The organism is Streptomyces anthophorae (assembly GCF_049310305.1).
GTDB lineage: Bacteria > Actinomycetota > Actinomycetes > Streptomycetales > Streptomycetaceae > Streptomyces.
This window is the reverse complement of sequence record NZ_JBLWQQ010000001.1, coordinates 3,753,459-3,809,577: the sequence shown is the minus strand read 5'-3', so window position 1 is coordinate 3,809,577 and position 56,119 is coordinate 3,753,459. Positions and strand designations below refer to the sequence as shown.

The following is a 56,119-nucleotide window of genomic DNA, read 5'->3' as shown; positions in this document are numbered from 1 at the left end:
CCTCCGAGGACGCCATGACGGCGGACTGGACGCGGATGCCGTACGACGTGCTCTCGAAGATCTCGACGCGGATCACGAACGAGGTCAAGGACGTCAACCGGGTCGTGCTCGACGTGACGTCGAAGCCGCCGGGCACCATCGAGTGGGAGTAGTCCCCACGCCGTGACCCTGTGAGAGTGCCGTCCGCCTTCGGGTGGGCGGCACTTTCGCTTACGTGCGCCTCATGACCCGGATCCCCTCGCCCGGCGTCCAGACCCGCACCACCAGATAGGTGTCGTCCTCCACGGACGTCCTGGTGACCTCGGTCAGCTCGGTGCGGAACAGGTGGAAGTCGTCCGGGTCGGGGACGGGGACCCGGTCGGTGTAGCGGGCGACGGTCGCGGCGTCCTCGACCAGGCGCGCCCGGCCGCTGATCCGGACGTCACCGCCGCCCATCGTCTGCCCCTCGCCCGGGTTCGCCTGGATCGCGAACCGCGGGTCGCGCAGCAGGTCGCGGGCCTTGAGCGAGCCGGGCATCATGCCGAGCCAGAACTCCCCGTCCAGGAACCGGACCTCGAGGCCGCTGGTGCGCGGCGAGCCGTCCTTGCGCAGGGTGGCCAGGACGTGATGGGTGTGCTGCCCGAAGCGGTCCTCGACGTTCTTGGCGAGGTCCGGTTCGGCTTCGGTGAAGGCGGCCCAGGTGGCCGCGGTCGACGTCATGAGGCGAGTCTCGCGCGCAATCCCGACGTCCCCTGTCCGGTATCCCCGCGCGTTTCGCCGCATTCTTTTCACACATCGGCCCTGTCGCCTTGCGGGTCACGGAGGTACCTTCCGCACCATGTCGACGCAGAACCCCGCCCCGATACCCCACGACCAGCTCCAGTTCGCGATGCCGCCGCAGCACGAGAACCACGCCGACGAGCGCAGGTACCGCAAGGAGCGGCTGGCGGGCGCCCTGCGTGTCTTCGGGCGGTTCGGCTACGAGGAAGGGGTCTCCGGGCACATCACCGCCCGCGACCCGGAGTACGACGACTGCTACTGGGTCAACCCGTTCGGCGTGCCCTTCAAGCACGTCACGGTGAGCGACCTCGTCCTCGCCAACGGGAACGGCCAGGTCGTCGAGGGCCGCTTCCACGTCAACCAGGCCGCCTTCACCACGCACGTCGCGGTGCACCGGGCCCGCCCCGAGGTGGTCGCGGTCGCGCACTGCCACTCCACGTACGGCCGCGCCGTGGCCGCGCTCGGCGAGCTGGTCGAGCCGATCACGCAGGAGGCCTGTGCGTTCTACGAGGACCACGCGCTGCTCGACGAGTACACGGGCGTCGGCGTGGACCCGGAGGAGGGCAAGCGGATCGCCGTCGCCCTCGGCTCGAACAAGGCGCTCGTGCTGCGCAACCACGGTCTGCTCACGGTGGGCGACTCGGTGGACGCGGCGGCCTGGTGGTTCATCGCGCTTGAACGGGCCTGCCAGGTGCAGCTCGCGGCGCGCTCGGCGGGGCGTCCGGTGCTGCTCGACCGGCGGCAGGCGCTGGCGACCCGCGAGCAGACGGGTGCCGACCTGGTGGCCTGGATCAACTACCAGAGCCTGTGGCAGGACATCACGCGCAGCGAGCCCGAGCTGCTGTCCTGATCCCCCCTGGGCGGCCGGTGATCAGCGGAAGTCGCGCAGCACCACCCGTTTCGTCATCGCGAACTCCTCGTCCGTGAGCACCTTCTCGCGGTGCAGCTCGCCCAGTTCCCGCAGGCGGCGCAGCAGGACGTCGTGGTCGGCCTGCCGGGGCAGCAGCGCCGGGGTGCCGCGGGGCGCCGAAGGGTGCGGGAGCCGGGCCGTGACCGCCGCCGCGACGAGGGCGGTCAGCAGGTCCTTGCGGGAGTTGCCCCACAGGTCGAGGGCGTACGGGTCCTTCTCCGGCGGCAGCTTGGAGTACGGGGATCCCTTGGGGACGAAGCGCAGCACCCCGTCCTCGTAGCCGGAGTTGGGGACCCACTCGACCTCGTCGAGGTCGTCGAGCGCGATGACGCGCGGGCCGGTGGCGCGCTTCACCCGGTCCGAGGTCTCGCTCCAGTCGATGCGGATCCGGCTGCCGTCGAAGGAGACGAGGCCGTCGCTGGAGCGCACCGAGACCGGCACGGCGGGGCCCGGGACGAGGTACGAATCGGCGGGCCCCGGCGGGAGTTGTTCGAGCAGCAGGGCCTGCCGGATCTCCTCGGCGACGTACTCGGCGACCCCGGAGCGGTCCGCGTCGACCGTGAGCCGGTACGGGTCGGCGGTGTCCGGGAGGCGGCCGCCGGTGGCCTGGAGCAGCGGGTCCGCGGCGTCGCGCAGGGTCAGACGGAGGCGGCCGCGTCTGCGTTCGGGTTCGTAGGCGACGCCGGAGACGGCGGTGAGCGGCACGTCGATCTCGCCGTACGTCTGCCGCAGCAGGGCGACCGACCGGTGCAGACCTGGGGTGATGCGGACCATGGTCCCGTCGAAGGCCCAGGTTCCGTCACGCTGGATGATCTCGGCCATACGGAAATTCTCGCAGCGACGTCAACACTCCGGTCAATGCAGGTCAAAGCCATTCACCCGGGAGGGGTGAGCCCGTGCGGCCGCACGCCCCCGGCGTACGGCACAATTCGCCTTCAAGGCACGGAAGTTGACGAGGGTGGGGCGGCTGCGGTGGCGGTGCAGGAAGCGCGGAACGACCGGACGGCGCACGAGGGCGGGTGCACCTGCGGCGACTGTCCGCGGGGCGCGCGCGAGGGGCATCGCAGGGCTGTCGCCCGATTCGCCGCGAAGCGCGACGAGTTGGCGGCGGGCCAGGGGCTGCCCGCGGCCGTCGCGCACTCGGCCGGGGCGTCGCGGCAGTGGATCTCCGACGAACTCACCCAGTCCGCGCGGGCGATGGCCGACCGCGGCCGCGAGGAGGGCGTGGCCTGGTTCAGCGGGCTGTGGCCGCGCACGCTGTACGTGGTGTGGGGCGGCGTGGGTGCGCTGCTGATCGGCCAGTCGCTCACCGCGATCGGCGCCGGCTGGACCGCCGCCCGCACGGCGGGGCTCGTGGCCGCGCTGGTGGTGGCGGGACTGCTCACCGTCGCCGGGTATCTGCACCGCGCGCGTGGTGGCCTGCTCGCGCCGCTGATCGGCGAGGACAACCGCCTGTCCACCTCGCGCGCGGTGGCGTGCGGCGTGCTCCTGCCGACCCTGTACGCGGTCCTCGTCCTCGCCGGTCAACTGGCACTCGCCTCGGGGCCCGCGCGGCGCGACGCGCTCATCGACGGCCTCGAACTCGCCCGGGGAGCGGGCCTGTTGACCGTGCTCGCGGTGGTGTGCGCGGTGGCCGTGCTCGTCCGCCGGGTGGTCGGGGTCCGCGTCGGCGGGCAGCGGCTCCAGAAGCTGCGGGCGCCCCGGCCGCGCGCCGCCGACCTGCTCACCGACGACTCGGGGCGCGGCAGCTTCACCGACATCCAGTACGTCGCCGTGGGCGCGGCCGTCGTCGGCTGGGCGGTCGTCCGCCTCGCCCGCCGCCCCGAGCAGCTGCCGGACCTGCCGTGGTCGCTCGCCGTCCTGGTGGCCGTCTCCGCCGCGACGTACCTCGCGGGCAAGTACACGGAGGGCGGCCGGCCGACGATCCTCTCGGTGGTGCGGGCGCGGGAGGCCGGCGACCTGGACGCGCCGATCCGCACCGGCGACGACATCGAGATCCGCGGCTCCGGGTTCGTGCCGCCCGGCGCGGGCACCGTGGATCAGCTCGCGCGGGTCGCCGTGCGGATCGGCCCGGTCCACGTCCATGTGCCGCTCGTCCCGGTCCCCGGCGGCTTCACCAACCCGACCGACGCGCTGCTCACCGTGCCGGTCCCGGTCGACGTGGAGCCGGGGCGGGTCGAGGTGCAGGTGATCACCGCGGCGGGCGTCGAGACGAACCGGTGCGGCATCGACGTGGTCGACTGAGGCGGCCGATCGGCCTCGGCACTGAGCCGGGGCGTGCTCTCGTACGTATGGTCAGGTAAAGACACCAGGCGCGAGAGGCGGCGGAGCGGCTATGGCGCACAGCATGCGATCCGACCTGACCACGAACTACGGGCCCCCGACCGGAGGCTGGCGCGAGACCGCCCAGCGGTACGCGCTCGTGCCGCTGCGCGTCTTCCTCGGCGTCACGTTCATCTACGCCGCCCTCGACAAGCTCACCGACAGCGCGTTCTTCAAGGCCGGCGGGGGCGGCTCGATCGGCGACCAGATGCGGGGCGTGCGGGACACGTCCGCGTTCCCGGAACTCGTCGACCTCGCCCTGAAGTCGCCTGCCGGGTTCGGCTACGCGATTGCGTTCGGCGAGCTGGCGGTCGGGATCGGCACGCTGCTCGGTGTCCTCGCGCGGCTCGCGGCGGTCGGCGGGGCGCTGATCTCGCTGAGCCTGTGGCTGACGGTGAGCTGGGCGACGGAGCCGTACTACCTCGGGAACGATCTGGCGTATCTGATGGCGTGGCTGCCCCTGGTGCTGGCGGGGGCGGCGGTGTGGTCGGTCGATGCGTGGTGGCGGGGCCGACGGCTCAGGTCGTCCGAGTATTGAGACGGACTACCCATTGAGCCCCGCCTTCGGACGAGAGCCAGCGGGGTCCGGGGCGGAGCCCCGGGAGCGCAACCCCGTCATGCGCCGAACCATCCCGACGACGGCCGCAAGGCACAGCCCTCCGCACACCAACGGAACCCCGACGAACCACGGCACCCGCCACTCGCCCACCGCGTCGCCGAAATAGACGACCGCCGTCGTCATCAGCACCAGGCCCGCGACCAGCCGCCCCGGGTGGAATTCACGCCGCACGGTCCACCTCCACCTGTCCGAGTCCGACCTCCACGTGCACCTCGACGGTGCCGCCCTTCGCGTCCCCGGCCGGCGCCGGGATCGTGTATCGCCGGTCGAGCCCCGGCCGGACGTCCACGTCGCGCGATACGTCCCCGGGCAGCCGGATGGCGCCGACCCCGACCTCCACGTGCAGCTCGGCGTCGGCGTCCGGGGGAAGGACGATCTTCGCCTGGCCGGCGCCGACCTCGACGTGCGTGGTCGTGGTGGCGTCCTTGGCGATGTCCACGCCGGACAGGTCGAGCGTGCCGACGCCCGAGCCCACCTCGTAGCTCGGCCGCACGTCCGCGGCGCGCGTCGGCGTCCAGTCGGTGCGGACCCACTGCGTGCTGATGTTCGCGGGCAGCGCGGCGGACGCCGTGAGCAGGCCCGCCGTGATCAGCGCGAGGAGGATCGAGCCGACTCCGGTGCGGCCGCGGAAGGCGCTCACCGCGATGCCCAGGCCGAACACGGCGAGCGCGCAGGCGAGTCCGGTCTGAAGGCTCTCGGCGAGGGTGTGCCCGTCCCACGTCACAGCGGTGCCGATGCCGCCCGCGATCAGCGCGCCGAGGAACGTCAGCGCGCCGATGCCGCGCGGTCCTGTCGGCTGCGGTGGCGCGGCCGGACGGTCGGCGACGGGCCCGCGCCAGGAGCCGTGCCGGGCTGCCGCCGGGCGTTCCTGGGCGCCCGGCGGGCCCCAGAGGTAGCCGGTGCCGCCCTCGTGCGTGCCGTCCTTCACGATCGGGTCGCGCCACCAGGAAGGCGCGCGCGCGACCGGCGGCGCCTGCGCCTCCGGCGGCGCGTCCGCGACGGCCTGGGCCGCCACCGGGTCCGGGTCGGCGGTGCGCCGCGCCTGCGACCAGTAACCGGCACCCGCGAGGAGCAGGGCGAGCACGACGGCGAAGGTCAGCGCGCCGCCGTTGTTGAGCATGGAGAGGAACACCCCGCAGCCGACGAGCGCGGTGACGATCGCGGCAAGGCCCGGACCGTCCACCCGGCCCGTGAGGAGCTTGCGGAACTCGTTCTCCTCCTCGTCCTCGTACGGCGCGAACAGCCACGCGAAGCCGTAGAAGATCAGCCCGACGCCGCCGGTCACCGAGAGCACCGACAGGCCGATGCGGAAGATCACCGGGTCCATGTCGCAGTGCCGGCCGAGCCCCGCGCACACGCCGCCCAGCGTCTTGTACCGCCGGTCCCTGCGGAAGCCGCGCAGCGGCCGTGGAGACCGGGCGTCTTCAGGGGGTGCGTCGAGAGGCTGCTCCGTCATACGTACATCGTGACGGCCGGGGCCCGCCGACGGCAGCCGGGACAACCCTGGCCGAACCCTGAGATCGTCCCTGAGGCGCCCGGTCCGGCCGTGGCCGCGGGCCCCGGCCCGAAGATCAGGGAAGTATCCGGGGCCGACCCTGATGCCCGGCCCCCTACCGCATGTGACGATCGGTGGCATGCCGGAAGCAGCGCCCGCCCCTCTCGCCGAGGACCGAGACGACCCGCGGCCGCCGCGCAAGCTCTACCGCAGCAGTGACGGACGCTGGCTGGGCGGAGTGGCGCGGGGCCTCGCGGGGCATCTCGGGCTGCCCGTGATCTGGGTGCGCCTGGTCTTCGTGGGCCTGTTCATGGCGGACGGGCTCGGGGCGCTGCTGTACGCGGCGTTCTGGTTCTTCGTGCCGCTGGGCGTGGGCGGCGTCGGCGCGGACCGGCCTCCCGTCCTCAGCACGGAGACGTCGCCCGACGGCCGCCGCAGGCTGGTGACGCGCAGGCCGGACAAGGGCCAGATCCTCGCCCTGCTCCTGATGGTCGTCGTAGCGATGATCTTCGTGGAGAACGTGAACCTGACGGGCAACACCAAGGCGTACCTGATCCCCACCGTGCTCGTCGCGGCGGGCGTCGCCCTCGTCTGGCGGCAGGCGGACAACGCGCGCAGGGCCCGCTGGATGGAGGTCGGCCGCCGTCGGCGCACGCTCAGCCTGGCCCGCGCGGCCTCCGGGGTGCTGCTCGTCGGCGTGGGCGTCACCGGCATATTCGTCACGCAGGGCGCCACCGAGCACATCGGCCCGATCCTCCAGGCGGCGCTCGCCGTCCTCGTGGGCATCGCGCTCCTCGCCGGCCCCTACCTGATCCGGATGACACAGGACCTCTCCGAGGAGCGCCTGATGCGCATCCGCGCCCAGGAGCGGGCGGAGGTCGCGGCCCATGTGCACGACTCGGTGCTGCACACCCTCACCCTGATCCAGCGCAACGCGGACAGCCCCGCCGAGGTGCGCCGCCTCGCCCGCGCCCAGGAGCGCGACCTGCGCGCGTGGCTCTACAAACCGGCCGCCGCGGAGAACCCGCAGGAGCCGGAGACGGTGGCGGAGGCGGTGAAGCGCAACGCGGCGGAGGTCGAGGACAAGCACGGGGTCCCGCTCGAAGTCGTCGTGGTGGGCGACACCCCGCTCGACGAGCAGTTGTCGGCGCAGATGCAGGCCGCGAGGGAAGCGATGGTGAACGCCGCCAAGTACGGTGGCGTGGGCGGCGCCGTCCAGGTGTACGCGGAGGTCGAGGGCGACGTCGACGGGGACATGGTCTTCGTCTCCGTACGCGACCGGGGGCCCGGCTTCGACCTCGATTCCATCCCGCCCGACCGCATGGGCGTAAGAGAATCGATCATCGGCCGGATGGAACGCAACGGCGGGACGGCCCGGCTGCGGGCGGTGCCGGACGGCGGCACCGAGGTCGAACTGACCATGAAGAGGGCGGAAGGGACGTCATGACCGACGAGGCAGCTCAGACGCGACGGGTACGAGTGGTCCTGGTCGACGACCACCGGATGTTCCGCACCGGCGTCCAGGCGGAGATCGGCCGCACCGAGGAGACGGGCGTCGAGGTGGTCGGCGAGGCCGCCGACGTCGACCAGGCGATCACGGTGATCACGGCGACGCGGCCCGAGGTCGTCCTCCTCGACGTGCACCTCCCCGGTGGCGGAGGCGTCGAAGTGCTGCGCCGCAGCGCCCAGATGATGGCGGACGCGGAGAACCCGGTGCGCTTCCTGGCGCTGTCGGTCTCGGACGCGGCGGAGGACGTGATCGGCGTGATCCGTGGCGGCGCCCGCGGCTACGTCACCAAGACGATCACCGGCACGGACCTCGTGAACTCCATCTTCCGCGTCCAGGAGGGCGACGCGGTGTTCTCGCCGCGCCTCGCCGGTTTCGTCCTCGACGCCTTCGCCTCGACGGACGCGCCGCCGGTGGACGAGGACCTGGACCGCCTCACCCAGCGCGAGCGGGAGGTGCTGCGCCTCATCGCGCGCGGGTACGCGTACAAGGAGATCGCGAAGCAGCTCTTCATCTCCGTCAAGACGGTCGAGTCGCACGTCTCGGCGGTGCTGCGCAAGCTCCAGCTCTCCAACCGGCACGAGCTGACGCGGTGGGCGACCGCGCGCCGGCTGGTGTGAGCCACGCCCTGCCGCTGCTGCGGCGAAATCCGCTTGGGCGGGAGGCGTCCGCCGTGCCTCAATGGACCCCATGATGTCCGCCGACCGCCTCCTCGCCTTCGCGGCGATGTCCTTGCTGCTGATCGTCATCCCGGGCCCGAGCGTGATCTTCGTCGTCGGCCGCGCCCTCGCCCAGGGCCGCCGCGCCGCGCTGACGACGGTCGCGGGCAACACGCTCGGGGCGTACGTCCTCGTGATCGCCGTCGCCCTCGGTATCGGCTCGCTCGTCGAGCGCTCGGTGGCGATCTTCATGACGCTGAAGCTGGTCGGCGCCGCGTATCTGATCTACCTGGGCGTCAAGGCGATCAGACAACGGCGCTCGCTGCGCGCGGTGTTCGAGGAGGAGCGGAGCGAGGCGGGCCGCGGCAGCACGTTGCGCACCCTCTGGGAGGGCTTCGCGGTGGGCGTGGCCAACCCCAAGACGATCGTCTTCTTCGCGGCCGTGCTGCCCCAGTTCGTCGACCGGGAGGCGGGGCACACCGTGCTCCAAATGCTGCTCCTGGGCCTGGTGTTCAACATCATCGCGATCGCCTCCGACAGCCTCTGGGGCCTCGCCGCGTCCACGGCCCGCACCTGGTTCGCCCGCTCCCCGCGCCGCCTCGCGGCGGTCGGCGGCACGGGCGGCCTCGCGATGGTGGGTCTCGGTGTGACGGTGGCGCTCACGGGGAGGGCGGAGTGATGCCGACCGTCGACGTATCGCCCGGGATCTCGCTCGCCTACGACACCTTCGGCGACCCCGCCGACCCGGCGGTGCTGCTCGTGATGGGCTTCGGCGCGCAGCTGATCGCCTGGGACGAGGACTTCTGCGCGGAGCTCGCGGGCCGCGGCCGGTACGTGATCCGCTTCGACAACCGGGACAGCGGCCTGTCGACGAAGTTCGACGCACACCCTGTGGACATGGGCGAGTTCATCGCCGCGGTGAGCGGGGGCGACCTTCCCGCGGCCCTGGCGATGATCCCGTACCGCCTCCAGGACATGGCGGACGACGCCTTCGGCCTGCTCACGACGCTCGGCATCGAGCGGGCGCACGTGGTCGGCGCGTCCATGGGCGGCATGATCGCCCAGACGATGGCGATCTCCCGGCCGGAGCGCGTCCTGACACTGACCTCGATGATGTCGACAACGGGGGAGCCCGAGTACGGGCAGTCGTCGCCGGAGGCGCAGGCGGCGCTGTTCGCCCCGAAGCCGTCCGACCGGGAGGGCTACGTCGCGGCGGCGGACCGCTCCCTGCTCTGGGCGTCGAAGCGCTACGGCGACGCGGCGTACCTCCGCGACCTCGCGGCGCGCGGCTACGACCGCGCCTACTACCCGGCGGGCGTCGGGAGGCAGCTCGGCGCGATGGTCCTCAGCGGCTCGCGCGCGGACGCCCTGCGGGGGCTCGACGTGCCGACGCTCGTGATCCACGGCCTGGACGACACACTGATCGACCCGAGCGGCGGCCGCCGCACCGCGGAGCTGATTCCCGGAGCCGAGCTCCTGCTCCTCCCCGACATGGGCCACGACCGACCGCGCGAACTGTGGCCGCGGCTGATCGACGCCCTCGCCGCGCACACCGGCCGAGGTGACGGATCGGCGTGACCTCAAGGGCGGCTCACGCCACCCGCGTCGCCCCCGCGAACGGCATTTCGTCGATCGGGGCCACCCGGACCGGGGCGCTCGGGTTCGGGGCGTGGATCATTTTGCCGCCGCCGATGTAGAGGCCCACGTGGCTGATCGAGGAGTAGAAGAAGACCAGGTCGCCCGGCTGGAGTTGGGACTTCGGGATGCGCCGGCCCGCGTCGATCTGGGAGTACGTCGTGCGGGGGATCGAGACTCCGGCCGCCTTGTACGCGGCCTGCGTCAGGCCCGAGCAGTCGAAGGCGGAGGGCCCTGTGGCGCCCCATACGTAGGGGCTGCCGAGCGCGCCGTACGCGAAGGAGATCGCGGCCTTGGCGCGGGAGTTGGGGGCCTGGGAGAGGTCGGCGCGTTCCGTCGAGCGTGAGGCGTGGCCGCTCTGGGCGGCGGCGGGGGTGCGCTCTTCGGGGGTGAGGCGGTCGAGGAGGCGGCGGGCCTCCGAGAGTTTTCGCTTCACCTTCTTCTTGTTGTCCGCCAGCTCGGCCTTCTTGGCGCGCAGTTCGGAGAGCGTGCCGTCCGCGTCGCCGCGCAGCTGGTCGATCTCGCGGAGTTCGCCCCGTACCCGGGTGACGGCGGCGGCCTGCCGCGCGCCGACGCGCTCCGTGAGGGAGGCCTTGTCGAGGTAGGCGTCGGGGGAGGAGGAGAGGAGCAGCTGGACCGAGGGGTCCACGCCGCCCGTGCGGTACTGGGAGGCCGCGACCGAACCCAGCTTCTCGCGCTCGGAGTTGAGGGACTCGGTGCGCCGGGACGCCTCGTCCTGGAGGGCGTCCACCTTCTTCCGCGCGCCGTCCGCCTCCTCCTTCGCGCCGTTGTACTTCTGGGTGGCGACCTCCGCCTCCTGGTACAGCCTGTCCACCTTGGCCTTCACCTGGGCGGGGCTGAGCTCGGGCTCCGCGTGCGCCGCCCCGCCGTCGAGGGCGGTGATGCCGGCCGCGGAGGCGAGGGCGAGGGTGGCCGCGGTGCGGGCCCTGCCGCCGCTGAGCGGACGCGGTCGGGGCTTGCGGTGGGCTGCCGGCACAAGGTCCTCCTCTGGGGTCCTTCCGAAACGCACGGACCCCGGTCGCGCGTCCGGCGGCGGCCCGCACAGGGGGAGCGGGCCGCCGCCGGACCTTTCTCGGCGGTGGTGTCCGACTGCCGCCCCTGGCCCGGGCGGCGGTGGGGAGCCGGTCACCTGAGGAAGGACGCTAAACCTCTGCGTAACGGGTTGGTGCCGGATTGTTCGCAACTGGTCTGTTTGTTACGGATGGTGTCGGAGAGTGATAACGGAGTGGCAAAGGGGCGCCCGTAGTGGCCCATGGGCGTCCGGTTAGGCTCCGAACCATGGACGTACTCATCCACCTCTTCGTCGGCCTGCACATCATCGGCATCGCCTCGCTGCTCGGCGGCTTCCTCACGCAGATGTCGGCGATGAAGGAGGGCGCGGCCCGCTTCAACAAGGCGATGCTGCACGGCGCCCTGACCATGCTGGTGACCGGCGTCGCCCTGGTCGGCCTCAACCAGGCCGACGGCAGCGCCGTGAACAACATCAAGATCGGTGTGAAGCTCGCGCTCCTGATCGTGATCCTCGGCATCGTCTACGTGAAGCGGGACGACGAGGAGGGGGCGAAGGCGGAGAAGGGCCTGTTCATCGCCGTCGGCGCGCTCACCGTCGCCAACATCTTCATCGCGGTGCTCTGGACCTGAGCGACCGCGCAGGCCGCACACGTGGAAGGGCCCGGCAGGGGACGTACCTGCCGGGCCCTTCCGCGTACGTACGTCAGGCCGGCCGCACCACGCTGTGGATCGAGGACGTGCCGTCGTAGTAGATCGACTCCTCGCGCACGACCGCGCCCGGCTTCGGCGCGTGCACCATCATGCCGCCGCCCATGTACATGCCCACGTGGCTGATGTCGTCATAGAAGAACACCAGGTCACCGGGTTGGATGTCGGAGAGCGGCACCGTCTTGCCGATCTCGACCTGGTCCCAGGTCGTCCGCGGCAGCGAGATCCCGGCGGACTTCCACGCCGCCTGCGTCAGGCCCGAGCAGTCGTACGAGTCCGGCCCCGTGGCGCCCCACACGTACGGCTTGCCCTCCTGCGCCTTGGCGAACGCGAGCGCCTGCGCGGCCTTCGTGGCGTACGAGGCGTCCGACGAGCCGGAGGAGGACCCCGAGGAGCCGGAAGAGGAACCGGAGGACGAGCCGGACGACTGCTCCCGCTCCTTCGCCGCCTCGGCCGCCTTCCGCTTCGCCGCCTCCGCGGCCCTCTGCTTCTCGGCCAGCTCCGCCGCCTTCTTGCGGGCGGCCTCCTCCTTGGCCTTCTCGATCGCCGCGAGCCGCGCCTTCTCCTCGGCGGTCAGCTTGGACAGCAGCTCCCGCGCGTCGGAGAGCTTCGTCTGCACGGTCTCCTTCGTCGACCTCAGCTCGGTCTGCGACTCGGTGAGGTCCTGGAGGCTCGACTGCGCCTCGGTGCGCTTCTTCGCGGTCTCGCGCGTCTGCTTCTGATAGTCGTCGATCGACTTCTTCTGCTCGTCGGTCAGCCGGCTCATCAGCTGGCGCTGCGAGAAGTAGTCCTCCGGGTCGTCCGCGAGGAACATGGTCGCGGTGTCGCTCACGCTGCCCGAGCGGTACTGCTCGGCGGCGTATCTGCCGAGCTTCTGGCGGGCCGTGTTCATCTCCTCGGTGCGCTGCGCGACATCGTCGAGGAGCTTGTCCACCTGCTGCTTCTTGGCGTCGGTCCGTTCCTTCGCCCCGTTGTACTTCTGGGTGGCGACCTCGGCCTGCCGGTAGAGGGTGTCGACCTTCTTCTGCACCTCTTCGAGGCGCGGCTTGGACGACGGCTGCGTCGGCGCGGCCTGCGCCGTCTGGGAGAGCAGTGCCACGGAGGTGAGGGCGGCGGTGGTGATACCGATCGCGGGGGTCGTGCGAAGGCCGCCGGTCATCCGGGAACGGCTGCGGGGCTTGCGGTGCGACGCCAAGGCAGGCGACTCCTTCCGTCGTCCGCCTACCGGGTTAGCTGTCGGGTTCGGGCGTGGAAGGCTGCCCTACGGTCGGCTGACCGATTCACCCCAAGGTCGGTTGGGTCCCCGGTTCCCTGCCTTACGGCGTACGGGACTCGGCGGGGGCTGCCCGCTCGCCGCGACATTCGCGGACGGGGGGACGGACTGCCCGGCTGCACCGTAGCCAACTCGTGTGGCTGCTGTGAAGGTTGATGTTCGATATGCCCGATACATTTTCGTGATCTGCCCTCTGGCGGGGCCTCGGGGTTCCGGGCGGGGCCTTGGAGTTCCGAAGGCAGCCACGGGTTGTCAGTGGGGCGGCCTAGACTCGTAGAGCGATGAGCAGCCTCTTTGACGACAGCTTCCTGACCGGCCTCCAGAAGGGTGCGGAGGAACCCCCGCCGCCGCCCCCGGACCCCGAGTACGACGACGGGGCCCCGGAGCCGATGCCGGACGACCTGTTCGGCGGGAACCCCGGCATGCCCGTGGACAGGGACACGCACTACCGGGACGGCGCCCCGCGCCCGGTCCTCGACCCGGCCTCCCTCCTGGAGGGGTTGAACGAGAACCAGCGCGCGGCCGTGGTGCACGGCGGCTCCCCCCTGCTCATCGTCGCCGGCGCCGGATCCGGCAAGACCCGCGTCCTCACGCACCGCATCGCCTACCTGCTCGCCCAGCGCGGCGTGCACCCCGGCCAGATCCTCGCGATCACGTTCACGAACAAGGCCGCGGGCGAGATGAAGGAGCGCGTCGAGGATCTGGTGGGCCCGCGCGCCAACGCGATGTGGGTCTCCACGTTCCACAGCGCCTGCGTCCGCATCCTGCGCCGGGAGAGCAAGAAGCTGGGCTTCACGTCCTCCTTCTCGATCTACGACGCCGCCGACAGCAAGCGGCTCATGGCGCTCGTCTGCCGCGACCTGGACCTCGACCCGAAGAAGTTCCCGCCGAAGTCCTTCAGCGCCAAGATCAGCAACCTCAAGAACGAGCTGATCGACGAGGAGGACTTCGCGGCGACCGCGGCCGACGGCTTCGAGAAGACCCTCGCCCAGGCCTACGCGATGTACCAGGCCCGCCTCCGCGAGGCGAACGCGCTGGACTTCGACGACCTGATCATGACGACGGTGAACCTGCTGCGCGCGTTCCCTGACGTCGCCGAGCACTACCGCCGCCGCTTCCGCCATGTCCTCGTCGACGAGTACCAGGACACGAACCACGCGCAGTACGCGCTGGTCAGGGAACTGGTCGGCCCCACCGATGGCGAGGGCGCCGACCCGGCCGAGCTGTGCGTCGTGGGTGACGCGGACCAGTCGATCTACGCGTTCCGCGGCGCCACGATCCGCAACATCCTTCAGTTCGAAGAGGACTACACGAACGCGACGACGATCATGCTGGAGCAGAACTACCGCTCCACGCAGACGATCCTCAGCGCGGCGAACGCGGTGATCGAGCGCAACGAGTCGCGCCGCCCCAAGAACCTGTGGACGAACGAGGGCCCCGGCGCCCAGATCACGGGCTATGTCGCGGACACCGAGCACGACGAGGCGCAGTTCATCGCCGACGAGATCGACCGGCTCACGGACGCGGGCGACGCGCTCGCGGGTGACGTCGCGGTCTTCTACCGGACGAACGCGCAGTCCCGTGTCTTCGAAGAGATCTTCATCAGGACCGGCCTGCCCTACAAGGTCGTCGGCGGCGTCCGCTTCTACGAGCGCAAGGAGGTCAGGGACGTCCTGGCCTACCTGCGGGTGCTCTCCAACCCCGAGGACTCGGTGCCGCTGCGCCGCATCCTCAACGTCCCCAAGCGCGGCATCGGCGACCGCGCCGAAGCGATGATCGACGCGCTCTCCCAGCGCGAGAAGATCTCCTTCCCGCAGGCGCTGCGCCGCGTCGACGAGGCGTACGGGATGGCGGCCCGCTCGGCGAACGCCGTGAAGCGGTTCAACACGCTGATGGAGGACCTCCGCACGGTCGTGGAGTCGGGCGCGGGCCCGGCCACGGTCCTCGAGGCGATCCTGGAGCGCACCGGATACCTCGCCGAGCTCCAGGCCTCCACCGATCCGCAGGACGAGACCCGGATCGAGAACCTTCAGGAACTCGCCGCCGTGGCCCTGGAATTCGAGCAGGAGGCGGGAGAGGAGGGCGAGTCCGAGACGGGCGGCGGAGGGCTCTCCGACTTCCTGGAGCGCGTCGCCCTCGTCGCCGACTCGGACCAGATCCCGGACGACGAGGAGAACAGCGACGGCGTCATCACGCTGATGACGCTGCACACCGCCAAGGGCCTGGAGTTCCCGGTCGTCTTCCTGACCGGCCTGGAGGACGGCGTCTTCCCGCACATGCGCTCCCTCGGCCAGGCCAAGGAGCTGGAGGAGGAGCGCCGCCTCGCGTACGTGGGCATCACGCGCGCGCGCCAGCGCCTCTATCTGACGCGCGCTTCCATGCGCAGCGCCTGGGGCCAGCCCTCGTACAACCCGCCCTCCCGGTTCCTGGAGGAGATCCCGGCCGGGCACCTGGACTGGAAGCGCACAGGCCCGTCCACACCGGCGGCCTCGACGAAGAGCATCGGTGGCGGCATCGCGGCCTCCCTGTCGTCCTCGCGCTCCCGCACGGGCTCGACACCGGCCTTCGCCACGAGCCGGGCGAACTCCAAGCCGGTGGTGGCCCTCGCCGTCGGCGACCGCGTCACGCACGACCAGTTCGGGCTCGGCACGGTGGTGGGCGTGTCGGGCACGGGCGACAAGTCGGAGGCGTCCATCGACTTCGGCGACCCGAAGCCGAAGCGCCTGCTGCTGCGGTACGCGCCGGTCGAGAAGCTGTAGCCGCGGCCGAGCCGCTCACCCCGGGGCGGGCGGCTCGGTCCGGGACGAGCTGTCCCGAGAGGGGCGGCTCAGTTCGGGTTGAGGCCGTGGCTGCGCAGCCAGGGCAGCGGGTCGATCGCCGCGTTGCCGCCGGGATGCACCTCGAAGTGCAGGTGCGGGCCCGTCGAGTTGCCGGAGTTCCCGGACCGCGCGATCACGTCACCGGCCTTCACCGGACCGTTCATCACGGTGTGCGAGGACAGGTGGCAGTACCAGGTCTCCGTGCCGTCCTTGGCGGTGACTATGGCCATGTTCCCGTACGCGCTGTTCCACTGCGTCTTCACGGTGCCGTCCGTCGCGGCCATCACCGGAGTCCCGTACGAGACGGGGAAGTCGATGCCGGAGTGCTGGGACATCCAGTTGACGCCGGCCTGCCCGAAGAAGGCGCTCAGCCCGTGCTGCTTCACCGGCAGCACGAACTTGGGCCGCGCCGCCTCCTTGCGCGCGGCCTCCTCGGCGGCCTGCTTCCGGGCCGCCTCCTGCTTGGCCTTCAGGTCGATCCGCTCCTGCGTACGGCTCGCCCGGTCGGCGAAGTCGCCCGCGTCGGCGGACAGGTCCTTCAGCTGGGAGTCCAGCTTGTTGTTGGCGACGGCCGGCTTCACGGCCTGCGCCTCCGAAGCGGCCGCGGCCTGCGTCTCCTTGCCGTCGTCCTCGCCGCCGCCACCGACGCTCGCCGCGGCGATCCCGGCGACTCCGACCACACAGACGGACGGCACGACGACCGTGACGAGCGCCGACCGCTTGGCGGGACGGCGGCGGCCGGCGCGGCCACGGGAGACGTTCTTCCCAGCGCGGCGCGTCGTGGGCTTCGGGGCCGCGGGGGCGGACTCGGGCTCGGGGGAGGAGTCGAGGTCGAGGACGGGGCCGTGCGCGTGGTCCGCCTCGGTGGCCTTCTCGGGGTCCGGTCCCGCGATCGGCTCCGCGACCGGCTCGGGCTCGGTCTCCGCGGTGCCGACGGCTTCGGTGGCGTTCCACTGCGTGGCGTCGTACGCGCCGGTGTCGTACGGGGTCGCGCCGAAGACCGGGGCCTGGAAGGTGTGGGTGAAGCCCTGGGTGTCGTGCGCATCGTGCGCGCCGAGAGTGTCGTGCGCGCCGGGCATGTCGTGCGCGTCGAAGGTCTGGGTTTCAAAGCCCTGCGCTTCGAAGTGCTGCGCCTCGAACCCCTGGAACTCAAGGCTCTGGGTCTCGAAGGACTGGGCCTCGAAGCTCTGCGTCTCGAACGACTGCGTATGCGGCTGCGCGTCGAAGGTCTGGGTCTCGAAGGCCTGCGTCCCGTAGGACTGGGCCTCGAAGGTCTGCGTGTCGGGGTGTTGAGCCGCGTACATCTGCGTCTCGTACGCCGAGGTGTCCCACTGACCCGTGGTGTGCTGCTCGGCCATCGTCCGGGGCTGCTGCGCCGGGATGTCGGCGGACTGCCCGTACGCGCCGGTCGCCCAGGCGCCGGTCGTGTCGTAGGACCCGGTGTCGTAGGAACCGGCGCCGAACGCGCCGACGTCGTACGTGCCGGTGTCGTAGTACGAGGAGGCGTAGGGGTCGGCGTACTGCTGCTGGGGGGCCGTGTGCCACTGGCCGGTCGCGTGGGAACCCGGTTCGTAGGGGTCCTCTGCCATGTCACCGAAGAGCGGGTCGCTTGCGAAGCTGGTCGCGGAGTGACCGTCGTACGCCGCGTAAGGCGCGGTCCCCGACGGATTGCGGTCGTTCACCAACTTCTCTTTCGCCTCGACAACAGGGCTGCCAGAGCAGTGCGGTGACTGTACCCGTCGGTACGAGGGCACGACAATCTTCGTCGGGTTTCCGGGCCCGGGGAAACGGGCAATCAGCCGCCTTTGGGTGGACTGTGGACAGTTCCTTGGCCCTGAGTTCGAGACCCGTTCGACGAGCTGGCCGCGAAGGGCCGGTTCCGGGCGGGTGCGGGCGTCGATCCGGTGGTCAGGCGACCGTCAGTCCGCCGCCGGTCTTGTCGGCGGCGCGGGCTCCTTCCGTCGGCTCGGCGTCGAGGGCCTGGCGGATACCGGTCGCGACGGCGGGGTGCACCGGCAGCGCGAGGTGGCCGATGCCCGTGACCCGCACGTTCTGCGCGAGCAGGTCCGCGTGGTCCACGCACGCCGTCTCGAGCGGCAGCATCAGTTGGTCGAGGTCGCTCCAGAAGCTCACGAAGCGCGTACGACAACCCGGCGCCGGCCGCTTCAGCTCCTCGACGACCGAGGAGCCGGGCCGCATCTGCCGGACGATCGGGTGCGCGTCCGCGAGCGGCGCCACCCGCGTGCCACCGTGCGGGGTCCCGAGCGTCACGAGCGTGCGCACCCGCGTGTCGCCGCCGAGACGCTGCACGTAATAACGGGCTATGAGGCCGCCCAGGCTGTGCCCCACGATGTCGACCCGGTCCCGGCCCGACCGCTCGCATATCTCCTCCACGTGCCGCGCGAGCAGCGCGGCCGCGGCACGGATGTCGCAGGTGAGAGGGGAGTAGTTGAGCGATTCGACATGCTGCCTGCCGTGCTGCGCGAGGGAGCGGCGCAGCAGGACGAAGACCGAGCGGTTGTCGATGAAACCGTGCAGGAGGAGGACCGGGGGCTTGGCGGGGGTGGGCAGGCGCGACGCGTCCGCCGTGCGGGATTCCGCGTCGTCCGCGTCGTCCGCGTCGTCCGCGGCTTCTGTGTCTTCCATGTCCGCGACCTCCGCCGCTACGTCCTCCACGGTCACCGGGACGCAGGTCGAGGGATGGCGGGGCAGCGCGAGGGGCTGCCTTCGTTCAGGGAGGATGCCCGAGGGATAGAGGAGCAGATGGCCCGCGAGGATCGCCAGCTCAAGGGCGGTCGCCTTCAGGAGCGCGATCGAGAGACCGGCCAGTCTCGTGGGCAGCAGGTGGCAGAGGGGGCGAAAGGGCAAGGTCCTCGTGACCTTCATCGGTCAACCTCCCGTCGGCACACGGGAGGACGCCTCTGTCCCCCGTGTGCGCTCATGAGAGCCGGCCGAAGCGGCCTGGCGGCGCCGGCCGTGCCCGATGCGCCGACTCATCGGGCCGAACGGCAGCCAGAAGTACCGTGCCACCGTGCCGTGCGGCTGTCGGCGCGGTGGCGCGGCGACCTCGAAGCGGCTCCCTCGCGCCTGTCCCGGATGTGGCGGTGAGACCCGCCTGTGGCAGTCGCGGCGCGCAGCGAATGTGTCCCACCGTGTGATTTCCCCCTCGGTCCGCACCGTGAAACGGCGGCTTGCGGGATGCTGTCGATAACGTTCGTTCACTTCGGGCATCAGTCTTTTGAACAATCGCTTCAACTTTTGCTTGAGCAGTCGTTTCAGGGAGGCAGTGATGGGTGTGGCAGCCGGGCCGATCCGCGTGGTCGTCGCGAAGCCGGGACTCGACGGCCACGATCGCGGGGCCAAAGTGATCGCGCGGGCGCTGCGCGACGCCGGGATGGAGGTCATCTACACGGGCCTGCACCAGACGCCCGAGCAGGTCGTGGACACCGCCATCCAGGAGGACGCCGACGCGATCGGTCTGTCCATCCTCTCCGGCGCGCACAACACGCTCTTCGCCCGCGTCATCGAGCTCCTCGCCGAGCGCGACGCCGCGGACATCAAGGTCTTCGGCGGCGGCATCATCCCCGAGGGGGACATCGCGCCGCTGAAGGAGAAGGGCGTCGCGGAGATCTTCACCCCGGGCGCCACGACGGCCTCCATCGTCGACTGGGTCCGCGCCAACGTCCGCGAACCGGCGGCGTCCGGCGGCTGACCGGGTCGCTTCCTGCAAACCAAGCCCCGCCGGCGATTGAGGCGCGGGGTCCGGGGCGGAGCCCCGCGACCTCGCCCACGGTGCGGCGCAACGCAGGCAACGGGGATGCGGGGCGAGGCCACGGGGCCGGGTCACGGCGGAGCCAGTTCGTCGCGCATGGCCCGGCGCAGCCGCAACGTGCCGGCGAGGCGTTGGAACGCTTCCGTCCAGTACCCCCCGGCCCCGGGCGCCGAGCCCTCCGGTTCCTCCACGGCCGCCGTGAGCCCGTCCAGCCGCACCACTTCCTCGGGGTCAAGGCAGCGCTCCGCGAGCCCCATCACGCCGCTGAAGCTCCACGGGTAACTCCCCGCGTCCCGCGCGATGTTCAGCGCGTCGACCACGGACCGGCCCAGTGGCCGCGCCCACGGCGTGCCGCACACTCCCAGCAGCTGGAACGCCTCGGACAGCCCGTGCGCCGCGATGAACTGCGCCACCCACTCCGCCCGTTCCGCCCCCGGCAGTGCCGCGAGCAGCTTCGCCCGCTCGGCGAGCGACACCGCCCCGGGCCCGGCCGCGTCCGACGCCGTCGGCGCCCCGAGCAGCGCCCGGGACCAGGCGATGTCCCGCTGCCGGACCGCCGCCCGGCACCACGCCGCGTGCAGTTCCCCGCGCCAGTCGTCGGCGACCGGCAGCGCCACGATCTCCTCGGGGCCCCGGCCGCCGAACCGGTCCGGCCACCGGCCGAGCGGCGCCGCCTCCACCAACTGGCCGAACCACCACGCCCGTTCACCACGCCCCGCGGGTGGCTTCGCCACGACACCGTCCCGCTCCATCCCCGGGTCGCACTCGTGCGGCGCCTCCACGACGATCACGCCCTCCGCACGGTCGAGCGCCACACAGGTCAGCGCCCGGTCCGCCATCCGCGCGGCGAGCGCCGAACGGGGGAGCGCGGAGAGCAGCTCGGCCGCCGTCGCCCGCACGTTCTTGCTGCGGTCGGTCAGCGCCTGCTCCAGGAACGGCTCGTCCGCGTCGGCGAGCCCCGTGCGCAGCGAGTCGAGGAACATCAGGCGGTCCTCGGCGCGCTCCGTGCCCCAGGTCCCGGCCAGGAGCGCCCGGGCCGCGTCCGGGTCGTGCGCCCGTACGGCGGCGAGCAGCGCCACCCGCTCCGCGAACAGGCCCTCCTCCCACCGCAGCCGAACCTGCTCGTCGTCCTCCGGCGCCGGAAGTACGGTGCCGACGCCCGGCGCCGCACGCAGCGCGAACTTCCAGTCCGGGTTGAGCCGGGCCAGCCAGCGGGCGCGCGGACCCGCGAACGCGAGGGCCGACGGGCGCAGATCGGTGCGGCCGCGTGCCGCGTCGAGCAGTGCGGGCAGCAGCTCCGGCGGGGGCGCGTACCCGTGCGCGTTGGCCGTGGCAAGCCACTGCGGGAGCAGTTCGAGGAGGTCGGGGGCGGTGCCGCGGCGCGACCCCGTGCCGACGGAGCGGTCGGTGAGCAGCAGCGTGAGGCGCCGGCGCGCGGCGGCCGGCAGTGGTGGGCGCGGGTCGTCCTCTGCGCGGTCCGGCGGGGCGGTCGCCGCGGCGGGACGGAGGCCGGCCCGGCGGCGCACGGTGTGCACGGCGGCCTCGTCGAGGAGGGCGAGCGGTGGACGGTCCGAGCGGCGTTCGGTTCCGAGCAGGGCGGCGCTGACCAGGTCGTCCCAGGTGGTGGTCGTTGTCATGGTCCTCTCCGTGGTGCGCGCGGTGTCTGTTGGTCGGGGGTTGTGCGCCGGTACCGGCGTTGCGGCCGCGGGGCTCTGCCCCGGACCCCGCGCCTCAATCGCCGGCGGGGCTTGATCTGGGCCTCCGTGCCTCGGTCGTCGGTGGGGCTTGATTTGGGCCTCCGTGCCTCGGTCGTCGGTGGGGCTGGGTTTGGGACGTCGTGTCTCGGTCGTCGGTGGGGATTCGGTCGTCGGCGGGGTTTGGTTTGGGGCTGTGTCTCGGTCGTAGGTGGGGCTTGAGTTGTTCGCTGGGCCTGGTGTCAGTGGAGGGGGACGGGATCGGTTCGTTCTGTCGGCCAAGTGGCCAGAGGGCGGAAGCCCGTTGGGCCGCACTCCCCGAACACCGTCACCGGGGCGCCCCCGGAGACGGCGACCAGGCGCCACAGGCCGGGGGACGCCGCCGCGTGGGCGGTGAGGGGGAGCGCCGACTTGCCTTCGGCGTCCGCCAGTTGCCAGTGGCCGTCCGGGTCCCGGGTCGGTATGACCTCCGCGAGCGTCACCGGCCAGGACTCCAGCCAGGGGTCGGCCGTGAGCGCCGCTCCGTAGGCGGCGAGAGCGGCCGTGACGTCGACTCCCTTGGGGCGTATGCCGTCCGGCTCCGCCGAACCGAACTGCTCGCCCAGCTCCGCCCGGAGCGTCCCCGCGCCCGGATACGCCAAGACCTCGGCGTCGAGCAGCCGCCCGGTCGGCAGGGCGAGCGCCGGGGCGCGGCCGGCCGCCCCGTACGACAGGAGCAGGACGGAGCGCTCGCTCCGCGTGCCGTGCAGCCAGATCCGGCGTGTGGTGAGGTGGCCGTCCGCCGTGTCGTACTGGGAGAGGACCAGCCAGCGGTCGCGCAGCGGTGGCTCCCTGTCCGGTGAGGGGAGGCCCACACGCGAGCGGACCGTCGCCGCCAGGTCATCGGGCAGGGCGTCGCGGCGCAGCCAGCCCTGGTCGAGGAGGTGGAGCAGCGCGCACGCCTCGAGCAGCCGCACCGGCCAGCCGGGCCCGGACGCCGGGATCGCCCCCAACTCCCGCACGCGCGCGGCGAGTCCGGGTGCCTGGGCGTCGACCATCCGCGCCGCCGTCTCCTCCCACAGCCCGTAGCCCGACTGCTCCGCCTGCGCGAGGCCGCCCCGCAGCAGATCGGTGAGGCGCTGCTCCAGCTCTGTCGCGCCCGCCGTGATCCGCTGGGCGCGGCGCTCGGCTCTGCGCCGGGCCGCCTCCGGATCCGCCGGGGCGCCGCCCGAGCCGCCCGCCGGCGCGGCGGTCTGCTGGGACTCGGACCGCTTGCGCCGCCCCGCCAGCCAGGGCTCGGCCCACTCCGGCGGCGACTGGCCCTCCGGCACCTGCGCGTCGCCGCCCGCCCAGAGCAGCAAGAGCCCGAGCGCGTGCTTGCACGGAAACTTGCGGCTCGGGCAACTGCACTTGTACCCGGGCCCGCTCGCCCCCGCGGCGCCCGCGCCGATGTCCACGATCGTCTGGTACGGCTTGCTGCCGCTCCCCTTGCACAGTCCCCATACCGCCCCCTCGTCCGAATCCTCCGCGCCCGCGGAACTTCCGGTCCCCGACCACGGGCCCGGGCCCCCGAGCTTGCTTCCCGCCTTGCGTGACGCGGCGTCAGGCGCCAGTGCGAGCACCTGATCCGTCGTCCAGCGCACCCCCAGCTGATTCATGTCCTCGACGGTAGATCCCGCCACTGACAATCGTCCCGACAACTGCCCTGACCTGCGCGGACGTTGGCGCCGAGGTCGATTGTCAGTGGCGTGGTGCACCGTGGAACCCATCACGCGACGAGGGCGGTCGAGAGCTCGTCGTGATGGTTCGAGTTGGGCGAGTTGGAGGGGGACAGCCATGACCATTTCCGTCGAGAGCCAGACCGAGAACCGGGCCGGGAGTCAGGGTGGGAGCCAGGTCGGGGACGAGGCGCTGCGGCCGCACGCCGAGGACGCGTTCGCGGAGGAACTCGCGGCGCTCGCCGCCCAGGACGACCGGCCGCGGCCGGCCCGCTGGCGCCTGTCGCCGTGGGCCGTCGCGACGTATCTGCTCGGCGGCACGCTGCCCGACGGCACGGTGATCTCGCCGAAGTACGTGGGCCCGCGCCGCATCGTCGAGGTCGCCGTGACGACGCTGGCGACCGACCGGGCACTGCTCCTGCTCGGCGTGCCCGGCACCGCCAAGACCTGGGTGTCCGAGCATCTCGCGGCCGCCGTGAGCGGGGACTCGACGCTGCTGGTGCAGGGCACGGCGGGGACGCCGGAGGAGGCCATCCGCTACGGCTGGAACTACGCGCAGCTGCTGGCCAACGGCCCGAGCAGGGACGCCCTCGTGCCGAGCCCCGTCATGCGGGCGATGGCGGAGGGGATGACCGCGCGCGTCGAGGAGCTGACGCGCATCCCGGCCGATGTGCAGGACACGCTGATCACGATCCTGTCCGAGAAGACCCTGCCGATACCGGAGTTGGGGCAGGAGACGCAGGCCGTGCGCGGCTTCAACCTCATCGCCACGGCCAATGACCGCGACCGCGGGGTGAACGATCTGTCGAGCGCGCTGCGGCGCCGGTTCAACACGGTCGTGCTGCCGCTGCCCGCGAGCGTGGAGGACGAGGTCGACATCGTCTCGCGGCGGGTCGACCAGGTCGGCCGCGCCCTGGAGCTGCCCAGCGCGCCCGACGGGATGGACGAGATCCGCCGCGTCGTCACCGTCTTCCGCGAGCTGCGCGACGGCGTGACCTCCGACGGGCGCACGAAGGTCAAGTCCCCGAGTGGCACGCTGTCGACCGCCGAGGCGATCTCCGTCGTCACCAACGGCCTGGCGCTGTCCGCCCACTTCGGGGACGGCGTGCTGCGCCCCTCGGACGTGGCCGCGGGAATCCTCGGCGCCGTGGTGCGTGATCCGGCGGCGGACCGCGTCGTCTGGCAGGAGTACCTGGAGGCCGTGGTGCGCGAGCGCGACGGCTGGAAGGACTTCTACCGGGCCTGCCGAGAGGTGAGCGCATGACGACATCGACCGCAGCGGCCCCACCGGCCGCGGGGCCCGCACTGCTCGGCGTGCGGCACCACGGGCCCGGCTCCGCACGCGCCGTGCGCACCGCGCTCGATGCCGCGCAGCCGAGGATCGTACTGATCGAAGGGCCGCCGGAGGCCGACGGGCTGGTGCCGCTCGCCGCCGAGGCCGGTATGCGGCCGCCGGTCGCGCTGCTCGCGCACGTCGTGGACGAGCCGGGGAGGTCGGCGTTCTGGCCGTTCGCCGAGTTCTCGCCCGAATGGGTCGCGATCCGCTGGGCGTTGGCGCGCGACGTGCCGGTCCGCTTCATCGACCTGCCGGCCGCGCACGGCCTGGCACTGCGGGCGGAGGAGGACAGGGGCGACGACCAGGAAGAAGGGGAGGCGGGGGAGGGGGACTCCGTGCGCGTCGACCCCCTGCGGGTCCTCGCCGAGACCGCCGGGTACGACGACGCCGAGCGCTGGTGGGAGGACGTCGTCGAGCACCGGGACGGCGACGCCTTCGCCGCGCTGGGTGAGGCGATGGGCGCGCTGCGGGAGACGTGCGGGGACGGGGGGCACGGGCGCGACCTGGTGCGTGAGGCGTACATGCGGCTCCAAGTACGGTCGGCGCAGCGCGAGTTCGGGGACGACGTGGCCGTGGTGTGCGGGGCGTGGCACGTGCCCGCGCTGCGGCAGAGGACGACGGTCACGGCCGACCGCGCGCTGCTCAAGGGGCTGCCGAAGGCGAAGGTCGACATGACGTGGGTGCCGTGGACGCACCGGCGCCTGGCCCGCGCCAGCGGCTACGGGGCGGGGATCGACTCGCCCGGCTGGTACGGGCATCTGTTCAGCGCGCCCGACCGGCCCGTGGAGCGCTGGCTGACCAAGGTCGCCGGGCTGCTGCGCGAGGAGGACCGCATCGTGTCCTCCGCCCATGTCATCGAGGCCGTACGGCTCGCGGAGACCCTCGCCGTGATGCGCGGGCGGCCGCTCGCGGGGCTCACCGAGACCACCGACGCGGTGCGGGCCGTGCTGTGCGAGGGCTCGGACGTACCGCTGGCGCTCATCCACGACAAGCTGGTGGTCGGGGACGTGCTGGGGGAGGTGCCGGAGGCGGCGCCCGCGGTGCCGTTGCAGCGCGACCTCACGCGGCAGCAGCGTTCCCTGCGGCTCAAACCGGCCGCGGCGGAGAAGGAGTTGGACCTCGACCTGCGGGGCGACACCGACGCCGCGCGCAGCCGCCTGCTGCACCGGCTGCGGCTCCTGGGCGTCGCCTGGGGCGAGCCGGCGAGATCGGCGCGCGGTACCACCGGCACGTTCCGTGAGTCGTGGCGGCTGCGCTGGGAGCCGGAGCTGTCCGTGCGGGTCGCGGAGGCGGGGGTGTGGGGGACGACCGTGCTGGCCGCCGCGACCGCGAAGGCGGAGACGGACGCGGTCGCCGCGAGGCCGCTCGCCGACGTCACCGCGCTCGCCGAGGTCTGCCTGCTCGCCGGGCTGTCGGACGCGCTGCCGACGGTGATGCGCATCCTCGCCGACCGCGCCGCTCTCGACGCGGACGTCGGACACCTCGCGGGCGCGCTCCCCGCCCTGGTCCGCGCCCTGCGCTACGGCGATGTGCGCGGCACCGACACCGGTGCTCTCGCCGATGTGGCGGCGGGCCTCGCCGAGCGGGTCTTCGTCGGCCTCCCGCCCGCGTGCGCGGGGCTCGACGCGGAGGCGGCGGAGGAGATGCGCGGCCATGTCGACGCGGTGCACTCGGCCGTCGCGCTCCTAGAGGACGCCGGGGTGCGCGAGCGCTGGCGGAGCGTGCTGCGCGTGCTCGCGGAGCGGGACGGTGTGGCAGGGGTGATCCGCGGGCGGTGCGCGCGGGTGCTGCTCGACGAGGGCGTGCTCGACGAGGACGACGCGGCCCGGCTGATGAGCCTCGCCCTCTCGCCCGGCACCGCGCCGGCCGACGCGGCGGCGTGGATCGAGGGCTTCGTCGGCGGAGGTTCGGGCGGCGGGCTGCTCCTGGTGCACGACGAGCGGCTCCTGGGCCTGGTCGACGCGTGGCTGACGCGGGTGTCGGGCGACGCGTTCACGGACGTACTGCCGCTGCTGCGGCGGACGTTCTCGGCGTACGAGCCCGGCGTGCGGCGCACCTTGGGCGAACTGGTCCGGCGCGGGCCCACCGGGGGAGGGCAGTCCCCGGTCGCCGGTGGACCGCCCGGCTTCGGCGAGGACCTGGACGCGGAGCGGGCGGACGCGGTGCTGCCGATATTGCGCCTGCTGCTCGGCGCGGACGCGGACGCGGACGCGGGAGCGGGCGGCGGAAGCGGCGAGGGCGCGGGCGAGGACGACAACAGCCTTGAAGGGGCGGTGGCATGACCAACACCGAGACCCGCACCGACACCGACGAGCGGTTGCGTCGTTGGCGGCTCGTGCTCGGCGGGGCGGACGCGGACGGCACCGGTTGCGGGCTCGCGGGGCAGGACGCGGCGATGGACGGCGCCCTCGCGGCGCTGTACGGGGCGGGCGGCGGCAAGCAGCAGGGTGGCGGCAGCCGCAGCGCCGGGCTCGGCGCGTCCGCCCCGGCCGTGGCCCGCTGGCTGGGCGACATCCGGACCTACTTCCCGTCCTCCGTCGTCCAGGTCATGCAGCGGGACGCCATCGACCGGCTAGGGCTCTCCGCGATGCTGCTCGAACCGGAGATGCTGGAGGCCGTCGACGCGGACGTGCACCTGGTCGGGACGCTGCTCTCGCTCAACAAGGCGATGCCCGAGACGACGAAGGAGACGGCCCGCGCCGTCGTGCGCAAGGTCGTCGAGGACCTCGAGAAGAAGCTCGCCACGCGCACCCGCGCCACCCTCACCGGCGCCCTCGACCGCAGCGCCCGCATCCAGCGGCCGCGCCACCACGACATCGACTGGCACCGCACGATCGCGGCCAACCTCAAGCACTACCTGCCCGAGTACCGCACGATCGTGCCGGAGCGGCTGATCGGGTACGGGCGCGCGGCGCAGTCCGTGAAGAAGGAGGTCGTCCTCTGCATCGACCAGTCGGGCTCGATGGCGGCGTCCGTCGTCTACGCCTCGGTCTTCGGGGCGGTGCTCGCCTCCATGCGCTCGATAGCGACCCGCCTCGTCGTCTTCGACACGGCCGTCGTGGATCTGACGGACCAGCTGGACGACCCGGTCGACGTCCTGTTCGGCACCCAGCTCGGCGGCGGCACCGACATCAACCGGGCGCTCGCGTACTGCCAGTCGCAGATCACCCGGCCCGCGGAGACCGTCGTCGTCCTCATCTCCGACCTCTACGAAGGAGGCATCCGCAACGAGATGCTGAAGCGGGTCGCCGCGATGAAGGCGTCCGGCGTGCAGTTCGTGACGCTGCTCGCGCTCTCGGACGAGGGCGCGCCCGCCTACGACCGGGAGCACGCGGCGGCGCTCGCCGGACTGGGCGCACCGGCCTTCGCCTGCACCCCTGACCTGTTCCCCGACGTCATGGCGGCGGCCATCGAGAAGCGCCCCCTGCCGATACCGGACGCCGCATCGGAAAAGGGTGCACCCGCCGCGAACCGGATATGAGTACCCATCGGTAACAGGGGGAACAGGGGGCTTGCGCCGCCTCCCTCGCCCCATGCGAGGATTCGGCCACCGTGACTTCCCCGATGGCACTTCCCGCTCCCGTCGCACGCCTGGTGCGTGCGACGGCAGGACGGCGTGCGCTGCAACTGGCGCTGCTGTTCGGCGGATTGTTCGTCCTCGGGATCCTGTGCGGCGGCCGGGCGCAGGCGGACGGCCTGTCGGACGCGGGCGCGTCCGGCGTCGATTCGCTCCGCTCGGGGCACGTGGCCGTGCGGGAGCATGTGGCCGACTCGGCGCGAAAGTTGCGCGAGGCGGGTTCCCGCGAGGCACCGGCTTCCGCCGATCCGGCCACGGACCGGCCCGCCGAACCGGCCGCCGAGCCCGAGCACATGGACGCGAAGGCGCCCGCGGAGTCCGGGCCCGAGCAGGCGCCCGCACCCCCGCGGGACCGCATCGCGACGCCGGAGCGACAGGCCACGCCTGCCGCCACCCCGCCGCCCGCCGACACCTCGTCGCGTGCCGCCGGCCCGTCGCCCGCCACCACCCCCTCGTCCGCCGACGCCCCGGCGCGCGCGGCCGGCCCCGCGTCGGTTCGGTCCGCCGAGCCGGCGCCGCACCCGGCCGACGCACGGGACGCCGCGCACGCCGTGTACGCCGTGCGGCACAAGGCCTCGGCGTCCGCCGAATCCCTGCGGGAGCGCCTCGAATCCGTCCGGGACGCGTCCCTCGGTGACGGACGGGTGCGCATGGGGGCCGCGGTCGACGCCGTGCGGTACCTCACCGCCCCGGTCGGTGCCACCGTGCACCGGCTGACCGGCCCGGTCGAGGAGTTGGCGACGCGAGCCGTCGCCGATCTCGTCGAAGCGGTGCCGGGGCGGCTGACGGACGTCGGCCTCGGCGGACTCGTCGACATCGTGGACCCGGCCGAGCTCCGGCCGGAGCTGCCCGCCGCCACCACGCCGCCCGGGGCGAACGCCCCGGCGGACCAGGGGCACGGCGAGCGGCCCGCCGCCGCGCAGGCCGCGGACCGTTCCCACGCCGCGGCGAGCAGCCCGCAGGCGTACGACGTCGAGCGGTTCGACGACGTACCGCAGGCGGAGGCGGGAGCGCGGGCCGAGGCGCGGCCCGCGGGGCCCGTCGTGCCGCAGCGTCCCGACGGGGTGCCGTCGGCGGGCGCGAGCGCGGGCGACTCCAGTTCCACGCGCCACGGCGATCTGCACGCGGCGGCCTTCGGCGGCCGTGTGCCCGCCCTGCTCGCGTCCGGCGTCACGGCGTCCGCGGGCACCTCGCCGGTGGTCGACCGGCTCCGCGAAGTTCCTGAATTCCCCGGCTAGGCAGCCAGTTCCCCGCTCGTGACCTGCCGCGCGGGGGCGGAACAGGTCTGCCCAGCCGTGAAGTGAATTCAGGAATTCGAAGGAACTGACGTACCCATGAACAAGAACATCCGCCGCTCCATCGTCATAGCCGCCGGCGTCTCCGGTGCCTGGGCCCTCGGCTCCGCCGTGGCCAGCGCCGACGAGCTGCCCGCGCACTCGCTGTCCGTGCCGGACGTCGCCGGGGACACCGTCTCCGACGTGCAGAACACGACCTCGCAGGTGACCGACAAGGTCGCGGGCGACGTCGCAGACAACCAGGTCACGGGCAAGGTCACCGACCAGGTCGGCCACGCCAAGGTCGCCAACAAGGCCAAGGCCGCCACCCAGCAGGCCAAGGCCCAGGTCCGGTCGAACGCCCACCAGGTCCAGGCGCCGCAGGTCCAGACCCCGGACGTCCAGGCCCCGAACGTCTCCGACGTCGCCGGTGTGAAGGACCAGGCCGCCGGTCACGTCGCCGACGCCCAGGGCCGCGCCCAGCAGGGCGTCGACTACCTGTTCGGCCCGCTCGACGCGTTCGCCCCGCAGCTCCAGCAGGAGCTGACGCAGGCCGCCGCCCAGGCCCCCGCCTACGTGCAGAACGACGCGCAGGGCACCGCCCAGGGCGCCGTCGACAACGTCCGCACGAACGCCGCCCCGGCCGTCGGCGAGACCGCCGACGCCGTGCTCCCGCCGGTCGCGAACACCGCCGTGCAGGGCGTGCTCCCGGTCGCGGGCCAGGCCGTCGGCGACGTGACCACCCTCGCGGGCGGCGCGGTCGGCGACGTGACGCCGTTCGCGCAGACCGTCGTCGGCGACAACGTCGCGCCCTTCGCCGCCGGTGTCACCGGCCAGGTCCAGCCGCTGGCGCAGGGCGTCGTGGGCGACAACGTGGCCCCCTTCGCGCAGAGCGTGGTCGGCAACGACGTCACCCCGTTCGCGGGCGGCGTCGTGGGCGCGGTCCAGCCGCTGGTGCAGACCGTCGTGGACCACGTGCAGCCCGTCGTGCAGGGCGTCGGCACCAGCGCGCAGGGCCTGGCGCAGGGTGTCACCGGCGACGTCACCCCGCTGGCGCAGGGCGTCGTGGGCGACAACGTGGCCCCCTTCGCGCAGACCCTGGTCGGCGACCACGTCGCCCCGCTGGCCGGCGGCGTGACCCACGAGGTCGCCCCGTTCGCGCAGGACCTGACGGGCACCGTGCGCGCCGACGCCCAGCCGCTCGCGGGCAACGCCGTCACCGGCGTGCAGGGCGTCGCCGGCTCGGTCGCGCCCAGCTACCTGCCCGGCGTCTGACCGACGCGACGGTGCCCGGACGGCCGAAAGCCATCGGCCGGACCGGGTCGCTTTCCGGGCATGACGGCGGGTGGTCCGCTTGGGGACGTGACCACCCGCTGACCTGCGGCCTCACCGGGCGTACCCCCGCCCGGTGAGGCCGCTTTCATTCCCCGGGACCTTCGGCAGCACCGCAAAAAGCACCACAAACGGGACGCTCTGTGATGGGTATCACCGCTCAGGTGTGATCTGCGATTTAGAAGCCGTCGCTGAGCGGCGATAACCTGCGAGACGGACATGCCGCGTACTCGGTCACCGTGTACGCCTCCCTTGTGACAGCAAGCGGTGCCGGCGACGGCGCCCGTCACGTGTGACAGCGGAGTCACGTTGCCCCTCGCGGCACGCCCACGCAGATAACGAACCGCGAGATCACTGATAGGGACGGACGCGCGTGGACCTGTTCGAGTACCAGGCGAGGGACCTCTTCGCCAAGCACGGTGTACCGGTGCTGGCCGGTGAAGTCATCGACACGCCTGAGGCGGCCCGCGAGGCGACCGAGCGTCTTGGCGGCAAGTCCGTCGTCAAGGCGCAGGTGAAGGTCGGCGGCCGCGGCAAGGCCGGCGGCGTGAAGCTGGCCGCCACCCCCGACGAGGCCGTGCAGCACGCGACCAACATCCTCGGCATGGACATCAAGGGCCACACGGTCCACAAGGTGATGATGGCCGAGACGGCTCCGGAGATCGTGGAGGAGTACTACGTCTCCTTCCTCCTGGACCGCACCAACCGCACCTTCCTCTCCATCGCGTCCGTCGAGGGCGGCATGGAGATCGAGGAGGTGGCGGCCACCCGTCCGGAGGCCGTCGCCAAGACGCCGATCGACGCCAATGAGGGCGTGACCCCCGAGGTCGCCCGCAAGATCGTCACGGACGCCAAGTTCCCGGCCGAGGTCGCCGACCAGGTCGCCGAGATCCTCCAGACGCTGTGGAAGACCTTCATCGACGAGGACGCCCTCCTCGTCGAGGTCAACCCGCTCGCGAAGGTCGCCTCCGGCAAGGTCATCGCCCTCGACGGCAAGGTGTCCCTGGACGAGAACGCCGGCTTCCGGCACCCCGACCACGAGGCCCTTCAGGACAAGGACGCGGCCGACCCGCTCGAGGCCGCTGCCAAGGAGAAGGACCTCAACTACGTCAAGCTCGACGGCGAGGTGGGCATCATCGGCAACGGTGCCGGTCTGGTCATGTCGACGCTCGACGTCGTCGCGTACGCCGGTGAGAACCACGGCGGCGTGAAGCCGGCCAACTTCCTCGACATCGGTGGCGGCGCGTCCGCCCAGGTGATGGCGAACGGCCTGGAGATCATCCTCGGCGACTCCGACGTCAAGTCGGTCTTCGTCAACGTCTTCGGCGGCATCACCGCCTGCGACGAGGTCGCCAACGGCATCGTCCAGGCGCTCGCCCTGCTCGAGGAGAAGGGCGAGAAGGTCGAGAAGCCGCTCGTCGTCCGCCTCGACGGCAACAACGCCGAGCTGGGTCGCAAGATCCTCTCCGACGCCAACCACCCGCTGGTGCAGCGCGTGGACACCATGGACGGCGCGGCCGACAAGGCCGCCGAGCTCGCGGCCGCGAAGTAAGGACGAGGGACTAAACAGCCATGGCTATCTTCCTCAACAAGGACAGCAAGGTCATCGTCCAGGGCATGACCGGTGCCACGGGCATGAAGCACACCAAGCTCATGCTGGCCGACGGCACGAACATCGTCGGTGGCGTGAACCCGCGCAAGGCGGGCACGTCGGTCGACATCGACGGCAACGACATCCCGGTCTTCGGGACCGTCGCCGAGGCGATGGAGAAGACGGGCGCCAACGTGTCCGTGCTCTTCGTCCCGCCGGCCTTCTCCAAGGCCGCCGTGGTCGAGGCCATCGACGCCGAGATCCCCCTCGCCGTCGTCATCACCGAGGGCATCGCCGTCCACGACTCCGCCGCGTTCTACGCGTACGCGAAGTCGAAGGGCGACAAGACCCGCATCATCGGCCCGAACTGCCCCGGCCTCATCACGCCGGGCCAGTCGAACGCCGGCATCATCCCGGGCGACATCACGAAGCCGGGCCGCATCGGCCTGGTCTCGAAGTCCGGCACGCTGACGTACCAGATGATGTACGAGCTCCGTGACATCGGCTTCTCGTCCGCCGTCGGCATCGGTGGCGACCCGGTCATCGGCACGACGCACATCGACGCGCTCGCCGCGTTCGAGGCCGACCCCGAGACCGACCTGATCGTCATGATCGGTGAGATCGGCGGCGACGCCGAGGAGCGCGCGGCCGACTACATCAAGGCCAACGTGACGAAGCCGGTCGTCGGCTACGTCGCGGGCTTCACGGCGCCCGAGGGCAAGACCATGGGCCACGCCGGCGCCATCGTCTCCGGCTCCTCCGGCACCGCGCAGGCGAAGAAGGAGGCCCTCGAGGCCGCCGGCGTCAAGGTCGGCAAGACGCCGACCGAGACGGCGAAGCTGGCGCGCGAGATCCTCTCGTAACCAGCCGCACTCCGCACAGCAGTGGGCCCGCACCGGTGACGGTGCGGGCCCACTGTCATCGCGCCACGCGCGCTATTCGGTGCTGGGCGCGAGCCGCTCGGGCCCTCCGCTCAGCTTCTCCCGCAGCTCCTTGCGCAGCTCCAGGTCCGCGGGCGTCAGCGGTTCGGGACCCGTCAGCGGCGGCACGCCCGCGATCGGGGAGCCCGGCGCCGGGACCGGCTCGTAGTGGGTGGGCGCCACCCGCACCGTCAGCGCCGTCGCGCCGATGATGAAGACCGTGAACGCGACGGCCGCCCGCGTCCAGAACCGCGTGCGCTTCTCGCCGCCGCTGCGCACCACCGTGGACACGGGCGCGTCAAGGCGTTCCGAGGCCGCCAGCTCCGCGAGCCGCTGGTGCAGCTGCTCGGGGACGGCAAGGTCGGGCAGCCGCTGGGCGACCGCCTCACGGGCGTGCAGGATGCGGTTGGCGGCGGCCGGAGTGCTGGCCTCCGTCTCCGCCGCGGTCTCCGGCAGGTCCAGGCCCACCCCGTCGTACAGCAGCAGCGTGCGCCGGTAGACGGGCGGCAGGTCCAGGAGCGCGCCGAGCAGCTCGCGGTCCTCCGGGGTGGCGGGCGGCGCCTCCGGCCGTTGCTTGCCGGGGCGCAGGCCGTGCCAGGGCGACATCGCGTACTCGTACGCCGCCGCCCGCACCCAGCCCGCCGGATCCGGGTCCACCGCCACCTCGGGCCACCGCTGCCAGGCCTGCTGGAAGGCGCGCTCGACGGCCTCGCGGGCGAGGATCCTGCGTCCGGTGAGCAGATAGGTCTGCCGGACGAGGAACGGCGCGGCGTGCGCGTAGAGCGCGTCGAAGGCCTCGGCGGCGGTACGGGCACGGAAGGGAGCCGCGACGGGTTCCGGCGCGGCGGGCTCCTTCTCGGCCACGGCCACGGCGGTGGCCCCGGCCGTCGGCGGCGCGGGTTCCTGTGGCGCGGGTTCTTGTATCGCGGTGGCGGCCGCCGGGGCCGCTCCCGCCGTCGCCGGCGCGGCCGTCGTCGCTGCCGACGGCTCCGCGGCGGCGGCCAGCTCCGCGAGGAGCCGTGCGTACGCCTCCCGCTTCTGACCCTTTGGAGTGGTGCGTCCGGCCTCCCAGCGGCGGACGGTCTCACGGGTCACGCCGATCCGCTCGGCGACCTCGTCACGGGAGAGCGAGCCGTCCTCGCGGAGCCTGCGGCGCTCCTTGGGTGGCGGCAGTGGGGTGACAGCGCCCTGCGTCATCGTGAACTCCACACACCCTTTCGTGCGAAAAAGAACATAAACGTATCTTGTGCGACACATCCGGGCTTCGCCTGTTGCGCGAGGTAAGGGCGTGTCGTTGGGAGCATGGCCCTGTGACCCAAATGACCGGCCGTGGACTGTCGTTGCCCCTGCTCGTGACCCGGCTTCGGGAACGGGCCCCCGGACCCGTCGGAGCAGCGCTGCGCGGGGCCCTCGCGGCGGGGCTCGGCCTCGGGGCGTGCGCCGTGCTCGTGATGGTGCTGTGGATCAGCTCGCCGTTCCCCGACAGCGGGTCCGGCGGCGCGCTGCACACCGCCGCCGCGCTGTGGCTCCTGGCGCACGGCGCCGAGGTGATCAGAACGGACACCCTGTCCGGGGTGCCCGTTCCGCTGGGGGTCAGTCCTCTGCTGCTGCTCGCGATGCCCGCGTGGCTGGTGCACCGGGCGGCCCGCGACGCGGCGGAGGAGTCCGAGTCCGTGGCGGGTGTCTGGGCCGGGGTGGCGCTCGGCTATCTCTCGGTGGCGGCCGCCGCGGCGTACTACTGCGCGGGCGGCGAGCTGCGCCCCTCGTGGGTGAGCTGCGTGGCGCATCTGGCCGTGCTCGCCGTCGCCGCGGCGGGCTTCGGGGTGTGGACGGCGCACGGACGGCCGTACGGCCCGCTGCCGGCCCCGCTGGCGGGTCTTGTCCCGGAGGGGTTCGTACGGGAGGTGGCGCCGGTCGCCGTGCGGGCGGCGGTGGCTGGGGTGCTCGCGCTGGTCGCGGGCGGGGCGCTGCTGGTGGCAGGGATGCTCGTGTGGCACGGGGAAGCGGTGCGGGAGTCGTTCCTTCAGCTCACGGGGGCCTGGTCGGGGCGGCTCGCGGTGCTGCTGCTGTGCGCGGGGCTCGTGCCGAACGCCGCGATCTGGGGGTCCGCGTACGCGCTCGGGCCCGGGGTCGTGCTCGGGGTGGGGCACACCGTGGGGCCGCTGGGGAGCTCGGGGGCGGCGATGCTGCCCGCGTTCCCGCTGCTCGTGGCGGTGCCGAAGGCCGGGGACGGGGCGCCGCTCACCTGGGCCGTGGGGGCGGTTCCCGTGGTGGCGGGGGCGGTCGTGGCGGGGTTCGTGCTGTCGGGAGGGGCGGACTGGGGCTGGCGGCGGATCGCGGGCGGGGTGGCCGTGGCCGGCGCGCTGTGCGGGGCGGTGATGGGGTGCCTGGCGGGGGCCGCCGGTGGGGCCCTGGGCCGCTCGGTGCTCGCGGAGTTCGGGCCGGTGGGATGGCTGACCGGGGCGGTGGCCGCGGCGTGGGTCTGCGCGGTGGGGGTGCCGGTGGCGTCGGCGGCGTGGTGGTGGCGGACCCGCGGCGACCGCGTCACCGAGCCGGAGCCGGAGCCGACACCGGGAACGGGACCGGCGGTGCAGCCGGCCCCGAAGGGGAAGCCGGCGAAAACGACGGAGCCCCGGAAAACGGAGCCCCAGAAGGACGACGAGTTCGCCCTCTACGACTTCTTCGACGCGCCGCCGCCCTTCCCGAGCCCACTGACCCTCGACGAGCCTGCGCCCCCTTCAAGCGGAAGCAACTCAAGCCCCGCCGGAAGCAACCAAAGCACCGCCGGAGGCAATCCAAGCCCCGCCGGCGATTGAGGCGCGGGGTCCGGGGCGGAGCCCCGCGACCGCAACCCCGCCTCAGCGCTCGCCGAGCAACGGCCGCAGCTCCTTCGGCAACAGGTCCTCACAGGACTTCTGCGCCGCACCGGTCAACGCGTCCGCCCGGCACTCGTAATAGTCGGCGTACACGAGCTTCGCCGTGAACAGCGACGCCACCATCGCGAGCGCGAGCGCCCCCGTGACCAGGCCACTGATCGCCGCCGTCGTCTGCGGGCGCGCCGCCTCGGAGCCCGCGGGGCGGGCCGCCGCGGGGGCCGGGGTGTCCGGGTCCGCCGGGCGGGGCTTCATGCGCAGCGCGCTGACGCCCCAGTACAGGGCGAGCACGCCCAGCAGCAGCGCCACGTAAGGCCAGCTGAAGAGGGCAAAGAAGAAGCCCCACATGCCGGAGAGCAGCGCGAAGCGCGCGCGGCGCTGCGCCGGGTCCGTCGGGTCCCAGCGCATGCCGCCGGGGCCCGGTCCCTGCCCGCCGTTCTGCCCCTCGGGGCCGCCGTTCCCGCCGTTGCCCGGACGGTCGCCGAAGCGGCCGCCCTGGGCGCGGCCCGGCTGCCGGTCGCTCCACTGGCCGCCCCAGGGTGCGCCGCCCCCGCCCTGTCCGGAACCGGAGTCCGAGTCGGAGTCCGAGCCCTCCGGGCGGCGCGGCTGCCACGGCCTGTCGGGCGTGCCCTCGGCCGGCGGTGCGAACGGATTGCTGTCCCGGGGCTCGTCCGATTCCTTGGACGGCGGCGACGGCGGCGTGGGTCGGCCTTCGCGCGGCAGGACGGCGCCGGTGGGCAGCGTGAGGCGAAGGCTTCGGTCCGGCATCAGATGTGCGTCTTCCCCTAGGTCGTCGGTCACGGGACCGCTGGTGCGGCTCGGCGTGGCGCGTTCTTCACGTCAACGTCCGATGGCCGCCCAGCGTTCCGTTCCGCCGACGCTACCTGGCGGCCCGGCCCCCGTCCCGTGGGGGCCGTCGGCGATGCCGGTATCGTTGCAGCCGGTCGGCCGCTTCGTAGGGTTCCCCGTATCGGGGAAGGCGAAGCGTTCATGCGAACGCACAAAGACGCTGCCCCACAGGCCGACCGCGCACCGTAGCTCCCCTAGAAAGGGCCCCGTCGTGGCCAAGGCCAAGCGCCTCGTCGTGCTGGTCTCCGGATCAGGAACGAATCTCCAGGCACTCCTCGACGCGATCGCGGCGCAGGGGACCGACGCGTACGGCGCCGAGATCGTGGCCGTCGGAGCCGACCGTGAGGGCATCGCGGGCCTGGAGCGCGCCGAGCGCGCGGGCCTGCCCACCTTCGTGTGCCGCGTGAAGGACCACGCCACCCGCGAGGAGTGGGACCGGGCGCTCGCCGAGGCCACCGCCGCGTACGAGCCGGACCTGGTGGTGTCCGCGGGGTTCATGAAGATCGTGGGCAAGGAGTTCCTCGCCCACTTCGGCGGGCGGTTCGTGAACACGCACCCCGCCCTGCTGCCCAGTTTTCCCGGTGCGCACGGTGTGCGGGACGCGCTCGCGTACGGCGCCAAGGTCACCGGATGCACCGTCCACTTCGTCGACGACGGCGTCGACACCGGCCCGATCATCGCCCAGGGCGTGGTCGAGATCCGGGACGAGGACGACGAAAGCGCTCTGCACGAGCGCATCAAGGAAGTCGAGCGCACGCTGCTCGTCGATGTCGTGGGGCGGCTCGCCCGTCACGGCTTCAGCATTGAGGGACGAAAGGTAGTTATCCCGTGAGCGCCGAGAACAAGCGGCCCATTCGCCGTGCACTGGTGAGCGTCTACGACAAGACCGGCCTGGAAGAGCTCGCGCGCGGGCTCCACGAGGCGGGCGTCGAACTGGTCTCCACCGGCTCCACCGCCGGGAAGATCGCCGGAGCCGGCGTGCCGGTCACCAAGGTCGAGGAGCTCACCGGGTTCCCCGAGTGCCTCGACGGCCGCGTGAAGACCCTGCACCCGAAGGTGCACGCCGGCATCCTCGCCGACCTGCGCCTGGAGGACCACCAGAAGCAGCTCGCCGACCTCGGCGTGAAGCCCTTCGACCTGGTGATCGTGAACCTGTACCCGTTCCGGGAGACCGTCGCCTCCGGCGCCACCCCCGACGAGTGCGTCGAGCAGATCGACATCGGCGGCCCCTCGATGGTCCGGGCCGCCGCCAAGAACCACCCGTCGGTCGCGATCGTCACGAGCCCCGAGCGGTACGCGGACGTCCTCGCGGCCGCCAAGGACGGCGGCTTCGACCTCGCCACCCGCAAGCGCCTGGCCGCCGAGGCGTTCCGGCACACCGCCGAGTACGACATCGCGGTCGCGAGCTGGTTCGCCGGCTCCTACGCGCCCGCCGACGACTCGCAGTTCCCCGAGTTCGTCGCCGCCGCCCTGGAGCGCAAGAGCACCCTGCGCTACGGCGAGAACCCGCACCAGCCCGCCGCCCTCTACGTCGACGGCTCGGGTGCCGGTCTCGCCGAGGCCGAGCAGCTGCACGGCAAGGAGATGTCGTACAACAACTACACGGACACGGACGCCGCGCGCCGTGCCGCGTACGACCACGAGGACCCCTGCGTCGCGATCATCAAGCACGCGAACCCCTGCGGCATCGCCGTCGCCTCGAACGTCGCGGAGGCGCACCGCAAGGCGCACGCCTGTGACCCGCTGTCGGCGTTCGGCGGCGTCATCGCCGTGAACCGGCCGGTCACCAAGGAGATGGCCGAGCAGGTCGCCGAGATCTTCACCGAGGTCATCGTCGCGCCCGACTACGAGGACGGCGCCCTCGAGGCCCTCACCAAGAAGAAGAACCTCCGCGTCCTGAAGGCCCCGGCCGCGCCCTCGCACCCCGCCGAGGTCAAGCCCATCGACGGCGGCGCGCTCCTCCAGGTCACCGACCGCCTCCAGGCCGACGGCGACAACCCCGCCTCCTGGACCCTCGCGACCGGCGACGCCCTCTCCCAGGGCGAGCTGGACGAGCTGGCGTTCGCCTGGAAGGCCTGCCGCGCGGTCAAGTCCAACGCGATCCTGCTCGCCAAGGACGGCGCCTCCGTCGGTGTCGGCATGGGCCAGGTCAACCGCGTCGACTCCGCGAAGCTCGCCGTCGAGCGGGCCGGTGAGGAGCGGGCGCGCGGCTCGTACGCCGCCTCCGACGCGTTCTTCCCGTTCCCCGACGGCCTGGAGATCCTGACCGCCGCGGGCGTCAAGGCCGTGGTGCAGCCGGGCGGTTCGGTCCGCGACGAGCTGGTCGTCGAGGCCGCGAAGAAGGCGGGCGTGACCATGTACTTCACGGGCACGCGCCACTTCTTCCACTGATCCGCGGCAGCTGATCCACGGCAGTTGATCAGCGCAGCGCACGACGAAGGGCCCGCCGGTCGAGACCGGCGGGCCCTTTCGTTCGCGGACCGCGTCAGGAGTTCGTGACGACGGCCGTCTTCGCGGCCTTGTCGTGCCAGCCCTGAAGGCGGCCCGACTTGTCCCAGAACGGGGACAGGTAGACGAGCAGCGCACCGATGTAGCAGACGAACGCGCCGACCATCGGGATCAGGTAGCGCACGAGCGCCGCGCCGAAGCTCGGCTTGGCACCGGTCTCGGCGTTGATGACGCGGACGCCGACGGCGAGCTTGCCCAGGGTGGCGCCGACCGTGGAGATCATGATCGCTTCGTAGAGGAACATGATCGCCGCGAGGACACCCAGGACCGCGAACATGGCGACGATCACATTGGACGACGCGTCGTTCACGCAGGACTCGTAGTCCGACGCGTACGGGTCGCAGTCGCTGACCGACGACGCGGATCCGACGAGGCCGACGACGGAGACGATGCCGTAGATGACACCGATCAGCGCGCCGTCGATGGCGCGGGCGCCGAGACGGCGGCCCATCGAGGCGGGCGCGCCAGGACCCGACTGCGGGAAGTAACCGCCCGGGCCGCCCTGCTGCGGGTACGCGCCGTACGGCTGCCCCGGCTGCTGTTGCTGGGGGTACCCGTAGGGCTGGCCGGGCTGCTGCTGCTGCGGGTAGCCGTAGCCCTGCGGCGGAACGCCCTGCGGCGCCTGCTGGGGGTACGGGCCCGGCTGGGGCGGCTGCTGGCCGTAGGGGTTGTTCTGCGGCGGCTGCTGGGGCTGCTGGCCGTAGGGGTTGTTCGGATCGCCGAAACTCATGGCGCGTGTTCCTCCGTTGACTACGCGGGGACGACGCGGACAGCGAAGAGGAACGGGCCAGGTACCTGGCCGCGCGAGTAAACGGACTCCCCCGAGCTGCCCCCCTGCCGCCGCCTCCCAGTCACTCCCGCGGCAATGCATCGGTCATGTTCCCGCGCGCGCGGGAAGACTGTCCAGCCGACGGGTGTACTTGTTGTGCAAGTGCAATGTGGGGCGCCCGGAAGAGCGTGGTGTCAAGCGAAGGTACGAGAACCGGCCAGGGGCGAACTTGGGTCATGACACACCGCCCTGCGAGAATGGCGCCATGACCGCCCAGATTCTCGATGGCAAGGCCACCGCAGCCGCGATCAAGTCCGATCTGACCGCCCGCGTGGCGGCGCTGAAGGAGAAGGGGGTCACGCCGGGGCTCGGCACGATCCTCGTAGGGGAGGACCCCGGAAGCCAGAAGTATGTCGCGGGCAAGCACCGTGACTGTGCGCAGGTCGGCATCGCGTCGATCCAGCGCGAGCTGCCCGCGACGGCCACGCAGGAGGAGATCGAGGCCGTCGTCCGCGAGCTCAACGAGGACCCGGCCTGCACCGGCTACATCGTCCAGCTCCCGCTGCCCAAGGGCATCGACGAGAACCGCGTCCTGGAGCTGATGGACCCGGACAAGGACGCCGACGGCCTGCACCCCATGAACCTCGGCCGCCTCGTCCTCAACGAGCCGGCGCCGCTGCCCTGCACCCCGTACGGCATCATCACGCTGCTCCGCAAGCACGGCGTGGAGATCAAGGGCGCGGAGGTCGTCGTCGTCGGCCGCGGCGTCACCATCGGCCGCCCGATGCCGCTGCTGCTCACCCGCAAGTCCGAGAACGCGACCGTGACGCAGTGCCACACCGGCACCCGCGACCTGTCCGCGCACCTCAAGCGGGCCGACATCATCGTGGCCGCCGCGGGCGTGCCGCACCTGGTCAAGCCGGAGGACGTGAAGCCCGGCGCGGCCGTGCTCGACGTCGGTGTCTCGCGCGACGAGAACGGCAAGATCGTCGGCGATGTGCACCCCGGCGTCGCCGAGGTCGCGGGCTGGATCTCGCCGAACCCGGGCGGCGTGGGACCGATGACCCGTGCCCAGCTCCTCGTGAACGTGGTCGAGGCCGCCGAACGGGACGCGAACGGTGTCGGCTGACGCGGCGGGCGCCGCCATGGGGGCCGAGGGTGCCGCCGAGGACGCGAAGAAGCCCGGCAGCCGGCGCTTCCCGCTCTTCACGCGCGACACCGCCCGCCCCGAGGGCGGCGGCCGGGCCGCCGGCGGGGACGCGCCCGCGCCCGCCCGCCAGTGGCCGCTGATCGCCGTGCTCTCGGTGACCGCGCTCGGGCTGCTGCTCACGGCCTTCGGGCTGTTCCGCGTCGGCACGATGCTGGTCGGGATCGCGCTGATCGGCGGGGCCGTGCTGCGCTGGCTGCTGCCGGACGTCGGGATGCTGGCCGTGCGCTCGCGCTTCACCGACATGATCACGTGCGCGGGCCTCGGCATCGTCATCGTGCTGCTGGCGATGATGGCGCAGCCCAACCCCTGGCTGACGATTCCGTTTCTTCAGGACACGCTGCACTTCACGGTGCGCTGAGTCGTCGACGGGCCGCCGATGAGCCGTCGGTGAGCCGCTGACGACCCCAAGTGACAGGCGGGGCCTCCCCATTGGAGGCCCCGCCTCCTTTTGTGGTGATCTCCGGCACGTTCTCGGGGTTTTCCGCACGCAGGGCCCGGTGCACGCTGTCGAATGACCCCATACGCCCCCGGACCGGGAACTGACATCCTGGTTTCCCGCATCCCAATGGGTAGCCAGTGGGGGCCGAAGCGCGACGCGCGGCGCGGGGGAACACGGCTCGCGGGGGGAATAGGGGGAAGGGCGATATGCCTCGTTGGAAGGCGCTTCCGGATGAACTCGACCCACAGGTCAGGGAGTTCGCCGGGCAGTTGCGCCGGCTTGTGGACCGCAGCGGCCTGGGGATCGCCGCGCTCGCGGACCGTACCGGGTACAGCAAGACCTCGTGGGAGCGGTACCTGAACGGGAGGCTGCTCGCGCCCAAGGGTGCCATCGTCGCGCTCGCCGAGGTGACCGGCACCAATCCCGTTCATCTGACGACGATGTGGGAGCTCGCGGAGCGCGCGTGGAGCCGCTCCGAGATGCGCCACGACATGACCATGGAAGCCATCCGGATATCCCAGGCGCGGGCCGCGCTGGGCGAGTTCGGGGGGCCTGCGCAGACCACGCAGACCAAGCCCGCCAAGCCCGCCAAGGCCGCGAAGCCCGCCAGGCAGGCCGGACCCGCCGAGCAGGCCAGGGCGAAGAGCCCGACCGTCCCGCCGCAGGCGGCGGCGCCGAGCGTGGACCAGTTCGGCCCGCCGCCCGTGCTGTCCCCGCAGGGGCCCCCGCCGGGTGCGGTGCCGGGCGGCGGGGGCGGCCGCCGCAGGCTGCTGATGTTCGGGGCCGGGGCCCTGGGCGCGGCCCTGATCATCGCCATCGGCTTCTTCGTGCTGAACGGGAAGGGGGGCGAGCCCGAGGCCAAGAAGTCGCCCTCGCCGAGCGCGAGCGCGCCCCAACTGCCCGCGGGCGTCAAGTGCGTGGGCGCGGGCTGCGGCGGCAAGGACCCGGAGGCCATGAACTGCGGCGGCGACCTCGCCCTGAACTCGACGGAGGCCGTGATCGGCTCCGTCACCGTCCAGGTCCGCTACAGCAAGACGTGCAAGGCGGCGTGGGGCCGGATCCAGGGCGCGGCGCCCGGGGACGTCGTGCGGCTCCAGAAGGGGACCGCGTCCTCGAAGAAGGGCACGGTCAGCGCCTCGGACACGGACGCGTACACACCGATGATGGCCGTGGACGCGGCCTCCGACGTCAAGGCGTGCGTGACGCTCGCGAGCGGACAGAAGGGCTGCACCAAGTAGCTCCGCACGAACGGGGCATGGCCGCGCCGCTTCGGGGAAGGCGCAGCACTACCCCCACGGGAGCGCGCAGGAGCACCCCCACGGCGGCCGCCTGAGCCAACCTCTCCCGGGCTCGGCGGCCGTTCCTGTGTTCGGGTGCTGGTGCGCGCGAGTGTGCTGTGGGGCGGGCCACATGTACCTGTGGTTCCCCTTCGGGCGGGGCGCGATAGCCTGACGAACGGATCTCTTGATACCAAGAGATCGATCAAATTGACCTGCTGTCCTTACGGAGAACGCCATGACCCGCACTCCCGTGAATGTCACCGTCACCGGCGCCGCCGGCCAGATCGGCTACGCACTGCTCTTCCGCATCGCCTCCGGCCAGCTGCTCGGCGCGGACGTGCCGGTCAAACTGCGTCTCCTGGAGATCACCCCGGCGCTCAAGGCCGCCGAGGGCACCGCCATGGAGCTCGACGACTGCGCCTTCCCGCTGCTTCAGGGCATCGAGATCACCGATGACCCGAACGTCGCCTTCGACGGCACCAACGTGGGCCTCCTCGTCGGCGCCCGCCCGCGTACGAAGGGCATGGAGCGCGGCGACCTCCTCGAGGCCAACGGCGGCATCTTCAAGCCGCAGGGCAAGGCCATCAACGACAACGCCGCGGACGACGTCAAGATCCTGGTCGTCGGCAACCCGGCGAACACCAATGCGCTGATCGCCCAGGCCGCCGCCCCGGACGTACCGGCCGAGCGCTTCACCGCGATGACCCGCCTCGACCACAACCGCGCGCTGACCCAGCTCGCGAAGAAGTCGGGCGCCACCGTCGCCGACATCCAGCGCCTGACGATCTGGGGCAACCACTCGGCGACCCAGTACCCGGACATCTTCCAGGCCACGGTCGCGGGCAAGCCCGCCATCGAGGCCATCGGCAACGACGAGAAGTGGCTGGCCGAGGACTTCATCCCGACCGTCGCCAAGCGCGGTGCCGCGATCATCGAGGCCCGTGGCGCGTCCTCCGCCGCCTCCGCCGCCAACGCCGCCATCGACCACGTGCACACGTGGGTGAACGGCACGGCCGAGGGCGACTGGACCTCCATGGGCATCCCGTCGGACGGCTCGTACGGCGTCCCGGAGGGCATCATCTCGTCCTTCCCCGTCACCACGAAGGACGGCAAGTACGAGATCGTCCAGGGCCTGGAGATCAACGAGTTCTCGCGCACGCGCATCGACGCGTCCGTGCAGGAGCTGGTGGACGAGCGCGAGGCCGTGCGCGGCCTGGGCCTCATCTGAGTTCCGCCCTCGCTTGAGCCCTGCTTCCCGCGGGGCGGGAACCGCCCGTGGCGGGTCGATCACGACCCGCCACGGGCGCTTTCGTTTGTCCCGTTTTATTCTGCGCTTACGGTGATGCAGCGCACTTTTGGTCAGCGTTCGCGCATGCTTTCCCCGGCCCAGGGCAGGGGCCTGCATCGTCACCGTAGAGAGCGCCGAAAGGGCGTTTGCGGTGACCGGGGGACATTCCCGGAACGGAAGGCGAAGCAGGTCGTGTCAGTGCAGAACACCATTCATGTCGACGGAGAGTGGCGCGGGGCCGCAGCAGGGGCCACGCGCGAGATCCTCGACCCTGCGGATGCCAAGCCGTTCGCCGTGATCGCCGAAGGCGGCACCGAGGACGCGGACGCCGCCATCGCCGCGGCCCGCAAGGCCTTCGACGAGGGCCCCTGGCCGACGACGCCCGTCGCCGAGCGCGCCGCGCTCCTGCGCCGCGTCGCCGACCTCCTCGTCCGGGACCGCGAGAAGATCGGCCTCCTGGAGAGCCGGGACGCGGGCAAGACCGTCGAGGAGGGCCGCGTCGACGTCGACTGCGTCGCCGACGCCTTCCGCTACTTCGCCGACCTCGTCATCGGCGAGGGCGCGGGCCGCGTCGTCGACGCCGGGTCCGACGACATCCACAGCGTCGTCGTGCACGAGCCCATCGGCGTCTGCTCCATGATCACGCCGTGGAACTACCCGCTCCTCCAGGCGAGCTGGAAGATCGCCCCGGCGCTCGCCGCGGGCAACACCTTCGTCATCAAGCCGAGCGAGATCACGCCACTGACCACGGTCGTCCTCATCGAGCTGCTGGTCGAGGCCGGGCTTCCGCAGGGCGTCGCCAACATCGTGACCGGGCCCGGCGCCACCGTCGGCGCCCGCTTCGCCGACCACCCCGACGTCGACCTCGTCTCCTTCACCGGTGGCCTGGTCAGCGGCACCAAGGTCGCGCAGGCCGCCGCCGCGGACGTCAAGAAGGTCGCCCTCGAACTCGGCGGCAAGAACCCGAACGTCGTCTTCGCCGACGCCTGCGAGAGCGACGAGGACTTCGACACCGCCGTCGACCAGGCGCTCAACGCCGCCTTCATCCACAGCGGCCAGGTCTGCTCCGCGGGATCCCGCCTCATCATCGAGGAGTCCGTGCGCGAGCGCTTCGTCGCCGAGCTCACCCGCCGCGCCGAGAAGATCCGCCTCGGCCGCGGCACCGAGGAAGGCGTCGAGTGCGGCCCGCTGGTCAGCGAGCAGCAGCGCGACAAGACCGAGGGCTACGTCGCCTCCGCGCTCGCCGAGGGCGCCGTGCTGCGCTGCGGCGGCAAGCGCCCCGAGGCCTCCGACGTGCGGCCGGCCACCGGCTACTTCTACGAGCCGACCGTCCTCGACCAGTGCCACCGCGAGATGCGCGTCGTCCGTGAGGAGACCTTCGGGCCGATCCTCACCGTCGAGACGTTCCGCACCGAGGACGAGGCCGTCGAGCTCGCCAACGACACCGAGTACGGCCTTGCCGGCGGTGTGTGGACCACCGACGCGGGCCGCGCCCGCCGCATGGCCCGCCGCCTGCGCCACGGCACCGTCTGGATCAACGACTTCCACCCCTACCTGCCGCAGGCCGAGTGGGGCGGTTTCGGGAAGAGCGGCGTGGGCCGCGAGCTGGGCCCCGCCGGGCTCGCCGAGTACCGCGAGAGCAAGCACGTGTACCAGAACCTGGCGCCGAAGCCGGTCCGCTGGTTCGCGGGCTGACCGCCCCCCACCCGCCCTCGTACGCCCCCATTAAGCGAAGCACCTTGCAACGCCTTGGAGTTGAGCAGAGCAATGTCTGAAAACACCTACGACTACGTCATCGTCGGTGGCGGCACCGCGGGATCGGTGATCGCCTCCCGGCTCACCGAGAACCCGGACGTCACCGTCGCCGTCATCGAAGGCGGACCCAGCGACATCGACCGCGACGACGTCCTGACGCTGCGCCGCTGGCTCGGCCTGCTCGGCGGTGACCTGGACTACGGGTACACCACCACCGAGCAGCCGCGCGGCAACTCGCACATCCTGCACAGCCGCGCCAAGGTGCTGGGCGGCTGCTCGTCGCACAACACGCTCATCTCGTTCAAGCCGCTGCCCGGCGACTGGGACGAGTGGGCGGCCGCGGGCGCCGAGGGCTGGGACCACAAGACGATGGACCCGTACTTCTCCAAGCTGCGCAACAACATCGTGCCGGTCGACGCCAAGGACCGGAACGCGATCGCGAGCGACTTCGTCGAGGCCGCGCAGGCCGCGACGGGCGTCCCGCGCGTCGAGGGCTTCAACAAGGGCGCGTTCAAGGACGGCGTCGGCTTCTTCGACCTCGCGTACCACCCCGAGAACAACAAGCGCTCCAGCGCGTCGGTGGCGTACCTGCACCCGCACATGGAGGCGGGCGACCGCCCCAACCTGACGCTGATGCTGGAGACCTGGGCGTACAAGCTCGAGTTCGACGCCACGGACGCGGGCCTGACCGCGCGCGGCGTGCGCGTGCGCGGCAAGGACGGCGTCGAGAAGCTCGTCTCCGCGCGCACCGAGGTCCTCGTGTGCGCCGGCGCCGTCGACACGCCGCGTCTGCTCATGCACTCCGGCATCGGCCCGAAGGCCGACCTGGAGGCCCTGGGCATCCCGGTCCTGCACGACCTGCCGGGCGTCGGCGAGAACCTGCTCGACCACCCGGAGTCGGTCATCGTCTGGGAGACGAACGGGCCGATCCCCGAGAACAGCGCGATGGACTCCGACGCGGGTCTGTTCATCCAGCGGGACCCCGAGGCCACGGGCCCGGACCTGATGTTCCACTTCTACCAAATCCCGTTCACGGACAACCCGGAGCGCCTCGGCTACGAGAAGCCCGAGCACGGGGTGTCCATGACGCCGAACATCCCCAAGCCGAAGAGCCGCGGCCGTGTCTACCTGACCAGCGCGGACCCCGAGGTCAAGCCCGCCCTCGACTTCCGTTACTTCACGGACGAGGACGACTACGACGGCAGGACCCTCGTCGACGGCATCAAGATCGCCCGCGAGATCGCCAAGACCGAGCCGCTGGCCGGCTGGCTCAAGCGCGAGGTCTGCCCCGGCCCCGACGTCACGGACGACGAGGCGCTCAGCGAGTACGCGCGCAAGGTCGCGCACACCGTGTACCACCCCGCGGGAACTTGCCGCATCGGTGCTGCGGACGACGAACTCGCCGTGGTAGACCCCCAGTTGAAGGTCCGCGGGCTGCAATCCATCCGTATCGCCGACGCGTCCGTCTTCCCGACGATGCCCGCGGTGAACCCGATGATCGGGGTGCTCATGGTCGGGGAGAAGTGCGCCGAACTGCTGGGTGGTGATGCGTGATGAACGCGACTGTGTCCTCCATGTCCTCCGCTTCCTCCGCGGGCGCCGGTGAGCGGACCGATTCCGGGTCCGAGACCGTGTTCGCCGTGCGCAACCTGTGGAAGGTCTTCGGACCGAAGGCCGACCGCGTGCCGGGCCAGGCCGAACTGGCCGACCTGAACGCCGCCGAACTGCGGGCGAAGACCGGCTGCACGGCCGCCGTGCGCGACGTCTCGTTCGACGTGAAGAGGGGCGAGGTCTTCGTTGTCATGGGCCTGTCGGGCTCCGGCAAGTCGACCCTCGTCCGCTGTCTGACCAGGCTCATCGAGCCGACCTCCGGCAAGCTGGAGATCGACGGCGAGGACGTCCTCGGCATGGACAAGTCCCGCCTGCGCGAACTGCGCCGCCACCGCGCGGCCATGGTCTTCCAGCACTTCGGCCTCCTGCCGCACCGCACGGTCCTCGACAACGTCGCGTACGGCCTGGAGATCCAGGGCGTGGGCCGCGCCGAGCGCCGCGCGAAGGCCATGGAGGTCGTCGCGAAGGTCGGCCTCGACGGCCTCGAGCAGCGCCGCCCCGGGCAGCTCTCCGGTGGCCAGCAGCAGCGCGTCGGCCTGGCGCGTGCGCTCGCCGTCGACCCCGAAGTCCTCCTGTTCGACGAGCCGTTCAGCGCGCTCGACCCGCTGATCCGGCGGGACATGCAGGAGGAGGTCGTGCGCCTGCACCGCGAGGAGGGCCGCACGATGGTCTTCATCACCCACGACCTCCAGGAGGCGCTGCGCCTCGGCGACCGCATCGCGCTGATGCGCGACGGCAAGGTCGTCCAGCTCGGCACGCCCGAGGAGATCGTGGGCGCGCCCGCCGACGACTACGTCCGCGAGTTCGTCCGCGACGTGCCGCGCGAGCAGGTCATGACCGTACGCAGGGCCATGCGGCCCGCCGACGCGGACGAGGCGGACCGCGGTCCCTCGATCGAGGCGGGCGCGACCGTGTCCGAGGCGATCGAGGCGGTTGCTTCCAGCGGGTTCGCGGTGCGGGTGGTGGACCAGGGTGAGTGTGTCGGCGTGGTCGACCATGAGCTGCTGCTGGGTGTGGTGGCGGGGGTCTCCTCTGACGACGCCGGCACCGGGCCTACGTCTCGGGGCTCTGCCCCGGACCCCGCTCCTCAATCGCCGGAGGGGCTTGATGTGGCCGACGCGGGCGAGAAGCCCGGCGAGGGTACGGAGGCGGGCTGATGGCTACCGCCGTATCGGCCGGCTCGGCCACCAGTACCGCTGAGCAGCCCCGTCCGTTCTGGCGCAACCGCGCCCTGGGCAAGATCGTGCTGCTCGCCGTCGCCGCCGCGATCCTCGTTCCGCTGGTCAACGCCAAGTGGTCCAGCGGAACGTGGCCGCACGCCCTCACCGTCGACCTCACCAAGCCCCTCGGCAACGCCACGGACTGGGTGATCGACAACCGGGACACCAACCCGCTGTTCCTGTACTTCTTCGGCCACCTCAGCAACGCCGTGGTCGTCTCCGTGCGCGCCGTCTACCTGCTCCTGCTGGCACTGGGCTGGGCAGGCGTCACCGCGGCGGCGGGCCTCATCGCCTGGCGCGTGGCCGGCTGGCGCCTCGCCGCGTCCGCCGTTGTCGCGCTCCTGGCGTGCGGCGCCCTCGGCATGTGGGTGCCCACCATGCAGACGCTGGCGCTCATGGTGATCGCCGTGGTCGCCTCGGTGGTCCTGGGCGCGCTGCTCGGCCTCGCCTCCGGTCTCAGCGACACCATGTACCGGGTGCTGCGCCCGGTCCTCGACACCATGCAGGTGCTGCCCGCGTACGCGTACCTGCTGCCGGTCGTCCTCGTCTTCGGCATGGGCGTCCCGGCGGCCGTGTTCGCCACGGTGATCTACGCCGCCCCGCCGATGGCCCGCCTCACCGCGCTGGGCCTGCGCTCCGCGGACGGCGGCGTGATGGAGGCCGTCACCTCGCTCGGTGCCACGGCCCGCCAGCGCCTCTTCTCGGCGCGGCTGCCGCTGGCCCGCAAGGAACTCCTGCTCGGTCTCAACCAGACGATCATGATGGCGCTCTCCATGGCCGTCATCGCCTCCGTGATCGGCGCGGGCGGCCTCGGTGACCGCGTCTACCAGGCGCTCGCCTCCGTCGACGTCGGCGCCGCGCTCGCGGCCGGCATCCCGATCGTGCTGCTCGCCGTGATCCTGGACCGGGTCACGGCCGCGGCCGGGGCGCGGATGGGCTCGCACGACCCGTCCGGCCTGCACTGGAAGTGGGACGTGCTCGCCGTCGTCGTCGGCACCGGCGTGATCGCGGTCGTGGGCCGCCTCACCGACCGCCTCGACTGGCCCGACGCCTGGACCGTGAACATCGCCACGCCCGTCAACGACGCGGTCGACTGGATGACGGACCACCTGTACTCCGGTGTCCCGTACATCGGCGGCACCGCCGACTGGGCCGCGCACTTCACCACCGGCATCCTCAACCCGGTGCGCGACGGCCTCACCTGGCTGCCCTGGTGGTCGGTGCTGCTGATCGTCGCCGCGCTCGCCTGGCTGATCGGCACCTGGCGCACCGCGCTCACCGCGGTCCTCGCGATGGCGGGGGTCGGCGTCCTCGGCGTGTGGAAGCCGTCGCTCGACACCCTCTCGCAGGTCCTCGCGGCGGTCGCCGTCACGCTGGTGCTCGGCTTCGCGATCGGTATCGCGGCGGCCCGCAGCGAGCGCTTCGAGCGCGTCCTGCGTCCCGTCCTCGACGTCTTCCAGACGATGCCGCAGTTCGTGTACCTGATCCCGGTCGTCGCGCTCTTCGCCGTCGGCCGCGCCCCGGCCGTCGCCGCGGCGGTCGTCTACGCGCTGCCCGCCGTCGTCCGCATCACCACGCAGGGTCTACGACAGGTGGACCCGGCCGCGATGGAGGCGTCCCGCTCCATGGGCGCGACCGCGGGGCAGCAGCTCCGCCAGGTCCAACTCCCGCTCGCCAGGCCGGCCTTGCTGCTCGCCGTCAACCAGGGCATCGTCCTGGTCCTCGCCGTCGTCATCATCGGCGGCCTGGTCGGCGGTGGCGCGCTCGGCTACGACGTCGTGTTCGGCATCGCCCAGGGCGACCTCGCCACGGGCCTCGTGGCGGGCGCCGCGATCGTCTGCCTGGGCCTGATGCTGGACCGGGTGACGCAGCCGACGGAACGCCGCGACCGCGGTGGAAAGGGGGCGTGACATGCGTATCCGTACGCGTATGACGCCGCTCAAGGCAGTCGTGGGAATCGGTGTGCTGCTCGCGGCCACCGGCTGCGGCGCGGCCGACATGACCAAGCAGTCCTCCCCGTTCGCCAACGCGCAGGGCGCCAAGACGGTGACCCTCTCGGTCCAGTCCTGGGTCGGCGCGCAGGCGAACGTGGCGGTCGCCCAATACCTCCTGGAACACGAACTCGGCTACCGGGTCGACACGGTCCAGGTCGACGAGGTTCCCGCGTGGGACGCCCTCAGCCAGGGCCGCGTCGACGCGATCCTGGAGGACTGGGGCCACCCCGAGCAGGTGCAGCGCTACGTCAAGGACAAGAAGCTGATCCAGCCCGGCGGCGACCTCGGCGTCACCGGCCACATCGGCTGGTTCGTCCCGACGTACTTCGCGAAGAAGCACCCGGACATCACGAACTGGAAGAACCTCAACAAGTACGCCGACCAGTTCAAGACGGCGGAGAGCGGCGGCAAGGGCCAACTCCTCGACGGCTCACCGTCGTACGTCACGAACGACAAGGCGCTGGTGAAGAACCTGAACCTGGACTACCAGGTCGTCTTCGCTGGCTCCGAGGCCGCCCAGATCACGCAGATGAAGCAGTTCGCCAAGGCGAAGAAGCCCTTCCTCTCGTACTGGTACACGCCGCAGTGGCTCACGAAGCAGGTGCCGATGACGGAGGTGAAGCTGCCCAAGTACAAGGAGGGCTGCGACGCCGATCCGCAGAAGATCACCTGCGCCTATCCGACGACGCCGCTCCAGAAGTACCTCAACACCAACTTCGCCAAGAACGGCGGCGAAGCGGCGCAGCTCCTGAAGAACTTCAAGTGGACGACGGACGACCAGAACGAGGTCTCGCTCCTGATCGCCGACAAGAAGCTCACGCCGGAGGCCGCCGCGAAGAAGTGGGTCGACACCCACAAGTCGACGTGGAAGCAGTGGCTCCCGAAGAAGTAGCCACGCTTGCTGTCCCGCCCCGGGGCCCCGACCGCACCCCGCGGCCGGGGCCTCGGCGTCGTTCGTGAGGGGGACTGTGACGCGTAACGACGAAATGCTTGGCGTCAGCCGTCACAGTCCACGCTGTAGCGCAGCTTTGCGCGCCTCCCGGTCGCTGCTCAGGCGATCGAGCCCGCCGCGCGCGCCACGCTCGGCGAGCCGGGCGTAGGCGGCTCGTCGACGACGGCGCCGTCTCTCTTCTTCCAGCACGGTGTCGATGTCACGTCCCTCCGGTGCCCGCACGGCACCCCCGGCACAGTCCGCCCGGCAGGGCATCGGGCCGACCCGGGCGGCCGCAGTCCGTGCACTCCATGAGGCCTCGGCGGGCAGACTGTGCCGGGGTGGCGGCGGGGGTGAGCCGGACCCGGTGCGGTGGCAGCTTGTCGCGCAGGCGGCGAGCGACGAAGGCGCGGGGGGAGTGGACGACGCCGGGCAGACCGGCCGTCATGGCCTGAGTGAAGAGCTGCGGGTCGGGTTCGCGCGCCAGCCATTCGGCGGCGGCCGGTTCCAGGGCCGCGCAGTCCGCTGCGGAGAGGGGCAACCGGGGTTCGCGGAGGCCCAGTTGGGCGAGACGTCGGTAGGCATCGGTCCGGGTTGGCCGCTCCTGCTCGCGTTCCGGCTCCGGTACGTCACCGTCGAGGAACCGGGTCCACCACTCGTCGCTGCGCGCGATGCGGGACCAGTACGTGTGGAACACCCAGCGGGTCGTACCGCTCTCGGTGCCGAGGTCGGACAGCCGGCGTACGCGGCGCAGATGCCCTGCGGCGGACAGCTCGTTGAGCGCGGACCGTACGGCTGCCTGCCCGTAGAGAGGCTGGACCTTGGCGAGCGTCTTCGCGTCCATGGCGGCGTGCTCGGGGAGCGCGTCGACGAACCCGGCGAGATAGCGGGCGCGGAGGGGGAGGTGGGCGAACGTGTCGCGCCGGAGGGGGCCTTGGTCCGGGGTTCCGCGTTTTCCGTAGCCGGGGTTGGCCATGGGGTGTGCGGCGGAGGGCATGGCGGGGATAGGGTTTTGAGCAGCCACGAGATCGCCCTTTACGGTCTTGGTGGTCAGACCCCGGCGGGTGTTCGCAGCACCCGACCGGGGTTGTTTGTTGCGGCGAACGCTAGAGGTTCGCAACCCTGCGTCGCAACCTGGTCGCGGAAAGTCATGTCGACTGGCTGTGGCGGAAGTTGAGGACGGAAGGGCGGGAGGGTGGGCTGAGACCCAACCACCCATTCCCTTAAAGCAAAGCTCGGATCTCGACCGCCGGAGCTCGAAGCTCAGGTGCTCCGCACGCGATCCAGGAAGCGGTTCCAGGCGGCCGGTTCGGCACTGAAGCTCGGCCCTTGCGACCCGAGCTTCGAGTCGCGGACGTGGATACGGGTGGGGGTGCGGGCGGCTTCGAGGCATTCGCCGCCCTGGCTGTCGCTGTAGCTGGACTTGAACCACGTCAGGCGGGCGTTCACTGTGCCTCCGCCACCTTTCTGATGAACTCGGCCGAATCCTCGGGGCTCAGGGCGTGCATGCGGATCATGTCATGGGAACGTGTGAGCGCACTGACTTTGTCCGGGTCGGCGTACAGGGTGCTGGTCTCCGGCCCTTCCACGTACGCATAGTGCTCGTGGTCGGCCGTCTCCAGCAGCGCGATGGCCCCGTTGAGCGCGACACCGTAGGCCCGCCCGAACGGCAGCGCTTGAATCGACACGTTCCGCAACGCGCCTACGTTGAGAAGGTGTTGCAGCTGCCGTTGCATGACGGCGGCCCCGCCCACATCCGTGCGCAGTGCTGCTTCGAACATCACGAAGCTGAACATGACGCCCGGCCGGGCGGTCAGTGCCTCCTGCCGCTTGAGGCGCCCGGCGACACGTTCCTCGACCGTCTCGTCGTCGAGCGGTGGGGAACTGGCGCCGATGAGGGCTTTCGCGTAATCCGGAGCCTGCAACAGGCCGGGGATGAGGAGAGGTTGGTACACGCCGACGGCAATGGCGTCCTTCTCCAGCGCCATGTACTCCTGGGAACGCTGTGGATGTGGCTCCGGCTTCAGGTACTCCTGCGCGGCGAGGATCTTCCCACCCGCACCGCACAGTTGATCGGCGATCTGGAGCAGCCGCAGGGTCGGCTTACGACGCCCGTTCTCCATGGACTTCACGTACTCGCAGCCGTACCCGGCCTCCTTCGCCAGTATCTCGCGGTCGATCCCCGCTTCCGTGCGCCACATCTTGATCTGGCTGCCGCAGTACCGCCACGCGAGATTGGTCTCCGTCGACGTCGACATGCGCACGCACTCCTCAACCGGGGTCACGGGAGGTACAACTACCCGCTGTACCCGGGCCGTTACTCCCGAGGTTACGCGCGGGAGGCGAGCGTGGGGGCCATGCGAGCAACCCCCCGCCCCACGGCGGTCCCCCAGGACATCGAATGGCGCTTCCCGCGCCACGCGCGCAGCGTCGCGAGAGCCCGCCGCCTCTTCCGCGAACAGGCCACCTCCTGGGGCCTGCCGCCCGACACGACAGACACGGCGGAACTCCTCCTCAGCGAACTGATGACGAACGCGTACCGCCACGCGAAGGTCCCACCGGGCCGCGAGATCCGGGCCCGCGCGTTCCTCGACGGCGGCCTCCGCGTGGAGGTGACGGACGCGAGCCCGGCGCTCCCCGCCCTGCGCACGCCGTCCGTGGGGGGAGGAGTCGGGCCGAGGCCTGACGCTGGTGAGGCTGCTCGCGGACAGCTGGGGAACGCAGCCGCGCGAGGCCGGCGTGGGCAAGACGGTCTGGTTCGAACTGGGGTCCACGTCCTGAGGGCAGGCCGCACTGCATAAGCTCTGGCCATGACCTTCGGCCCGCCCCCGCCAGCTTTCGGTCCCGCGGCAGCGCAGCCGGAATGGTTCGCTCCGACGCCCGTGGAACAGCGCCTGTACGAGGCGAAGGCGCGGGGGCACTGGGCGGCGTACTACGAAGTACTGGCAGGCGCCGACCTGTTCTTCCGGGTGGTCCCGGACGAGAGGGGCGAGCTGGTGCCCGACCTCCGCGAGGACCCGCGGACGGGAGCGCCCGTGCTGTACCTGTACACGGACGGCATGCTCCCCGTGCCGTCGGCGGACCAGCTCTTCAAGATCGTGTGGCTGAAGATGTTCGCGGACTGGCGCGACATCCCGCTCACCCTCGTCGTGGACGCGGGCAGCCCCTGCGAGACGGTGCTGTACACGGCGCCCCCGCACAACGCGCCCTGGCTGACGATCGCCCGGCGGGCGAGCAACCCCGACTTCTCGGGCACGGTACGCGCACTGCGGGTCGGTGGCCCGCTGCACGGACCGGTCGCGCACGGCCTCGCGTGCGGGGCCCTCATGAGCGTGAAGAACGGCAACCTGTGGAACGCCCTGGGCTTCCACGGCAACGGCTACGAAACCGAGCGCGAGCAGCTCGAACGCTGGTGGGGAGTGACCTCGCGCGCGGAATGGCAGGACGCGCTGCGGCGACTGCTGGCCCGCGAAAACCTCAGCCCGGTCTGGGAGTTCGCACTCGACCTGCGCCACAGCATCGCCCGGGACTTCGGCGGCCACGTGGAGACGGAGTACTGGCGGGAGGCGGCGGCGAACGTCCTGCGCGCACGGTCCGAGGGCGCCACGCTCCTCACCCCGGACGGCGTCACCCGCACCGACCCCCGCCCCGAGTCCGAGGTCCGCGCGCAGATCGCGGGCGTCCAGCACCTCATCGGCCGGATCACCCGCTACGAGGCCCGGATGCGCGCCGACGGCATCCTCGCGGAGGGCCGGTACGTCCGCTCCGTGGACGCGTGGGACCTGGGGCGCGGCGCGAGCATGGCCTGCTGGGGCGTCGGCGCGCGCTACGGCACGGTCGAGGAGGCCGAACGCGCGGTGATCGAGGTGGGCGAACAGTCCGCGGTCACCTACAGCTCCTGGGAGGACTTCTCCAGCGGCTACATCCTGGGCCGCTGCCTCCACTTCGACGAGGAACGCTTCGGCAGCTGGTACAAGGAAATGCTCACAGCCCACCGGATCCTGACAACGGACCCGGCCAGCCCCTGGCTCAACATCCCATTCAATTAGGGAAGCCGGAGGAGCGACTGTGACGCCTGACGACGAACGGGTTGTTCTAGGCCGTCACAGTTCCCCTTCTTGAGGAAGCGATCCTCCGATGGCCACCCGGAGCCACGCCTCGAAGTCCGTCACCCGCCCGGTTCTCGGCGCACCCCCTCCGCGATCTCCCTCACCGCCCCCATCGCCCTCCGCTGCAACCCCGGCCCGAACGTGATGCGGGTCGCGCCCAGTTCGCCCCACTCGCGCGGCGACGGGCCGCCGGGAGGGGCGCCCACGTTGATCGGGCCCTCGATGGCGGCGCGCAGGGCCGGGACGGCGTCCGCTGGGGCGCCGATCGGGTAGACGCAGTCCGCGCCCGCGGCGACGTACAGACGGGCGCGTTCGATCGCCTCGGCGATCGGGTCCGACGCGCCGCGGATGA

49 protein-coding genes and 1 riboswitch (2 of these 50 only partly in view) are annotated in these 56,119 nt (G+C 72.0%); of the genes, 32 read left to right on the top strand and 17 right to left on the bottom strand.

The window, feature by feature from the left end:
• Window positions 1-152, top strand: the 3' portion of a protein-coding gene (gene guaA, locus ACNYS0_RS16970) for a glutamine-hydrolyzing GMP synthase (RefSeq protein ID WP_422474602.1). 1,429 nt of this gene lie to the left of the window's left edge; 152 of the gene's 1,581 nt are visible here — the last part of the coding sequence; the start codon falls outside the window, past its left edge; its stop codon occupies window positions 150-152.
• Window positions 153-210: 58 nt separating this feature from the next.
• Here guaA and ACNYS0_RS16965 read toward each other — a convergent pair whose 3' ends face one another.
• Window positions 211-699 (bottom strand): pyridoxamine 5'-phosphate oxidase family protein, encoded by a 489-nt coding sequence (locus ACNYS0_RS16965; RefSeq protein WP_422474600.1) that lies wholly within the window; start codon window positions 697-699, stop codon window positions 211-213.
• A gap of 118 nt (window positions 700-817) precedes the next feature.
• Between ACNYS0_RS16965 and ACNYS0_RS16960 the strand changes: the two genes are divergently transcribed.
• Complete coding sequence (locus ACNYS0_RS16960; RefSeq protein WP_422474598.1) at window positions 818-1,609, top strand: class II aldolase/adducin family protein; 792 nt, start codon at window positions 818-820, stop codon at window positions 1,607-1,609.
• Between the two features lie 21 nt (window positions 1,610-1,630).
• On the opposite strand, the gene ACNYS0_RS16955 is transcribed toward ACNYS0_RS16960, so the two are convergent.
• Window positions 1,631-2,491, bottom strand: a complete 861-nt coding sequence (locus tag ACNYS0_RS16955) for a DUF4429 domain-containing protein (protein ID WP_422474596.1) — start codon at window positions 2,489-2,491, stop codon at window positions 1,631-1,633.
• A gap of 150 nt (window positions 2,492-2,641) precedes the next feature.
• Between ACNYS0_RS16955 and ACNYS0_RS16950 the strand changes: the two genes are divergently transcribed.
• Both ACNYS0_RS16950 and ACNYS0_RS16945 read left to right on the top strand, forming a co-directional pair.
• Window positions 2,642-3,913: a hypothetical protein gene (locus ACNYS0_RS16950; RefSeq protein WP_422474594.1), complete on the top strand. Its 1,272-nt coding sequence runs from the start codon at window positions 2,642-2,644 to the stop codon at window positions 3,911-3,913.
• 91 nt (window positions 3,914-4,004) lie between these two features.
• A complete protein-coding gene (locus ACNYS0_RS16945; protein ID WP_422474592.1) occupies window positions 4,005-4,529 on the top strand; it encodes a DoxX family protein in 525 nt (174 codons plus the stop codon).
• 6 nt (window positions 4,530-4,535) lie between these two features.
• Here ACNYS0_RS16945 and ACNYS0_RS16940 read toward each other — a convergent pair whose 3' ends face one another.
• Together ACNYS0_RS16940 and ACNYS0_RS16935 are read right to left on the bottom strand one after the other, a co-directional pair.
• Complete coding sequence (locus ACNYS0_RS16940; protein WP_422474590.1) at window positions 4,536-4,781, bottom strand: hypothetical protein; 246 nt, start codon at window positions 4,779-4,781, stop codon at window positions 4,536-4,538.
• Window positions 4,771-6,066, bottom strand: coding sequence for a PspC domain-containing protein (locus ACNYS0_RS16935; protein ID WP_422474588.1), 1,296 nt, complete (start codon window positions 6,064-6,066; stop codon window positions 4,771-4,773). The genes ACNYS0_RS16940 and ACNYS0_RS16935 overlap by 11 nt, the downstream gene beginning before the upstream one ends.
• Before the next feature lie 178 nt (window positions 6,067-6,244).
• Here ACNYS0_RS16935 and ACNYS0_RS16930 point away from each other — a divergent pair, with 178 nt between their 5' ends.
• The 4 genes from ACNYS0_RS16930 to ACNYS0_RS16915 all read left to right on the top strand — a co-directional run bounded on the left by ACNYS0_RS16930 (window position 6,245) and on the right by ACNYS0_RS16915 (window position 9,849).
• Window positions 6,245-7,552, top strand: a complete 1,308-nt coding sequence (locus tag ACNYS0_RS16930) for an ATP-binding protein (RefSeq protein ID WP_422409023.1) — start codon at window positions 6,245-6,247, stop codon at window positions 7,550-7,552.
• A complete protein-coding gene (locus ACNYS0_RS16925; RefSeq protein ID WP_422409025.1) occupies window positions 7,549-8,232 on the top strand; it encodes a LuxR C-terminal-related transcriptional regulator in 684 nt (227 codons plus the stop codon). Before ACNYS0_RS16930 ends, ACNYS0_RS16925 begins: the two co-directional genes overlap by 4 nt.
• Window positions 8,233-8,302: 70 nt before the next feature.
• A complete protein-coding gene (locus ACNYS0_RS16920; protein WP_422409027.1) occupies window positions 8,303-8,950 on the top strand; it encodes a LysE family translocator in 648 nt (215 codons plus the stop codon).
• Window positions 8,950-9,849: an alpha/beta fold hydrolase gene (locus ACNYS0_RS16915; RefSeq protein WP_422474586.1), complete on the top strand. Its 900-nt coding sequence runs from the start codon at window positions 8,950-8,952 to the stop codon at window positions 9,847-9,849. The genes ACNYS0_RS16920 and ACNYS0_RS16915 overlap by 1 nt, the downstream gene beginning before the upstream one ends.
• A gap of 13 nt (window positions 9,850-9,862) precedes the next feature.
• Here the strand turns inward: ACNYS0_RS16915 and ACNYS0_RS16910 are convergent, their stop codons facing one another.
• Window positions 9,863-10,903 (bottom strand): C40 family peptidase, encoded by a 1,041-nt coding sequence (locus tag ACNYS0_RS16910; RefSeq protein WP_422474584.1) that lies wholly within the window; start codon window positions 10,901-10,903, stop codon window positions 9,863-9,865.
• 302 nt (window positions 10,904-11,205) lie between these two features.
• On the opposite strand from ACNYS0_RS16910, the gene ACNYS0_RS16905 reads away from it, so the two are divergent.
• Window positions 11,206-11,568: a hypothetical protein gene (locus ACNYS0_RS16905; RefSeq protein WP_422474582.1), complete on the top strand. Its 363-nt coding sequence runs from the start codon at window positions 11,206-11,208 to the stop codon at window positions 11,566-11,568.
• A gap of 73 nt (window positions 11,569-11,641) precedes the next feature.
• Here ACNYS0_RS16905 and ACNYS0_RS16900 read toward each other — a convergent pair whose 3' ends face one another.
• Window positions 11,642-12,841, bottom strand: a complete 1,200-nt coding sequence (locus ACNYS0_RS16900; protein WP_422474580.1) for a C40 family peptidase — start codon at window positions 12,839-12,841, stop codon at window positions 11,642-11,644.
• 8 nt (window positions 12,842-12,849) lie between these two features.
• A riboswitch (cyclic di-AMP (ydaO/yuaA leader) is annotated at window positions 12,850-12,994 on the bottom strand.
• 206 nt (window positions 12,995-13,200) lie between these two features.
• Here ACNYS0_RS16900 and pcrA point away from each other — a divergent pair.
• The gene (gene pcrA, locus ACNYS0_RS16895) at window positions 13,201-15,678 is read left to right on the top strand and encodes a DNA helicase PcrA (protein ID WP_422474578.1); all 2,478 of its coding nucleotides are present in this window, start codon (window positions 13,201-13,203) and stop codon (window positions 15,676-15,678) included.
• Window positions 15,679-15,746: 68 nt separating this feature from the next.
• Here the strand turns inward: pcrA and ACNYS0_RS16890 are convergent, their stop codons facing one another.
• Both ACNYS0_RS16890 and ACNYS0_RS16885 read right to left on the bottom strand, forming a co-directional pair.
• Window positions 15,747-17,420, bottom strand: a complete 1,674-nt coding sequence (locus ACNYS0_RS16890) for a peptidoglycan DD-metalloendopeptidase family protein (protein ID WP_422474576.1) — start codon at window positions 17,418-17,420, stop codon at window positions 15,747-15,749.
• Window positions 17,421-17,646: 226 nt separating this feature from the next.
• Window positions 17,647-18,624, bottom strand: a complete 978-nt coding sequence (locus ACNYS0_RS16885) for a lipase family alpha/beta hydrolase (RefSeq protein ID WP_422474574.1) — start codon at window positions 18,622-18,624, stop codon at window positions 17,647-17,649.
• Window positions 18,625-19,027: 403 nt separating this feature from the next.
• Between ACNYS0_RS16885 and ACNYS0_RS16880 the strand changes: the two genes are divergently transcribed.
• Window positions 19,028-19,450 (top strand): coenzyme B12-dependent isobutyryl CoA mutase small subunit, encoded by a 423-nt coding sequence (locus ACNYS0_RS16880; protein WP_385756011.1) that lies wholly within the window; start codon window positions 19,028-19,030, stop codon window positions 19,448-19,450.
• A 131-nt stretch (window positions 19,451-19,581) separates the two neighbouring features.
• Here ACNYS0_RS16880 and ACNYS0_RS16875 read toward each other — a convergent pair whose 3' ends face one another.
• Both ACNYS0_RS16875 and ACNYS0_RS16870 read right to left on the bottom strand, forming a co-directional pair.
• On the bottom strand, window positions 19,582-21,147 hold the full coding sequence (locus tag ACNYS0_RS16875; RefSeq protein ID WP_422474572.1) for a DUF5691 domain-containing protein: 1,566 nt from the start codon (window positions 21,145-21,147) through the stop codon (window positions 19,582-19,584).
• Between the two features lie 299 nt (window positions 21,148-21,446).
• Window positions 21,447-22,841 (bottom strand): SWIM zinc finger family protein, encoded by a 1,395-nt coding sequence (locus tag ACNYS0_RS16870; RefSeq protein WP_422474570.1) that lies wholly within the window; start codon window positions 22,839-22,841, stop codon window positions 21,447-21,449.
• Between the two features lie 178 nt (window positions 22,842-23,019).
• On the opposite strand from ACNYS0_RS16870, the gene ACNYS0_RS16865 reads away from it, so the two are divergent.
• The 7 genes from ACNYS0_RS16865 (at window position 23,020) to sucD (ending at window position 32,874) form a co-directional block, all read left to right on the top strand.
• A complete protein-coding gene (locus ACNYS0_RS16865; protein ID WP_422474568.1) occupies window positions 23,020-24,165 on the top strand; it encodes an ATP-binding protein in 1,146 nt (381 codons plus the stop codon).
• Complete coding sequence (locus ACNYS0_RS16860; RefSeq protein ID WP_422474566.1) at window positions 24,162-26,519, top strand: DUF5682 family protein; 2,358 nt, start codon at window positions 24,162-24,164, stop codon at window positions 26,517-26,519. The genes ACNYS0_RS16865 and ACNYS0_RS16860 overlap by 4 nt, the downstream gene beginning before the upstream one ends.
• Complete coding sequence (locus ACNYS0_RS16855; RefSeq protein ID WP_422474564.1) at window positions 26,516-27,718, top strand: VWA domain-containing protein; 1,203 nt, start codon at window positions 26,516-26,518, stop codon at window positions 27,716-27,718. Before ACNYS0_RS16860 ends, ACNYS0_RS16855 begins: the two co-directional genes overlap by 4 nt.
• Window positions 27,719-27,801: 83 nt before the next feature.
• Complete coding sequence (locus tag ACNYS0_RS16850; RefSeq protein ID WP_422474562.1) at window positions 27,802-29,052, top strand: hypothetical protein; 1,251 nt, start codon at window positions 27,802-27,804, stop codon at window positions 29,050-29,052.
• 96 nt (window positions 29,053-29,148) lie between these two features.
• Window positions 29,149-30,363: a hypothetical protein gene (locus ACNYS0_RS16845; RefSeq protein ID WP_422474560.1), complete on the top strand. Its 1,215-nt coding sequence runs from the start codon at window positions 29,149-29,151 to the stop codon at window positions 30,361-30,363.
• A gap of 430 nt (window positions 30,364-30,793) precedes the next feature.
• Entirely contained in the window at window positions 30,794-31,972 is a 1,179-nt protein-coding gene (gene sucC / locus ACNYS0_RS16840; RefSeq protein ID WP_385756025.1) for an ADP-forming succinate--CoA ligase subunit beta, read from the top strand.
• A gap of 20 nt (window positions 31,973-31,992) precedes the next feature.
• Window positions 31,993-32,874 (top strand): succinate--CoA ligase subunit alpha, encoded by an 882-nt coding sequence (gene sucD, locus ACNYS0_RS16835; protein WP_403852361.1) that lies wholly within the window; start codon window positions 31,993-31,995, stop codon window positions 32,872-32,874.
• Between the two features lie 72 nt (window positions 32,875-32,946).
• On the opposite strand, the gene ACNYS0_RS16830 is transcribed toward sucD, so the two are convergent.
• The gene (locus ACNYS0_RS16830) at window positions 32,947-34,128 is read right to left on the bottom strand and encodes a helix-turn-helix domain-containing protein (protein WP_422474558.1); all 1,182 of its coding nucleotides are present in this window, start codon (window positions 34,126-34,128) and stop codon (window positions 32,947-32,949) included.
• A 122-nt stretch (window positions 34,129-34,250) separates the two neighbouring features.
• On the opposite strand from ACNYS0_RS16830, the gene ACNYS0_RS16825 reads away from it, so the two are divergent.
• Window positions 34,251-35,747 carry a cell division protein PerM gene (locus tag ACNYS0_RS16825; RefSeq protein ID WP_422482681.1) on the top strand — a complete coding sequence of 499 codons (1,497 nt, stop codon included), beginning with the start codon at window positions 34,251-34,253 and terminating at the stop codon, window positions 35,745-35,747.
• A gap of 42 nt (window positions 35,748-35,789) precedes the next feature.
• On the opposite strand, the gene ACNYS0_RS16820 is transcribed toward ACNYS0_RS16825, so the two are convergent.
• Window positions 35,790-36,572 (bottom strand): hypothetical protein, encoded by a 783-nt coding sequence (locus ACNYS0_RS16820; RefSeq protein ID WP_422474557.1) that lies wholly within the window; start codon window positions 36,570-36,572, stop codon window positions 35,790-35,792.
• Window positions 36,573-36,864: 292 nt separating this feature from the next.
• On the opposite strand from ACNYS0_RS16820, the gene purN reads away from it, so the two are divergent.
• Both purN and purH read left to right on the top strand, forming a co-directional pair.
• Window positions 36,865-37,485 carry a phosphoribosylglycinamide formyltransferase gene (gene purN / locus ACNYS0_RS16815; RefSeq protein ID WP_422474555.1) on the top strand — a complete coding sequence of 207 codons (621 nt, stop codon included), beginning with the start codon at window positions 36,865-36,867 and terminating at the stop codon, window positions 37,483-37,485.
• A complete protein-coding gene (gene purH / locus ACNYS0_RS16810) occupies window positions 37,482-39,044 on the top strand; it encodes a bifunctional phosphoribosylaminoimidazolecarboxamide formyltransferase/IMP cyclohydrolase (protein WP_422474553.1) in 1,563 nt (520 codons plus the stop codon). The genes purN and purH overlap by 4 nt, the downstream gene beginning before the upstream one ends.
• A 94-nt stretch (window positions 39,045-39,138) precedes the next feature.
• On the opposite strand, the gene ACNYS0_RS16805 is transcribed toward purH, so the two are convergent.
• Entirely contained in the window at window positions 39,139-39,891 is a 753-nt protein-coding gene (locus ACNYS0_RS16805; protein ID WP_422474552.1) for an RDD family protein, read from the bottom strand.
• Window positions 39,892-40,195: 304 nt separating this feature from the next.
• Between ACNYS0_RS16805 and ACNYS0_RS16800 the strand changes: the two genes are divergently transcribed.
• The 9 genes from ACNYS0_RS16800 (at window position 40,196) to ACNYS0_RS16760 (ending at window position 51,619) form a co-directional block, all read left to right on the top strand.
• Window positions 40,196-41,059: a bifunctional methylenetetrahydrofolate dehydrogenase/methenyltetrahydrofolate cyclohydrolase gene (locus tag ACNYS0_RS16800; protein ID WP_422474550.1), complete on the top strand. Its 864-nt coding sequence runs from the start codon at window positions 40,196-40,198 to the stop codon at window positions 41,057-41,059.
• Between the two features lie 16 nt (window positions 41,060-41,075).
• Window positions 41,076-41,498, top strand: a complete 423-nt coding sequence (locus ACNYS0_RS16795) for a DUF3017 domain-containing protein (RefSeq protein ID WP_422482679.1) — start codon at window positions 41,076-41,078, stop codon at window positions 41,496-41,498.
• Window positions 41,499-41,785: 287 nt separating this feature from the next.
• Window positions 41,786-42,817 (top strand): helix-turn-helix domain-containing protein, encoded by a 1,032-nt coding sequence (locus tag ACNYS0_RS16790; RefSeq protein WP_422474548.1) that lies wholly within the window; start codon window positions 41,786-41,788, stop codon window positions 42,815-42,817.
• Window positions 42,818-43,094: 277 nt separating this feature from the next.
• Window positions 43,095-44,087, top strand: a complete 993-nt coding sequence (locus ACNYS0_RS16785; protein ID WP_422474546.1) for a malate dehydrogenase — start codon at window positions 43,095-43,097, stop codon at window positions 44,085-44,087.
• A 252-nt stretch (window positions 44,088-44,339) separates the two neighbouring features.
• A complete protein-coding gene (locus ACNYS0_RS16780; protein ID WP_422474544.1) occupies window positions 44,340-45,842 on the top strand; it encodes an aldehyde dehydrogenase family protein in 1,503 nt (500 codons plus the stop codon).
• Window positions 45,843-45,914: 72 nt separating this feature from the next.
• On the top strand, window positions 45,915-47,456 hold the full coding sequence (locus ACNYS0_RS16775; protein WP_422474542.1) for a GMC family oxidoreductase: 1,542 nt from the start codon (window positions 45,915-45,917) through the stop codon (window positions 47,454-47,456).
• A gap of 20 nt (window positions 47,457-47,476) precedes the next feature.
• Window positions 47,477-48,670 (top strand): quaternary amine ABC transporter ATP-binding protein, encoded by a 1,194-nt coding sequence (locus ACNYS0_RS16770; RefSeq protein ID WP_422474540.1) that lies wholly within the window; start codon window positions 47,477-47,479, stop codon window positions 48,668-48,670.
• Window positions 48,670-50,643, top strand: coding sequence for an ABC transporter permease (locus tag ACNYS0_RS16765; protein WP_422474538.1), 1,974 nt, complete (start codon window positions 48,670-48,672; stop codon window positions 50,641-50,643). The genes ACNYS0_RS16770 and ACNYS0_RS16765 overlap by 1 nt, the downstream gene beginning before the upstream one ends.
• Before the next feature lies 1 nt (window position 50,644).
• A complete protein-coding gene (locus ACNYS0_RS16760) occupies window positions 50,645-51,619 on the top strand; it encodes an ABC transporter substrate-binding protein (protein ID WP_422474536.1) in 975 nt (324 codons plus the stop codon).
• 259 nt (window positions 51,620-51,878) lie between these two features.
• Here ACNYS0_RS16760 and ACNYS0_RS16755 read toward each other — a convergent pair whose 3' ends face one another.
• The 3 genes from ACNYS0_RS16755 to ACNYS0_RS16745 form a co-directional block, all read right to left on the bottom strand.
• A complete protein-coding gene (locus ACNYS0_RS16755; protein WP_422474534.1) occupies window positions 51,879-52,655 on the bottom strand; it encodes a hypothetical protein in 777 nt (258 codons plus the stop codon).
• 266 nt (window positions 52,656-52,921) lie between these two features.
• A complete protein-coding gene (locus ACNYS0_RS16750; RefSeq protein ID WP_422474532.1) occupies window positions 52,922-53,107 on the bottom strand; it encodes a DUF397 domain-containing protein in 186 nt (61 codons plus the stop codon).
• A complete protein-coding gene (locus ACNYS0_RS16745; RefSeq protein ID WP_422474530.1) occupies window positions 53,104-53,916 on the bottom strand; it encodes a helix-turn-helix domain-containing protein in 813 nt (270 codons plus the stop codon). Before ACNYS0_RS16745 ends, ACNYS0_RS16750 begins: the two co-directional genes overlap by 4 nt.
• Window positions 53,917-54,015: 99 nt before the next feature.
• Between ACNYS0_RS16745 and ACNYS0_RS16740 the strand changes: the two genes are divergently transcribed.
• Window positions 54,016-54,459, top strand: coding sequence for an ATP-binding protein (locus ACNYS0_RS16740; RefSeq protein ID WP_422474529.1), 444 nt, complete (start codon window positions 54,016-54,018; stop codon window positions 54,457-54,459).
• A gap of 81 nt (window positions 54,460-54,540) precedes the next feature.
• Entirely contained in the window at window positions 54,541-55,707 is a 1,167-nt protein-coding gene (locus tag ACNYS0_RS16735; RefSeq protein ID WP_422474527.1) for a DUF1266 domain-containing protein, read from the top strand.
• 119 nt (window positions 55,708-55,826) lie between these two features.
• Here the strand turns inward: ACNYS0_RS16735 and ACNYS0_RS16730 are convergent, their stop codons facing one another.
• Window positions 55,827-56,119 carry the end of an isocitrate lyase/PEP mutase family protein gene (locus ACNYS0_RS16730; RefSeq protein WP_422474525.1) on the bottom strand. The gene runs 451 nt beyond the window's last position, so the window shows 293 of its 744 coding nt (coding positions 452-744); the start codon falls outside the window, past its right edge — the gene reads right to left on this strand; its stop codon occupies window positions 55,827-55,829.

What these genes read in the sequence shown, in the direction of transcription:
- ACNYS0_RS16945 (WP_422474592.1), top strand. Translation starts at nt 4,005, where the DNA reads ATGGCGCACAGCATGCGATCCGACCTGACCACGAACTACGGGCCCCCG.
- ACNYS0_RS16845 (WP_422474560.1), top strand. Translation starts at nt 29,149, where the DNA reads ATGAACAAGAACATCCGCCGCTCCATCGTCATAGCCGCCGGCGTCTCC.
- pcrA (WP_422474578.1), top strand. Translation starts at nt 13,201, where the DNA reads ATGAGCAGCCTCTTTGACGACAGCTTCCTGACCGGCCTCCAGAAGGGT.
- ACNYS0_RS16850 (WP_422474562.1), top strand. Translation starts at nt 27,802, where the DNA reads ATGGCACTTCCCGCTCCCGTCGCACGCCTGGTGCGTGCGACGGCAGGA.
- ACNYS0_RS16795 (WP_422482679.1), top strand. Translation starts at nt 41,076, where the DNA reads ATGGGGGCCGAGGGTGCCGCCGAGGACGCGAAGAAGCCCGGCAGCCGG.
- ACNYS0_RS16770 (WP_422474540.1), top strand. Translation starts at nt 47,477, where the DNA reads ATGTCCTCCGCTTCCTCCGCGGGCGCCGGTGAGCGGACCGATTCCGGG.
- ACNYS0_RS16760 (WP_422474536.1), top strand. Translation starts at nt 50,645, where the DNA reads ATGCGTATCCGTACGCGTATGACGCCGCTCAAGGCAGTCGTGGGAATC.
- ACNYS0_RS16905 (WP_422474582.1), top strand. Translation starts at nt 11,206, where the DNA reads ATGGACGTACTCATCCACCTCTTCGTCGGCCTGCACATCATCGGCATC.
- ACNYS0_RS16965 (WP_422474600.1), bottom strand. Translation starts at nt 699, where the DNA reads ATGACGTCGACCGCGGCCACCTGGGCCGCCTTCACCGAAGCCGAACCG.
- ACNYS0_RS16865 (WP_422474568.1), top strand. Translation starts at nt 23,020, where the DNA reads ATGACCATTTCCGTCGAGAGCCAGACCGAGAACCGGGCCGGGAGTCAG.
- ACNYS0_RS16765 (WP_422474538.1), top strand. Translation starts at nt 48,670, where the DNA reads ATGGCTACCGCCGTATCGGCCGGCTCGGCCACCAGTACCGCTGAGCAG.
- ACNYS0_RS16920 (WP_422409027.1), top strand. Translation starts at nt 8,303, where the DNA reads ATGATGTCCGCCGACCGCCTCCTCGCCTTCGCGGCGATGTCCTTGCTG.
- ACNYS0_RS16775 (WP_422474542.1), top strand. Translation starts at nt 45,915, where the DNA reads ATGTCTGAAAACACCTACGACTACGTCATCGTCGGTGGCGGCACCGCG.
- ACNYS0_RS16745 (WP_422474530.1), bottom strand. Translation starts at nt 53,916, where the DNA reads ATGTCGACGTCGACGGAGACCAATCTCGCGTGGCGGTACTGCGGCAGC.
- ACNYS0_RS16880 (WP_385756011.1), top strand. Translation starts at nt 19,028, where the DNA reads ATGGGTGTGGCAGCCGGGCCGATCCGCGTGGTCGTCGCGAAGCCGGGA.
- ACNYS0_RS16825 (WP_422482681.1), top strand. Translation starts at nt 34,251, where the DNA reads ATGACCGGCCGTGGACTGTCGTTGCCCCTGCTCGTGACCCGGCTTCGG.
- ACNYS0_RS16885 (WP_422474574.1), bottom strand. Translation starts at nt 18,624, where the DNA reads ATGAAGGTCACGAGGACCTTGCCCTTTCGCCCCCTCTGCCACCTGCTG.
- ACNYS0_RS16855 (WP_422474564.1), top strand. Translation starts at nt 26,516, where the DNA reads ATGACCAACACCGAGACCCGCACCGACACCGACGAGCGGTTGCGTCGT.
- ACNYS0_RS16860 (WP_422474566.1), top strand. Translation starts at nt 24,162, where the DNA reads ATGACGACATCGACCGCAGCGGCCCCACCGGCCGCGGGGCCCGCACTG.
- ACNYS0_RS16925 (WP_422409025.1), top strand. Translation starts at nt 7,549, where the DNA reads ATGACCGACGAGGCAGCTCAGACGCGACGGGTACGAGTGGTCCTGGTC.
- ACNYS0_RS16785 (WP_422474546.1), top strand. Translation starts at nt 43,095, where the DNA reads ATGACCCGCACTCCCGTGAATGTCACCGTCACCGGCGCCGCCGGCCAG.
- ACNYS0_RS16930 (WP_422409023.1), top strand. Translation starts at nt 6,245, where the DNA reads ATGCCGGAAGCAGCGCCCGCCCCTCTCGCCGAGGACCGAGACGACCCG.
- ACNYS0_RS16935 (WP_422474588.1), bottom strand. Translation starts at nt 6,066, where the DNA reads ATGACGGAGCAGCCTCTCGACGCACCCCCTGAAGACGCCCGGTCTCCA.
- ACNYS0_RS16955 (WP_422474596.1), bottom strand. Translation starts at nt 2,491, where the DNA reads ATGGCCGAGATCATCCAGCGTGACGGAACCTGGGCCTTCGACGGGACC.
- ACNYS0_RS16755 (WP_422474534.1), bottom strand. Translation starts at nt 52,655, where the DNA reads ATGCCCTCCGCCGCACACCCCATGGCCAACCCCGGCTACGGAAAACGC.
- ACNYS0_RS16830 (WP_422474558.1), bottom strand. Translation starts at nt 34,128, where the DNA reads ATGACGCAGGGCGCTGTCACCCCACTGCCGCCACCCAAGGAGCGCCGC.
- ACNYS0_RS16870 (WP_422474570.1), bottom strand. Translation starts at nt 22,841, where the DNA reads ATGAATCAGCTGGGGGTGCGCTGGACGACGGATCAGGTGCTCGCACTG.
- ACNYS0_RS16915 (WP_422474586.1), top strand. Translation starts at nt 8,950, where the DNA reads ATGCCGACCGTCGACGTATCGCCCGGGATCTCGCTCGCCTACGACACC.
- sucD (WP_403852361.1), top strand. Translation starts at nt 31,993, where the DNA reads ATGGCTATCTTCCTCAACAAGGACAGCAAGGTCATCGTCCAGGGCATG.
- ACNYS0_RS16790 (WP_422474548.1), top strand. Translation starts at nt 41,786, where the DNA reads ATGCCTCGTTGGAAGGCGCTTCCGGATGAACTCGACCCACAGGTCAGG.
- ACNYS0_RS16960 (WP_422474598.1), top strand. Translation starts at nt 818, where the DNA reads ATGTCGACGCAGAACCCCGCCCCGATACCCCACGACCAGCTCCAGTTC.
- ACNYS0_RS16740 (WP_422474529.1), top strand. Translation starts at nt 54,016, where the DNA reads ATGCGAGCAACCCCCCGCCCCACGGCGGTCCCCCAGGACATCGAATGG.
- ACNYS0_RS16820 (WP_422474557.1), bottom strand. Translation starts at nt 36,572, where the DNA reads ATGCCGGACCGAAGCCTTCGCCTCACGCTGCCCACCGGCGCCGTCCTG.
- ACNYS0_RS16875 (WP_422474572.1), bottom strand. Translation starts at nt 21,147, where the DNA reads ATGACAACGACCACCACCTGGGACGACCTGGTCAGCGCCGCCCTGCTC.
- ACNYS0_RS16805 (WP_422474552.1), bottom strand. Translation starts at nt 39,891, where the DNA reads ATGAGTTTCGGCGATCCGAACAACCCCTACGGCCAGCAGCCCCAGCAG.
- ACNYS0_RS16800 (WP_422474550.1), top strand. Translation starts at nt 40,196, where the DNA reads ATGACCGCCCAGATTCTCGATGGCAAGGCCACCGCAGCCGCGATCAAG.